We start from the raw sequence: 52,195 nt of genomic DNA on the forward strand, positions 1-52,195 counted from the left end.
GCTTAGCGCGAAAACTCATCCAACACGAGTATGTTACTACCGTCTTCGGCTGCTGGACTTCTGCGAGTCGAAAAGCTGTCTTACCAGTCTTTGAAGCGTTGAATGCTCAACTCTGGTACCCTCTACAGTACGAAGGACTAGAGTGTTCCAAAAATATTTTCTATACTGGCTCTTGTCCCAATCAACAAGTTGAGCCAGCCGTTAACTGGCTGCTGCAAAACAAAGGCAGCAGATTTTATCTTCTAGGAACTGATTATGTCTTCCCACGTACTGCCAACAAAATCATCAAAGCTCAACTCAAACAGCAAGATGGCACAGTAGTTGGTGAGGAGTACGTTTCTCTAGAGTGCCAAGACTTTCGAGAGATTATTCTCACAATCCAGCAAGCTAAACCGGATGTTGTTTTCAATACCCTCAACGGCGACAGCAACCTCGCTTTTTATCGCCAATATCAAGAGGCAGGAATTACAGCCCAAGAAATTCCTATTCTTGCTGTCAGTGTTGCTGAAGTAGAACTCCAGAAGATTGGGGAAGCGGCTGTTGGTCACTACGCCAGTTGGAGCTATTTTCAGAGTTTGAACATCCCCAACAATCGGCAATTTGTTAAGAATTTTCAAGCGAGATATGGATGCGATCGCGTAACCTCTGACCCAATCGAGTCGGCTTACACTCAGGTTTATCTGTGGAAGCAAGCCGTGGAACTTGCCTCATCTTTTGAGGTGGAGCGAGTGCGTCTAGCGGCTTATGGTCAAAGCTTTGAGGCTCCTGGAGGATTTGTTTGCATCGAACCCAATCACCATGTTGGGAAAGCGAACAGAATTGGCAAAATATTACCGACAGGACAATTTGAAATTGTTGGAGGAAGTGATCATCCGATTAAACCACTGCCTTGGTTAGGTGTTGAAGAGTTGAACTTCAAGACTGCTGATGTGGTAATTGAAATGCTATCTGAAGTCAGCCAAGAGGTTCATAAAACTTGGCTGTTGGAGCAAAAGTCTCGTGAATTGGAAGCGGCGAGGGTAGAGTTACAGCGTGAAATTACCCAACGCCAGCGAGTCGAGGCAGTACTGCGTGACTCGGAAGCAGAACTCCATGCCTTGTTCGCCACAATTACGGATGTCGTCATCATCCTTGATGCTCAAGGGCGCTATCTCAAAATCGCACCCACGAATCTCTCACTGTTATACAAACCGGCTGATCAACTGATTGGGAAGACAGTACACGAACTTTTTGAGCGATCACAAGCTGATACTTTTCTTCGCTGCATCCAACAAGCACTCTTCACTCGGCAGACTGTTAATGTTGAGTACAGCCGTCCTGCGATCGGCAAACAAGAAGTTTGGTTAACGGCTAGCATTTCACCAATTTCAGACGATACAGTTCTCTGGATGGCGCGTGATATCACCGCTCGCAAGCGGGTAGAAGAAGCCTTACGGGAGAGCGAGGCGCGATTTCGGGCAGCGGCTGAGGGTAGTCTTGATGCCTTTTTCATCTTCCAGAGTTTACGAGACGAGGTAGGGCACATTATCGACTTTACCTTCGCTGACCTCAACGCCAACGGCGAACAGATGATTTCGATGACCAAAGAACAGGTGCTTGGTAAGCGAATGTGTGAACTTCTGCCCTTCAATCGCACCTCTAGCTTGTTGGAGAAATATATCAAAGTTGTTGAAACAGGAATTGTCTTAGAAGAGGAGTTTCCGGTTTCAACACCACAAGTGCAAGCCTCCTGGCTTCACCATCAAGTTGTCCCCTTAAGCGATGGCATAGCGATTACGTTAAGAGACATTAGTGAACGAAAACGAGCAGAAGAAGCCCTTAAGGAAAGTGAGGAACGCTATCGGGCTGTTGTTGAGCAGAGTGCAGAAGGCTTGTATCTCATTGATGCAGTCACCAAGCGTGTTCTGGAAGCCAATTCTACCTACCTCAATTTACTCGGTTATACTGCTGAGGAAATTCTGGAGCTGACTCTTTACGATCTTGTGCCTGTTGATCGAGACGTTCTAGAGGTAAGAATTTCGCAGATTTTAAGGGAAAAACATCTTTATCTAAGCGAAACGCAGCACTGCCGCAAAGATGGCTCTCTTGTTGATGTTTCTGCCAGTGTTAGCCTAATCTCCTACAGGAGTCGGAAGGTTTTCTGCGTCGTCGTGCATGATATTACCCAGCTTAAGCAAGCTGCTGCCGCGTTGCAGGAGAGTGAAGCAAGGCTCAGATTAGCCCTGGAAGCTACCCAGATGGGGACATGGGACTGGAATATCGTGACCAATGAAGTCGTCTATTCTGACCAACTCGGACCCGTATTTGGTTTGCCTCTGGGTATGTATCATCCTACCTATGAAGCCTTTCTGGATTCTGTCTATCCAGAAGATCGGGAGTATGTGGCTCAATCGGTGGCTTGTGCGCTTACAGAAGGAAGAGATTACGCGATCGAATTTCGAGTGATTTGGCTGGACGGAACCCTACATTGGGTAGGATACAAAGGTCAGGTTTACTGTGACCCTACTAATAAGCCAATACGCATGGTTGGTGTTGCAATGAACATTACCGAGCGCAAGCTAGCAACCGAGGCTCTACGGCAAAGCGAGGAACGGATGCGGGCACTTTTGGATGCTATGCCTGACCGGATGTTTCGCCATCGGGTGGATGGCACCTATTTAGACATCAAGGCACAAGCAGATGACTTGCTGATTCCACCCGAAATGTTGATTGGGAAGAATTTGCGTGATGTGCCGATGCAGGAGGAGGTAAGAGAGCAGTTGCTTAGCCTAGTTCGGGTAGCTGTCGAAACGGGTGAGCTACAAACCTATGAACATGAACTAGAAAAGGCTGATGGGGTTCATAGTTTTGAGGCACGGATTGTCAAGAGCGGTGTTGATGAAGCCGTCTGCATTGTGCGCGATATCACTGAGCGTAAGCAGGCGCTTGATGCTCTGCGGCAAGCTGAGGAACGGTATCACAGCATTTTTGAGAATTCTGATCAGGGGCTATTTCAAGTAACACCGGATGGGCGTTATCTCAGTGCGAATCCAGCACTAGCCAGAATTTACGGCTACAAGTCTCCTGAAGACTTGATTGCCAATTCGACGGCTATCAGTGAGCAAATTTACGTTGACTCCCAACGCCGAGGGGAGTTTTGGGCGCTAATGGACGCACAGGATCGGGTATCAAATTTTGAGTTACAAATTTTCCGTCAAGATGGCAGTATTATCTGGATTTCGGAAAATAGCCACGCTGTTCGTGATGCTGATGGGGAACTGCTCTACTACGAAGGCAGCATTGTTGATGTGACAGTGCGTAAGGTTTGGGAAGAAGCACTCCGCTATCAACAAGCCTGTGCTGAAGAACTGCTATTGAATATATTGCCGGAGCCGATCGCGCAACGGCTAAAGTTGGCGGAAAGTACGATCGCGGATAGTTTTGCTTCAGTCACGGTTTTGTTTGCTGACTTGGTTAACTTTACAGAAATTTCTGCTCAGATTCCTCCCAGAGAATTAGTGGTTTTGCTCAACCGGATATTTTCTGAGTTCGATCAACTCAGTGAAAAGCACGGTTTGGAGAAGATTAAGACGATTGGCGATGCCTATATGGTAGTGGGTGGTTTGCCCAAACCTAGAGCTGACCATGCAGAAGCGATCGCAGAAATGGCACTGGATATGCAACAGGCAATTAGTCGCTTCAAACGCGACAACAACGAACCGTTCCGCCTCCGCATGGGTATCAATACGGGGCCTGTAGTCGCAGGGGTGATTGGTACAAAAAAGTTCACCTATGACTTATGGGGCGATACAGTGAATGTTGCTAGTCGGATGGAATCCCAAGGTATGCCAGGGGGGATTCAAGTCACAACGACAACGTATGAACAGTTACGTGATAAGTATGTTTTTGAAGAGCGAGGTACTACCCTGGTTAAGGGTAAGGGAGAAATGGTTACTTACTGGCTTATGGGAAGAAAGGGTAGTTAGTTGTTGGTTATTGAGGTTGTTGTCAAGGCATTAGAGAAGGCGATCGCGTTTTTGGATCGGTCAACTTTCACATTAAAACGTAATAAGGCAATAAACATTGCTATATTCTAAAAAAACAATTTAAGCCTTATGTTGGTGCTTATTAACACGAAAAACACAATAAGATTTTTTTCCTGTGTTAAGTGTTAATTCGCGCTACTTAAGGGATCAGGATTATCCCACATGCAAAAAGAGCAAATCAGGATCGATTTCGGACAAATTGAACTATCAGACTTGGAAACCGAAGAGGATTTTCGCAAAGAAGCTCAAAGATTGCTGCCAGAAGCTCTCGTTCAGATAGGCGAAGCGATGGGTGAACAGACATGGATTGCCTTACAAGAAAAAGTAAAAGGCTCACGCTCGAAAGGAACAACCTCGTCTAACGAGAAGCGCAAGTTTGTCAAAGAAGCAGGGAAAAACTACCAAAGAGGGGCGACGGCTAGAGACAGAAAAGAAATTGAGGACTATATCGTGCAGCAACTGCGTAGTCATCAAGAGTAAGCGGCAGCGGCTTTTAAGTTGCTTGCTTGCTTGTAATCCCTTCTTTGTTAGCCGTTGACGGTTGTCAGTCAACGGTTAACAGTGACAAAAAGTAATGCTTGTTCAATATTAAATTTAAAGGCACATCAGCTTATTAAAAAATTATCCTAACTGGGCACGGCTCGTAAAGGGTTTCCCCATTGCCTTTGATTTCGACAGTTTGGATAACTTTTAGCCGAGACGCAATTCGGTATAAATCAGAAGCAAACTGTTGGTGCAAAGCTTTTGCATCATCGTGTATGGGGCAATCAATAATCAAATTCCCCTTGTCCACTACAACTGTAGAGAATCTGATAAGTTGCCGATAACCGCGTCTACCATCGCCGAGAAGTCTTAGCTTAATTGAATTCATAGGTACTCTTTTCTTTACACTATTGATTCTTTGGTTATCGGATGTAACTTAAGATTAACTGCTTTACTCTTTCGAGCGGCGTATCTATATCTAAAACTACTGGTTTTTCTTGCCCAGCTATATTGAATAAAATCAGCTCTTCCCCAAACTCTATAGCTGAAACGCTGCCTTTTGCTGTTGAGAATACAGTGGCATTCATGGCAGGACTATGTAACTCGGCTTGAGATAAATGTAAACGAGAAGTATTTTCGGGAATAACATCTAGTACAGTTGCAACTTCTATTGGATGAACTGCTGTATTGATATTAGAATCAGAAAATGACCGTAGAAGAGAGTCAAGCATAAGTTCCTCAAGATGATTTTACCTCATTAAAATCAGGTCAAAAAGAGCAGACATTCAGAAAGTGCCCAGCCCAGCAACGATAGAACCATGAAGCAGAAAGTGATGTACTCGCTCATATTTATACTGTATTACTCCTAAATGCTCTTGGCTCTTAGAAGGTCACCATTAAAAATAGTTTTTTCTTACTTTTAAAGATAAAAAACTTGCTGGGTTTTAACTTCTGCCAAAAGTAAAAAATGTTAGAGCGCTCGCTTACAACAAAGTAAGACTAGGGTTAGATAAATAAGAATCCGGTAAAAATCTTGTATGTCTTGAGAAGGGGATTCGTGTTAAGAAAGGTTGTCTGGATGAACACAGATTGGAGAGAAACGAAAATCTTTGTCTTTGGGTTCAGTATCAGCAGCCGTATTGAAAGAAACAATGAGCAAGGAAATAACAGAATCGTGGATTTACTACTCAGGTTGGCTCAATCCTGATAGATACGCGATCGCATATTCCAAGCCTGCCACTACCCGTGCAAAGTGATCGTAGTTAACTTTGTCAGGGGTATCATTTGCGGTGTGATAGTAGGGATAACGAAAAGGTGCGGTATCCGTTACCATTATTCCGGGATAACCCTGCTGCCAAAACGACCACTGATCTGACCAACTAACACCAGTAATTTCGTTGGGTAGAGCAGTCCCTTCAGACGGAAATCTGGTATGACGACGGAAAGATGCGATCGCATCTGTTACCAGTGACTCGGAAGCGACATTGCCAACGAAGCTGATGAAATTCCCTTGGAGCGGGTAGATCGAGGATAGCTCAGGTAAAGGATATTTTTGGCTACCAATCTTGTCAGAATAGTACCCGATTGTTTCCAGACTGAGCATGGCAACGACGTTTTCCGAGCGCTGTTTGCACCGAGACGCATAAACCAGGCTTCCCATGCCTTCTGAGAAGAAAAAAGGCGGCTCCTCATTGACAAACTCAACAAACCGTAAGGTTCTAGAAGGCTTTTTCCCAGCAAACAGACGCGCCAACTCCAGAGTTGCGGCAGCGCCAGTGGCGTTGTCGTTTGCACCGGGACTGCCAGATACTGAGTCGTAGTGTCCGCCGATGATTACAATCTCATCAGCTCGTTGAGTACCGGGGATTTCGACTTCAAGATTGTAGTAGGTCTGGTTGTCAATGGTGTATCCCTGCCGTTGAACTTTATACCCAGCTTGAGCGAATGAAGCGTCTAGGAAATCAGCCGCCGCCATTAGTTCCTTGTAGTGTAGGAAGTTGCGTTCCCCAATTTCACTCCCCAACTTTTCGACATCTCGTTGAAGGGCATCCCGTAGCGCCACTTCCTTTTGGGTTAATGGTGGTAACTCCCCTCGATAGCTTTCTCCAGGCATTTGAATCATAGTCAACCAACCCCAGCTAATGAGAATACCCAGGATAATGAGGAGTCCCGTCAACAGGAGCAAAGCGGATTGAAAAGGTCGTTGCACGCCCAATGGACGGTTTTTGTTAGTGTCCCGCTCATCCACAACTTCTCTTCTCATAAGAAATTACAAGAGAGGGTATTCAAGCATTCCAGTAGCTTAGAAAGTTTGTCTGGCAGAAACCTGACTCTGTGGTGGGATATAGTGAGCGGCAGTGGCACTATAGCAGAAAGCTGTCAGCTATCAGCCATCAGCTTTTTTGTTTTCCTGACCAATAGCGCTTGTTTCACAGCATTGAACTTGTACCTCATTCACTAGAGAACTGCTACAAGCTGCTTAAACGCATCGAGAAATGTTTAATTAAAAACATCGGGTGTGTTGCATAGTAGTTGATGTTGATTAACAAGCATTATGTCTATTCAAGTTTACGGAATACCAAATTGCACTACCTGTAAGAAGGCTCTCAAATGGCTCGAAGATAACGGTGTTGAGTACGACTTTATTAATACAAAGGAAAATCCGCCAACCCGCGAAACGATCCAAAGTTGGGTGGATACTCTAGGTGCGAAGCCGATGCGGAATACTTCTGGTCAATCCTACCGGGTACTAGGTGAGGAGAAGCAGACTTGGGCTTCGGAGCAATGGATTGAGGCATTTGCTAAGGATGCGATGCTTCTCAAGCGACCGCTTTTCGTGAAGGATGGAGCAGCCGTGCTGGTAGGATTCAGAGACAAAGAGGATGTGATGCGGGAAAAGTTGGGGTTATAGATGCCTGTAGTAGACATCTTCAAATACAAACCCTCGTGAGAGAATAGCAAAAAATGTTACGTTCCAGATTGCACGCTGCCCAGAACCGAGCAACCTTGGATGGCTCCATGTTGGATAAAAGGATTTGTAGTCCTTCTTGTAAAACTTGTTGCTCACTCTTAACGTTGATCGCGCCATTGAGCAATTCATTCCGCCTTCCGTCTTCCATGTACTGCTCCAACGATTTGTCAAACGTAGATGATTTTGTACAGCCTGAGTTATGGTGATTCTAGTAATCTAAACTGTTGTTGGATCAACTGCTACAATCCCTTCACTTGCATAGCGAACAAAATCAGCTATATTGAACGTCAAAATGTGCGTCACACCATTTGACTTCATGGCAGCAACAAGACGGGCATCATGCACTTGAACCCCTAAGACACTGAAAGCGACGACAAGCCGACGCCACTCAGAGTAGAGTGTAGGCAGATCGGGCAACAAAGGGAAGAGGCGCTCGATCAAACGTAACAGCCGATCTGCTTCAGTGGGGGTTAAGCCAAATCCGTTTCTTGTTGTGGGTCGTGTAGCGACATTCCAAAACTCAACACAGTTTTGCGGTGTGACTTGCAGCTTATGTCCGTCAAGTCTCAGTTTCCGCACGGCAGCTCGTAAGATTGGGTGTAGTGGATGGTTGCGATCGGCAAAGCGTAACAGAACGTTTGTGTCTACGAGGTATTCCACGACTAGGGATGATCCTCATAAATACTCGCACGGCTCACTGCATAATCCGATAGGACAGATGCATTTGCTCCGACGCACGCTGCAAACTCATCTGCTAAGTGATCTGCGACTGCCTCAAACTCATCGTCAATTGATTGTTCAGAGACCTGATGGAATTGAGCTGCCCTTTTTCTCTCAAAATTCCGCCGGAGCATGGTTTTTTCATGGTAAGTTCGTGCTTTCGACAGTTGCTCAGGTAACCGCTCAATAGGATCTACTTGCTGTTTCCACTGAAAAAGATTGGGAAAGACGTTTGGTGAATTCTCCTCTACCCGTGTTACTGTTGCTGCGGCTCCCCAGGTTTTATGTGGCGGAGGGAAAATCGGATCTAGATTTTTGAAGCCAGCAAGGGCAAGAATCATATAACCGTAGAATCGGCTGAGTAAGAGCATGTTGTCCAACGATTGCACTTGCTCTGCTTCCGATAAGCTACCTCCCTGACTAAAGAGCCAGTCTGGATGGGCGTTACGATGGCGAAGAGCTTCAAAAGCCTCGAATGCTCTGTTAAAGTAAGGCTTCCACTCTTTTGTAAAATATTTTTCCCTAAACCGCTTTAAACCGCCTTGAACATTCCATTTATCGTTTGGCTGAGAAGGATGCTCTTCAAGAGAGCGCAGGGCAGCTTCAAGAATAGTTGAAAGTAGAAGTTCCCTTGCTTGCCGACTTTGCTGACGAGATGCTTCTACCATTTGCCAAAAGATTCTCCGGCAAATATCAGTATGTGGGGAGTTACGGGCAAAAAATTCTGTTAAACCAATGAAGGTCTCTTTGTCAAGTGGGCGACCGCCAAAGGGAGAGAGAAGCTCTAGAGAGTTTAGTTTTCCCTTTTGACTTAGCTCAGTAACCTTTTTGGAACCACGTACTACCTCACGTTGTAATAGCCAGAGTGTTTCTCCGTACCAAATAGAAAGCGCATATTGAATAGCCATTGCCCAACGCCAACTTTCAGCTTTTGACCAATGGGTCTTTGGTAATTTCCAATGCAGCTTAAGTTGCTTTTCATCAACAAGGTGTCCAATCAAGTTCTGTTGTTGATTATCTTCATACAAAATTCCGGATGCTTTCCACGTTTGCCCAATTTGATGTTCATTGATTCGCACATCAGTATAAACAGTATCAGGTAGCGACAGATCACTCTTAGTTTCGTAGATTGCTGAACCCGTCCAAATTGAGTTATCAAGGATTGATATGATTGGGGTAATAGATTTACAGAAAAAGACACGTCCAAAATTGATTGAAAGACGACCCTTGGAAATGTTCCATTCGTCAGAGCCAGTTAGTCGTATATTTGGTGCGATCGCCCAATCATAACTCTGTGGTCTCATCCGAATTGAGCAAATATTGCTTTTAGGACTAATACCAACTTTCCCTAGGTCAATTTTCGATAGGGTTTTTCCCTTTTTATCTAAAAAAGCTTCTAGATGAAAACCCTCATCGGGATTCCAAGTCATAATGCCGCGACCTTGATAACGGTTGCCACGGTAGTGGAAGTAGAGTAGCTCTAAAATGTATTCAGCTTCTTTGAAGTAATCCATAATTTGATTTCCCAAGAATTAGGCTAACCCAAATCAGATATCTTCATACCATTGATGAGTCTTGATTGTAAGTTATCTGAATTGCTATCGATGCAACCCAGTAGAGTGAGTTGATAAATACTATCGCTCGTCATGCCCACCCCAGAAGTGAGATTGTGGTTATACAAGTCATAATGGCATCATGGTGAAGAAACGTATCTTTAGTAAGCTATTGATGAACCCAATACTAAAGAAGTTACCGTCATGACACAAGCTAGAAACGTCCTTGGAGGAGAGCTGGAGGTTTGCTGCACTTCTCCCATGACTGGATATTATCGGGACGGAAAATGTAGCACTGGCGCTGGTGATGTTGGCTCACATATCGTCTGTGCCCAAGTTACTGAAGAGTTCCTTGCCTTCACCAAATCGAGAGGAAATGATTTGAGTACAGCAGTGCCAGCGTTTGATTTTCCTGGTTTGAAACCTGGCGATCGCTGGTGTTTGTGTGCGAGTCGGTGGAAGGAGGCACTAGATGCTGGAGTCGCTCCACCTGTAGTTTTGTCAGCAACCCATGCATTAGCTGTGGAATACGTTTCTTTGGATGAACTGAAGCAACACGCACTCGACCTTGCCTAAGCGCCTATCCTCGGAGTTCAAGAGAGTATAGATGCGATCGCATCCGATATTAAAGCTCATTCGGTGCTTCATTGGTCAATAGATTTCTCAGGGGTTCTACCACTGGAGGAAGGTTGTTCTGAATCGTTCCCCAGACAAGGTTGAGATTAACCTGAAAATACTCATGAGCCATAATGTTTCGCATATCGCTCATCAATCGCCACTGAACTTGAGGCGCACGAATCTGAATCTCGGCAGGAATATTTGCTGCTGCTTCACCAATGACAATGTACTTATAGAGGACTGACTCTACAAGTATTTCATTCGCGCTAAACTCTTCAAGTGTCAGCCCATCTGTGCGCTGTTGGATAGTAGAAATCGCATTCAAAATATCCTGTACTCGGAGTTGCCAGCTTCTAGAAGACATGAATCACATCTTTCAAAACAGGTTCACGCAGATGCTCTTCTAAAGCATCCTGGGTACCCAGGTCAATATCACGTCCCAGGATATCCTCTAAATAGTGCTGAATCTGAAAGAATTCAAAAAATCCGACAGGTTTGGAAAACTCAACTAGAAAATCTACATCACTATCTTGTCTAGCTTCATCCCGTGCTACAGAACCAAACAAATCTAAAGACTTGACTCCTAGTTCTTGAAGCTTGACCTGATGGGATTTGACAATCGCTAGCACCTCATCTCGCTTCAATGTTGCAACCCTCGTTATCAAACTTCATTCCTCAGTTTCTCCCATAACAATCTCATCCTAGTGTCAGTCAGTGGTTGATGTGTGCGATCGCAAATTGCCTAGGCTAGCGAAATCAAACAACTGAGTATCGGCAAGATGGGATGGGGTAACATTTTGAAGACTACTGAATAAGCTTTCAATTCGACCTGGATGTTCCCGTTCCCAAGTCTGCAATAGCTGCTTGATCTGCGCCCGTTGCAGATTCTCCTGAGAACCACAGAGATTGCAGGGAATGATGGGAAACTGTTTGATGTCTGCATAACGCTCGATATCACGCTCCGAACAATAGGCTAGCGGTCGAATAATTACATGTTGTCCGTCGTCGCTCAACAACTTTGGTGGCATGGCTTTGAGTTGTCCACCGTAGAACATATTGAGAAACAAGGTTTCCACAATATCATCCCGATGGTGACCCAGAGCAATCTTAGTAGCCCCCTCCTCAGAAGCAACGCGATAGAGAATGCCGCGACGCAAGCGCGAACATAGGCTACACATGGTTTTTCCTTCAGGGATGACGCGCTGAACGATGCTGTAGGTGTCCTGTTCGACAATTCGGTACGGCACCCCCAAAGAGTCCAAATACTCTGGCAACACATGCGCTGGAAAACCTGGCTGTTTCTGATCCAGGTTCACGGCGAGGAGGTCAAACTTTATTGGGGCTTTGCGTTGGAGGCTTAGCAGCACGTCGAGTAGGGTGTGGGAATCCTTGCCACCCGATAGGCAGACCATTACGCGATCGCCTTCTACAATCATGTTGTAATCTGCGATCGCCTTTCCTACTAAACTGCGTAGGTGCGTCTCCAGCTTTTTGACAGTCTTTGAAGTACGAACCTTTGTCGCTTCCATGCAACGGTTCCCTCAGTTTTCCACTGCCCATTTTAGGCTGAAATCAGGCAAAGGCAAGTGAAGGCACAAGCGACAAACCGGAGATATGCGACTCATTTATCATTTAGAGAGGTTCGGTTCCACAATTTCTGACCAGTTCTCAAAATTTCGCCTTACCCAATCCATGCCAACTTCGTTATTGAGCTTGATTTTCTGAGGCGTATTCAGATAAATCTTCCGCAAAATGTCAGCGTCTTGCTCGACCACTATTTTGGCAAAGTTGAGAAACTTTTTCCCTAAAACCATAAAGGCAGGGTGTTTGGGTAGACCGTACATCAGCACGTAGGTTCGGGTCTGAGTTTTGGACTCCGGCACAAACAGGTGGATTTGTGCAATTTTGCCCAAGCCGTTTTCCACATGAGCGATAACTAAGGACGGAAAGTGATTTTCCAAGTGAGCTTTAATGATTTTTGGAATTAAGAGTACATCGGGATTACTCAGCTTTTCTCTCCAGCTAGTTTGTGCTGTTGGCATGTTGTAAAATGCATCAGACTGATGACCGCGATCAGTAAAACTTTCAAACTGCACTTCTTGAATTTTAAAAAGAGGGCTATGGGTGCCATTTTGATGATTGTAGTCGTGCATATTAAGCAGCATTGGGAGCAAATCGGTCTCCACGCTGGTGTCAGCCGTATGACCAATAAACTCATACTGGGAAGCAATTTCATTCAGAATATTGGGAATCGGAACTTTGGCTTTATGCCCGCCATACGACCAAATAAAATTACCTTGAATAATAAGGGGTAGTGGCTCTAGTTGCGGCAGAGTTTTTTTCTTCGACCCTGGCAAAATAGTGCAACCCTCACTATCAAACTCAAGCGCATGAAATGGGCAGACTACTGCACTCGTTTTATCTTCATGCTCATGACACCACCCTTCAGATAACATAGCTCCCATGTGCGGACAGGCATTGGGTAAAGCGTTTATTTTGCCAGTTCGATCTTGCCAAAGGACATAGTCTGCGCCGTAAAGCGATACTTTTTTAGGTTTGTTAACTTCCAACATAGACTTGTGTGCCAAGAGCCAAGGGGCACCCTCAAGCATAGACATCGGTGTTTTACTCCTTGCTAAATTGAGTTAACGTTAGTTCTTGCCGCACGGGTTATGTCACAAGATGTGACGCAAGTTAGGCATCTATAAAGTGCTGATGAAGCAGATGCAGTCAGTTCTGCTGTGGGTGTAAACTTATTAAATGTGACAATCTTTTCGCGTCTCTTTAGAAATTATGACAGGATATTCATGTTTGTCAAGGCGCTCGCAGAAGTTACGCTGAATTTATGAACGCTTCAATATCAAAAAACGTATCCTTGCGCCGCCAGCCAAAGCAGAAGCGCAGTCAACAACGTGTCGAGCGGATTCTAGAGGCGGCTGCCGAGGTGTTTGCTGAGGTGGGTTACGAAGCAGCGACAACTCACGCGATCGCGGCTCGTGCGGGAACGGCGATCGGTTCCCTCTATCAGTTCTTTCCAGATAAGCTGGCGATTTTCCATGCTTTGGAAGAACGTCATATGGAGCAGGTAAGAGCAATTCACGCGCAGCTAATGACGCCTCAAACGGCGCAACTACCACTCAAACAGATGATTCAGCAGCTTGTGGAGACGTTTGCTGTCTATTTTGAGCATCCAGGGCCGAAAGTCGTCTACATTCAGTACTTCGTCGCGCCGGAGATGTTTAAGTACTTCGACGATAATTTTACCCAAGGACTTATCCAGAAGTTCGCTAACCTGTTAAAGCTGCGAAACTTTGCCTTAAGTACAGAGAAAAGCAAGCTGCTAGCTGAGGTTTGCCTCCAGTGCTACAACTCCCTGCTTTTGGTAGCATTACGCAGTGAGCGCACACATCGGCAGCAGCTTTACGAGGAAGTTCAAGAGTTATTAGTAGCCTACTTACAACCCTACGTGGGGGACGAGTTGCTCTCCAACGCAACGCAGAATCTTGATGGACAGCGTACCTCTGAGGTGCTTTTCCAGAAGTACCAACTTTCGCCTCGCCAACGACTCGCCCTCACTTTTGCGATCAAGCATGGAGGGCTGACGATTCAGAACTTTGAGGAAATTTGCCCAGAACCTTCACGGCGGACGCTACAGCGCGAACTACGAAGAATCGTGGAGAAAAGGCTACTATTGCCTGAAGGCCAGACCAATCAGCTCTATTACCGCCTCAACCCACTCTATGGTCAACTTGCGACAAGTCGCGACAATATGCGACACTAACCATTTAATGTTTCATTACTGGCTGCGGTTCACAACTGACTCTTGTGAGAAACGCAACAGTACCAGAACGCCAGAATTTGGTATCATCCCTCCAAAGGTAGGTAAGAGTAAAAAACTTTAGAGGCATCTACCCATGAAAGTTCTCCACGGCACTTGGATTCCCTCATCCGAAACATCATTCATCCAAACGGGCGCTTTTTACTTATGGATAGAAACGTTTTTTCAGAAGAGAAAGAAAACTCAATCAGAAAACATTCATCCAGGACATTTAAGGAAAGAGGATTTATCTAACTTTCTTGTCAAGGAATTGGGTATTCCCGAAACTCCCACGACCCTGATTAAAAATAATATTTCCTCAAAATACTTCATTCTACCTAGCCTCGATAACCAACCTCTCCCTTCTCTAGAAATGACTCGATATCTAGAAGGAGATACTCCTGAAGACATAGATTTTAAGGCTTGGGCTATTGATTGTTATCAAGTCACTCGAACTCTTCGAGGTACTAATTTTAAGTCTTACCACGTCACACCAGTTATTCAACTCCTCAATGACCTTCATTTTCTAGCTCTCTATAGCTCAAACGAACTCCAGTTTGGCTCAGACCTGCTCTTCTGGTACCACTATACTCAGTCCTTTAAGCAAGTTCTCCTCAAAGACCAATATATTCCCGCTCTAAAATATCGGGAGTTACCTCTTCCTAAAGGAAAACGAAAAAAGCCAGCTAATAATTTTGAAGTTTATCCCGCTTGGCAAATCATTTCTGAGCAATATGAAGCAAAGATTCATCAATATGTTGATTGTATGCCCCTGGCTTGTGTTTCCGGCTCAGAAAGCCAAATAAACTCAACTGAATTTTATGATAAAGAGACTTTATTACGACATTTCTCCGAATATCTCCTAACCGAAATTGTTACGAATACTCCTTTATCAGCTAGCTTTGAAAAAAAGATTAGTGACTCGTTGATTTACAGTTGTGTTTATCCCACCCAGTCCAATGCACCTTGGACAAACAACCTTGCTCTAGAAGACTATAAACAATGGGCAGCTTGGAAGCAAAAATTAACTGTAGCTCAAGATGCTGCTGCCTTCCATCTGTGTTTTCAGTTACAATCTGCCCCGGAAAGGGAACCGGACAATTGGCGACTAAACTTCCTAGTTTCCTTAAAGAAAGACCCATCTTTGAAGCTAGATTTAGATGATTATTGGCATCTGAATCAAAAAACTAAAAAGTCCATTCATCAGCAATTTGGCAAAGAGTTTGAGAAAGACCTGCTGTTAAACCTAGGATATGCCGCCCGGATGTATCCCCAAATTTGGAAAGGACTCGAAACCAATCAACCTATCGGTTTGCAACTCACTTTAGAAGAAGCCTTTGGCTTTCTCAAAGAAAGTGCTTGGGTTTTGGAAGATGCTGGTTACAAAGTGATTATTCCTGCTTGGTGGACACCAGAAGGTCGCCAACGGGCAAAAATCCGCCTCAAGGCTTCCCCAAAGAAATCATCAACCAAAGCAAAAAATAAAGGATACTTCAGTCTCGACACCATTATTCAATACCAATACGAACTTTCCCTTGGCGGACAGCCAATTACAGAACGAGAATGGCAGTTATTAGTCAAGGCTAAAACTCCCCTAGTGCAATTCCGGGGTCAATGGGTGGAGTTAGACCAAGAGAAAATGCAGCAGATGCTGGAATTCTGGCAGTCTCACAGTGAAGAAACCCCTGAAATGACACTGCTAGATTTGATGAAAAAAGCCACAGAAGCTGCCGAGGAAATCGAAGTTGAACACGACGATGTCCTGGCAGATATGATGGCAAAGTTGCAGGATAAAAGCCAACTTGAACCGATTGAGAATCCGGCTAAATTGCAAGGCAACTTAAGAGAATATCAAAAACGCGGTGTTTCTTGGCTGCAATATCTAGAAAGGCTTGGTCTGAATGGCTGTCTTGCTGACGACATGGGACTGGGAAAAACTATTCAGGTTATTGCCCAACTGGTTAATGAAAAGGAATCAACTCCAAAAGTACCACCAACTTTATTAATCGCACCGACTTCTGTCGTTGGCAACTGGCGAAAGGAGATTGAAAAATTTGCGCCTCATCTCCAAACCCTAGTGCATCATGGTAGTAGCCGAATTAAAGATGACAAAGAATTTATAGCTGCCGCTTCAAAGTACGATGTCATAATTACATCTTTTACTCTAGCCAGAAAAGACGAAAAACTCTTTAAAAGTGTGACATGGCAGCGAATTGTACTCGATGAAGCACAAAATATCAAAAATCCTCAAGCCGCACAAACAAAGGCGGTTTTAAAACTCCAAGCTAGGCACCGTCTGGCTTTAACAGGAACACCAGTAGAAAACCGCTTATTAGATTTGTGGTCAATTTTTAACTTTCTCAATCCTGGTTACTTGGGCAAGGAAGCACAATTTCGCAAATCTTTTGAAATTCCGATTCAAAAAGAGAATGACAAGGTGAAGTCTACCACTTTAAAGAAGTTGGTAGAACCCTTTATTCTTCGGCGAGTGAAGACAGATAAGCAAGTGATTAAAGATTTGCCGGACAAAGTTGAACACAAACAGTATTGCAACTTGACGAAAGAACAAGCTTCGTTATATGAGGCAGTTGTTAAGGATGTAGAAAGACAACTTGAGGAAGCCGAGGGGATGCAACGCAAGGGGCTAATCTTGTCTACCCTGATGAAGCTGAAGCAAGTGTGCAATCATCCCGCCCAGTTCTTACAGGATAGTAGTGAGTTTCTCCCGGAGCGATCGCATAAACTAGAACGCCTTGCTGAGATGATAGAAGAGGTCAATGCCGAAGGGGAAAGCTTACTGATTTTCACCCAGTTTACAGAAATCGGCGACAACCTGGAGAGATACCTGAAACAAACTCTTCATTACAACACCTATTACCTTCACGGAGGCACCAATCGTAACAAACGAGAAAAGATGATTACTGAGTTTCAAGATGCAGAAACTGAACCTTCTGTGTTTATTCTTTCTCTGAAAGCTGGTGGTGTCGGAATTACTCTAACTAAAGCGAATCATGTCTTCCATTTTGATCGTTGGTGGAATCCAGCAGTGGAAGACCAAGCAACAGATCGTGCTTTCCGAATCGGTCAGAATAAAAATGTCTTTGTTCATAAATTTGTAACATTAGGAACGTTGGAAGAGCGCATCGATCAAATGATTGAAGATAAGAAGAAACTCTCGTCAGCAATTATTGGGACAGATGAATCTTGGTTAACTGAACTGGACAATGACAGTTTTAAACAGTTGATTGCTTTGAACAAAACAGCAATTCTGGAGTAATTAGAAATGGCACAATTTAGTAGAACTTGGTGGGGAAAGCGATTTATTGCCGCATTGGAAGCCTTTACTGACTCAGCTCGGCTAGGGCGCGGTCGGTCTTATGCCAGTGGAGGTAAAATTAAGGAATATAAGATAATTCAAGGGAAAATTACAGCAAAGGTGAGAGGTTCAGTGAATCCCTATTTTGGAGTTTACAAAGAACCTTTATACAACACAACTATCGAAATTAAACCCATTTCAGCAGCAGATTGGTCAAAAGCGATCGCACAGATTGCCTCGAAAGCTAGCTTTGTTTCAAAGTTGTTAATGAACGAAGTGCCGGATAATATAGAATCGGCTTTTGCAGAGCTAAATTTAAATTTATTACCTCAGAGCCGTAAGGATTTTACAACAAATTGCTCCTGTCCGGATTATTCCAATCCTTGTAAACATATTGCTGGGGTTTATTACTTAGTAGCATCCGAATTAGACTCTAACCCATTTCTATTATTTGAACTTAGAGGTTTATCACGGGAAAAACTCCTTCAAGAGTTGGCTAAATCTCCATTAGGTCAAGTTCTCTCCTCAGCAATAGAACCTGAAGACATTCCTATTGAATCGGCAGTATCATACTATACTAAACCCGAAAAAGTGCCAGGAAAAGAGTCGGTAAGTTTAAGAGAATTTTGGCTAGGGGAAAAGCGCTTACCACAAACTATCGAAGCGGCTTCTCCAGCAAGTATTCCAGCAATTTTAATTAAAAAGGCGGGAGATTTCCCACCATTTTGGAAGAAGGATACTTCTTTTATTGAAGTAATGGAGGAGTTATATCAGCGAGTAAGAACGAAAAATAAAGGGGTGATGTAGCGAGTAACAATGTTAATGGTCACAAGGGTTTCTGAATTGAAGGTAGGCTATCTAAGATAACTTCCGTTCCCTGGTCTGTGGGTTTTTCGCTATTGTTCTGAGGCTGTACTAAGCGCTCTTGTTCCAACTGCTGCTTTTGTTCTTCCAGACGGCGCTTCTCTAGTTCTAGCTGCTTCAGTTGCACTTCAAAGTTTGCTTGTTGGAGTTGCAACTGCTGGTTGAGCTTTTCGAGTGTGAGTTCGGTATCCTGCGTACTTTTTTCTTCGGTGTTCTTCTTGGTTTCGTTTTGCCTTTCTTCCAAATTGGAAATAAAGCCCTGCACATCTTGCTTAACATACTGCTCGACGCGCTGGGCAAACGCAGTGTAGGCATCGGTATGGGTCTCAAACTCCCGATAGGCTCCAGTCAGTTGGAAGAACTCCCAACCCTCAATTTTCAAGCCTTCGGCAGTATTACGGTAGTTGCGATACTTCTCACCAGGAGCAAAAAATTCCTCGACGGCAGCACTGATGGCTACTGCCTGACTTAAGCCGAAGGCTGACCAACCTGCGATTTCTTGCCAGCGATTGTTACCCTTCCCAAAACCGACCAGTGCTGGGATAATTACCCCTCCAATGATAGTCATCAGCCTCAGGGAATGATGGCGATCGCGTTCTTTGGTGGCTCGTCCCTCCAGCCACAGGACTTGGTCGAGCCAGCGATTTTTAAGAAAGTCTTTTCGCAAATCTGATAAGTCAAGTCGGTCGATCAGTCCACTGAAGGTCTGTTTGATGTACTGGCGATAGTTGTTTTTCTTTGCCACAGCTTTAACTTCCTCTTGTGCCAAGATTTACTCTTTATAATTCTGATAATAAATCTGTCTGGAGAAAGATGACTATAAGAAAAGGAAAGCTAGGCTGTTCGGTTCATTCCGTCGATGGCAGCGTGATTCGTGCCCACCAACATGCAGAGTAGTGGAAAAAAGGAGCGAAGAAGACGAAAAACTAGGTCGTTCTCAACATTCCTTTTACTGAAGAATTTTACAAGCACTTAGGACAGCGAGGGGTTTCTCGTGCCGAAGCCCTACAGCAAGCACAACAGGTGATGTTACAAGACCCCAACTTTCAAGCCCCCAGTTTTTGGGCTTCCTATGTCTTAGTGGGAAGTTGGTTTTGATCGTGATGACTACGGGCGCGTTTCTGCTTGAGAACTAAGTGGAGTAACAACAGCATCAGCAACATCTTTTAGATCAAATAGTTCCAACAGATTCATCCAATCATCTGAATGGAGAGAGCGATGCAACGCAAGCCCAGTCAGCGCTTCCTGGGAGATATCATGCTCTACGAAAGCAATGTATTGATCGGACTCAGGTAAGGTTTTTAGCTGCTGAACCAGCTCTGGACTCGCCTCCACCCGCTTAACCTGACCCCAAACCTGTGGGTTTCCCGATAGATCCCACTCATCACAAATTATCGAAAATTCCCATTCATACTGTTTGCCCACTTCTAAAGGCTGTTCAGTTTCTGGAAGTTTCACGCTAACAATCCCTGGCGCATCAGGTAACGCCATCGTGAGCGGTTGCTTGATGGCAGGGCGTTGATTTTCATCCTCTAGCATAAATTTTGCTTGTGTTACCCGCTCCGAACGACCCACAGGTAGGTAAAACCAAAACGTAGGATGGTCAGAAACGGTTGTCCCTGGCTCATTCTCCGGGACTAGAGCCGTTAAGGGCTTGCTGCCGGGAGGGACACAGTATCCCCGAATCGCTCCACCCCGCGATCGCCCAGAGGGTCTTCCTTGATTGCGCTCACGGCGAAACAAATTCACAATTCGCTCTCCAACAGACTGCGCTTGGGCTTGGGGAGCATCAATGGGTAGCAAGGGAAGCATCAGCGTACTTAGAGTCAAAATCAAGATGCTTTTTTGATAGCGTGATAACCAGCTCATTTCTAGATACCTTCTAAATTGAGATCAATCTAAGCCTGTCGCAGCCGATAAGTTAGATAATTGACACCAACTCCAGTTACTACTACAGCAATAGCCGGAGGAACTAACGGCACCCAACCACTCTGGCTGACAAGGATGATGTAGCATGTACCATAAAGAGCGAACAACGTAACGACGACACTGACAACTGTTAGCCGATACGGTCGGGAAAATCGCCAGACAACCAAACCCCCGACGGTAGACCAGCAAAAAATCCACAAAATTTCGCCCCAAATCGGCATCCACCAAATTAAGGGACGCTTATCTAATACCGCACTAATAATTTGGCTTACCATCTGAGCTTGCACGATCGCTCCAGGCATATCGCCGTAGGGGCTATGCCAGTGGTCAGCGTTCCTATCTGCCGTATCGGTGTAACCAATGATGACAATGCGGTCTTGAATTTTCTTGGCTGGCACGTTGCCATTGAGGACATCTTTTAGGCTAACCGTTGGTGCAAAGTTGTTGGGATTACCCTTGTGGGCACGGTAATTGAGTAGGGTTTGATAGCCTTCTAGTTTGCCTCCTGTGTCTTGATAAGGACTGCCACTTCCCAACAGTTGCGGGATTGCAGTCTTGCCAAACTGCATATCTCGCACGTAGTTGCCCTCATCATTCTGAGGAGAGGTATAGGAAATCCCTTGGGATTCAAGGTACTTTCGAGCCAAAACCAAGCTAAATGCCTCTGGCGTGTTGCAAAATTCGGGATCTGGTTCCTGTAATAGTGAGTGACGGCGCACAAAATCTTCGCCATCCTGAGAGAAGTCATTAAATCCAATACGGTTCATCGGGACTTCACTCGGTGGAATATAGCCTCGCCCATCAACGGAACTTGCTTTACAAAGAGCAATCAGGTTCTGAGTTTGCTGGAAACGTTTAGCTAATTCTGGCTGTGCCTTAAAATCTCGGTAAAAATCTAACCCTATGAGTTGGGGTTGATGAGCTGATAACCTTGCTAAGGCTTCATCTAAGGCTTTGTCTGGGATTGTCCCAATTCCAGGCTCATAACGCCTCTCAATCATGTCTTGCCGGAGTGCCTCGCTACTAACCGCATCTACCTCAACGATTAAGAAACGCTCATCTTGGGGTTCACTGGGACGTAGGCGCATTAACTGGTCATACACTCTCAGTTCAGCAGGCTCCATCCCGCCAAAAAACCGAGCAACAACCACTAGCACCGAAACAAGGGCACTTGTTAAAAACACCGAACGTCGTTTAATCTTACGAAAGGGAAGTTCTCGGCTGGCTTTGAGGTATTCCAGTTGCAGCGCATTGGGCTTCGGTTGCTTGTCTGCTGATTGGTGCAACCATTGCTCAGAGGCTACTAAATCTTTCCCTCGCAGTAAAAAGCTATCATCGCGCTCTTGTTGCTCCCATTCCCTAGCCTTCACCAGTAAGCGAGTGTGGCTTTGCACATAGTCCGGGTCACTATCTAGCGTCCGGATTAATTCGCCAAAATTGGGCAGAAATTCACCGCCGTGCCTGCGGAAATCAATCCACTGGACGTTCTCTAAAGCTGAGGGGAGTTCTGCTGTAGCTGTTTCTCGATGCAAGATGGCAACCATTCGTTTATTCAGCTTCTGGGCATAAGCTAACTCCTTGGCAACATCAGCATCGTTGACAAAACTAGGAGAAATGACCGCGACAATTGTGTTAGACCGTTCAATACCCTGATAAATTTCTTGCTGTAAGTTGGTATTGCCACTTGAGTGAGCTTTATCCTGCTGCAACTCCGCTTGGGTTGCAATGCTTTCCTGGTCAAACCACGCCGTTTTGCCCTGCATCTGCAACGCATCATTGAGCTTGCGAACAAAATCTGAGTCAGCACGGGAATAGGAGAGAAAGACATCTTGCGACACTTCAGGCGGTTGTCGCAGACTTTCAGTTATGAATTCTTCGTGCCACTGCGTTGGCTGATGTTGAGTCCTCTTTTGAGCAACTTGCAACCAGGCTTGAGCACGGCGCAGATTATAATCCCGCAGCAAAATACTAGGGTTGCGACTCTGCTGCTGCCACTTGAGTGCTTTAACTAAGAAAATCTTATGGTCATGGTAGTATGCCGCCTCGTGATGCAGTATTTTGAGCAGTTGGCTTTCATCGAGACAGTAATCCTCTTCCCGAACATTGTCTGTCAGGTCGGTGTAATGTAAACAGCGCAGTGCTGGCGGGATTTGCTCTGGCTCAACGGAACTAACCAGCACCGGGATAATCCGCTTATTAAGGGCTAGGGCATAGTTTAATTCTTGCTGACAGTAGGCGGATTTCAGGGAGTCGGGCGATAGCAAATAGACCAAGTTATCCGCTTGTTCTATGCCGTGCTTAATGGCTTCCTCAAACGTTTCCCCTGTTTGAATATCAATGGTGTTTGTCCAAACCGTCAGTCCTTCACGGCACAGGCTGTTGCGAATCTGCCTCATCACTGCCGCATTTTCCTGGGTATAGGAGAGGAACACCTGACTCATCAGGTTATGGGCATTTTTGGTACTTTCGGTGATGAACTCGCAGTGTAAATCACTGGGTGTGCAGGGGGGCTGCTCATCTTTAAAGCGCATCTTGAGCCAGACTTTGGCTTGCTGTCGTTCCTCACCGATGAGTAAATTTTGCGATCGCTTGTGCTGCCGTTGCCACACTAGTGCTTTACATAGAAAGTAAGTGTGCTGCTGGACGTAATCTTTGTGCCGTGCAAAAAGCTCTAATAGTCCGGAGAGCGATCGCTCAAAATCGTCAATTCCTTCGCGAAAATACACCCAGTTGATTTTGCCAATTGCCGGATGCATATTGGGAAAGCTCGAATGCAGTCCCTTTGCTTGATAAGCGTCCCAGTCAGCATCCGTTTTTTGAGGGTAGCGCTGCTGCCAGGTGTCGCGACTAATCTGTTCGACGTGCAGCAATGGGATAATCCGCTTGTGGTACTTGAGTGCCAGTTCAATTTCTTTACGGCAGTAGGGAGAGTTGATCGAATGGGGTGCGATGACAAATAGGAAGTTATCCGCCTTCTCTATCCCATCATCAATTTGGTTTTGGAAATCTACTCCCAAAGGGATTGCTTCAAAGTCAAACCAAACTTTTAAATCGCGATCACTCAAGTGTTGGTAGAGCTTGACGGCAAAATCTTTACTATCAGCACGTCCGTAAGAGATAAATGCATCCTGGCAACTATTCACGTACCTAACTTTAGATAGATTTTCTATATATTCGGACTATAACAAAACTATCTGGCGAGTTTAATAACCTTTTCTGAGTTTATTCAGATGTAATATGCGGAGGTTTATCCTGAGATACTTATTTCATTTCAATCCCCTCAATTTATTCTTGGGAGATTATGTACTCCTAAACTGAATGGCACTCTTGTTAAGGGAGATGAGGGAGTAATTTCTGCCTAATCTTCGCACCTTCCTTAAGTAAATGCCATGCCTCCTAAACTCCTGTTTCCTGAACTCCTTCCTTTGACCACTGACTATACGGATGTTGAGATAGATTGACATTGTAATATCTGAGATCATCGGAAACTTCTATGTCAATCCAGTCAGGCAGTTCAATAACTTGATTTTCGTCGGTGAGTTCAACTTCAGCCACAATTAAGCCTTGATTTTCACCAGCGAATTCGTCTATTTCCCAAAGTAAGCCAGCGAATTCTATTTTGTAGCGTGTTTTTTCAATCAACGGGGGTTCACATAATGTATCCAGCATTTCTTGAGCATCCTCTGCTGGAATAGTGTACTCATACTCCGCTCTAGAAACACCCTTGGTTAAACCTTTGATGGTGAGATAGCCTTGATTTCCTGCTAGGCGTACTCTTACAGATTTGCCTTTTGTAGTGGAAAGATAACCTTGACGATAGATGGTGCCAGTAAGAAGTGCTGCCTCTGACTGATGCCTACGCCACACTTCGCCCTTGACAAGAAACTTTCGCTCGATCTCAACTGCCATACCTGATATTTATAAGGGGGATGTACACGCCTAGATTGTTGAATACTATTTTATTTGTCCACGTTGACATAGTGAGTGTTGCGAAGCGATCGCATCTTGAAGTTGCAAGATAAACTTGTTGGCAAAAGAGGCAGGGAAAAGAAGCAGACAAGCAAAATGGCATTTGACAAGCAAGCATTGACCACAGGTAATAATCGGCGAGAACAAATCGAGCAAGTCGTGGTGACGGCCCAGCAGATGCGCGAGATAGAAGGGCGCATTTTTGAGGCAGGAATGCCAGTTGCCGCGTTGATGGAAAAGGTTGCCGGACTGATTAGCAGTCGTATCCAGGAACTTTACCCCCGTTCTCTCCTACGCCGAGTTGGTGTGTTGGTAGGTCCAGGACACAATGGGGGGGATGCTTTAGTCGTGGCGCGGGAGTTGCACTTCCAGGGCTACGATGTACTGATTTACCGCCCGATTTCAAAGCTCAAGGAACTCACAGCAAGTCATGCTCAATATGTAGAGAGTTTGGGTATTCCTGTTTATGAGCAGATTTCGCCCTTGTATCAGTGTGAGTTGATTATAGATGGCTTATTTGGGTTTGGGCAAACGAGAGTACTTGAAGGGGAAATTGCTGCTACCATTGACCAGTTAAATCAGCGATCGCAACCTGTCGTGAGCATTGACCTACCTTCTGGGATACATACAGATACGGGAGAAGTGTTGGGAACAGCAGTTCGGGCAACCCATACTCTTTGTTTAGGGTTGTGGAAGCTAGCATTTCTGCAAGACCAAGCGTTGGAATATTTTGGTAAGGCAGAGTTAATTGATTTTGGCATTCCTATGAGGGATGTCTGGTCAATCCTCAGTGAACCTGTTGGGATGCAACGGATGACAGCCGCCACTGCCAAAGACTTGTTACCGATACCTCGCCCAGTCGTAACTCATAAATATAAACAGGGGCATCTCCTACTAATTTGTGGTTCTCGTCGGTATTCTGGAGGAGCGCTTCTAACAGGATTAGGCGGGCGTGGTAGCGGGGTAGGGATGCTCTCGATTGCGGTGCCAGAAAGCCTCAAACCGATGCTGAGTAATCAGTTGCCAGAGGCGCTAGTTATCGGTTGCCCAGAGACACAAGATGGGGCGATTTTGGAGTTACCAGAAGCGGTTGATTTGAGTAAGTATAGTGCGATCGCATGTGGCCCTGGTTTGACGGTAGGTGCCCAGCCAGTGGTACAACAGGTGTTAGAAGCTGAATGCCCTCTGGTTTTAGATGCAGACGGCTTAAATATTCTTGCTGAACTGAGAACTATTCCAACATTATTACGGCGTAGGGCGACTACCGTTTTAACTCCCCATGCTGGTGAATTTAAGCGCCTTTTTCCCGACTCAGCGACTTTACTCCCAGATCGAGTCAGTGCTGTTCGGAAAGCCTCCCAACTGAGTCGTGCTGTCGTGTTGTTAAAGGGAGCGAGGACGGCAATTGCTCATCCGGGAGGCTCTGTCTGGCTGATTCCTGAGAGTACACCCGCTCTTGCTCGTGGTGGTAGTGGGGATGTATTGACAGGGCTTTTGGGAGGTCTACTGGCGCAGGAAGCCTTGCAAGAACAGCCTTTGGAAGCAACAACTGCCGTTGCAGCTTGGTGGCACGCTCAAGCAGGGATTATGGCAGCCGAGGAACGAACAGAATTAGGAGTCGATGCGTTTACCTTGTCACAGTATTTGATTCCGGTTGTGCGATCGCTTTTTTCAAATCACTAATACTCCAAACAACTAACAACCAACAACTAAACCTCAACAGAAAAATCCCTAACCGCCCGTACTAAATCATCCGGTGTGCCAATATCCAGGTAGCTACCTTGAGGAAATACCTCAGCTTCTACCCGCAATCCTTGATAAATTGCTGCCTGAATCACATCCCCAATTGGTATCTCGGATTGTGGTGCTAGATTATCAGCCGCCTCACTTCGCACTTTACCCGACTCCATCACTACTATGTACTCATGCATGAACTGCGTAAATGCAGGTGTCCAAACGGCAATCCCCCACATATAACGTAAATCAGTCTCGCGAGGCTTTTCGACAATTAGCTGCACTCGACCTGTCGTATCAAAATCAACCATACCTGCCTTTTGAGGTTGATTAGTCGGGAATAATCCTAAGACAACATCAGCTTGAGTCGTCGCTTGCCTAGCAAGTAACTGTACATAGGCATCATCAGGCTGAAACAAAATATCCGGGAAACCCAAGGCTACCAGCGAATCTTGCACAAAAGGATATGCCTGATCCAATGTGTAAGGCACACCATAAGGCAAGTTCATTATTAAATAGCCCAAGTTCATCTTCAGCATTGTGCCATCCCTAAAATAGGTAGGAATGTCCCACTTCCCAGCACGCAGAATAAAGAAGGCTTGCTCAATTCCTGCTAACTGCATCTTCTCCAACAGGTAATGGCAAACAACTTTTGGTCGCAGACTACCGCCTTCCTCTACATGCCGAAAGCCAATAGGATACAACTCCTTACTCATCGGTAAGGGCGAAATCCTTGTTGCATATCCGCCAGCAGGTAATAACCCAATGACTTTTTGCTTATTGGTTTGATGGCTGTTGGTCATAAAGGGCTGGGAGATAGGGACTAGAGGCTAGTGAAATGTACAATAGCTTATCTGAAATTAAGCCAAAGCATAGTGGTAGTTGCTTTTTGTTAGGAAGCGGCTGATATTTGAATTGCGATCGCAAACGCTAGTCTAGAAACTAAAGGTTGTCCGCACCGTTCCAATCACAACATCATCATTAACACTATTGTGGTCGGGTGCTGTCAGCCAAATCACCCCCGGCGTAATCGTGATATTATCCGTCAACTTGTATTGGTAGAACGCTTCTAGATGAAGTGACGTACTTGGGTCATCAATACCCAGATTCACCAGTTGATTGTCACTCTGTGTCACCCTTGGCTCCATGCCAATGATAATACCTGCCAGGTTACCAGTCTTACCCAAATCCGGAAATGCGGCGGTTACTGCCCAGTTCCAGATACTAGCATCTCCCTGATCGATGACACGCGCTTGGGTATATCCTGCCCAACCGCCCAAAACGAACTGAGGGCTAATTTCAAAGGATGCTTCCACACCGTAGGAATTGCTGAGTGCCGATAGTCCTAACAAATTGGCATTGTTGCTACCAGTTCCTAAGTAGTTGTTATAGGCGTGAACATAGGTTAAGCCAAGACTCAATCGTTCTCTCGGCTGAACCACTAACTGCGCTAATGCCCCATAGGAACCATTAAACAAACCAGCACCTGCTTCCGGATTACCCGCATCACCAGCTAAGTAACCTAGACTCAGTTCTACATTGTCACTAAAAGCGTGGCGAACACCAACACCAGCACCATTCACGAGGTAGTAGATAGAAGGGCGAGTCCCAAAGCGTGAGAGTGCGCCGCTTGCGCCATCACCATCCAGGTAAGGATTAACTGTATTAGCAAAATCTTCCGCCCCAGCAGCATTTGCCGCAATGACAACTTCCGTGCGATTACCAATGGGGAAACTATATAGCAGTTCATCCACTTGGACATCACTATCGGTTTCTCCTGTAAAAGCCAGTTCACCTTCAGGGGTAAGAGTGCGGCTTTCCAGAGAACCCAAGCCTTCTGCCTGAAGTCGTGTGCTGAGTAAATCTCTACCTGTAAAACTGGTTTTTAAGTTTAAACGAGTTCGATGACCAAAGGTGGTGACAGTATCAATATCATTACCGTCTGCATCCTCTCCATCTACAATGCTGGCAAGCCCAAAGATGACTTCTCCATCCAGTTTGGTTGTGCTGGAAAATTGCGTGAGTTCCAGTTCCCTAGTACGGGCAGTAAGCGCATCAACATCAGCGCGTAGTAAAGTGAGTTCAAGGATAAAGCCTTGCCTTAAGCGTTGTACAATCGCTAAGTCTTCTTGAGTGACAAGATTTTCATTTCTCGCGATGAGTGTCTGGATTTGATCAAGGGCGCGTTGTAAGCCTGCGGCAAACTCATAGCGAGTCATGCTGCGGTTGCCTCGGAAGGTTCCATCTGGATAACCTGCGATCGCACCATATCGTTCCACAAGCGATCGCAATGCTTCATATGCCCAGTCTCCCGGTTGAACATCAGCCAGTTGGGAAACGTTGGTTACCTGCCCAAAATCATCTGCTTCCCGATTGTTGTATTGATTGATTTGCTCTAAGACACTTGATGTTGAGTCTGTCGCCTCAACTGCTTGTGATTGGGTTAATGTTTGTTCAACTGAGTTGTCTGAAGATACGACATCCGTTGGGTTTTCCTCAAATCCCATAGTGACTGACTGCTCTATTGCACTCGCATCACCCGACAGAACGAAAAGAAAAAAGGCGATCGCTACAACTGGACTAACCCGTAGACGATTCTGCAAAATTTGATACATTTTAGCCTCACACCAACACACTCCTCCCACATTGTTAATCCCTGGATAGCTAAGATGCCAAGCAAATTCCAATATCTAGTGGAAGACGAGATTTTTTATGGGGCAATTCTTTAGAGAAGTAAACCTAGAACAGGTAACACCAATTTCCTTAAGTTCATTGGTGCAGACCGAAGAGAAGCAAACTTTAGCCAAACAAAAACACGCAATACTAATTTAAAACTGACCGATAGGTTTAGGAAACCAATTAGTCCCTTCTGTAGTACTAATCATTAAGTTTATTTTTCAATACCCTTAACAAGGGTAAAAGAAGTTTTTAACCTTTAACGTTTACTAAAGTCATTTGTCCATCATCTTTAACAGAAATCTCAGTAGCTCTATAACTTTTTTCGTGTAGGACAAGTAAGAACCTCACAGATTGTACTAGATAGAAGACTCAAGTTTTGTATAATTTATTTCTCTAGATAGAGTTTATGAATCCTTCTAAATGCTTTACTAGCAGATTGCAAGCTCTAACTTTTACCTAATCCTAAAAGAGGTTCTTCAATGCCCCCCCATGGGATTGCTTTTTTTATACAAGGCAGGTTTTATTAGAGGGTTGCACTTATTGAAGCAACTGACAAAAAAATAGAGTTTGTAGTAATGGTTACAGTCTTGCTGCCTAGTATTTCCACGCACAACTTGCTGCATTGGCTTATACAGCCACAGTTAGCGTTGCATATTCCCGATGGGTTTTTGAGTCTACCGGTTAGCCTCGTTACCTGGATACTTGCGATCGCCCTGATTGCAGTCTCTCTAAAGCAAGTGCAAGCGGACTATCAGGAACGAGCAGTACCACTGATGGGGGTTTGTGGGGCGTTTATCTTCGCTGCTCAAATGATCAATTTCCCGATTCCAGGAGGTACCTCTGGTCATTTACTGGGTGGAACGCTAGCGGGAGTTTTACTAGGGCCGTGGGCTGGATCGTTGGTGATGGTTGCCGTTTTTATTGTGCAGTCTGTCTTCTTTCAGGATGGTGGCTTAACGGTACTTGGAGCAAATATCACCAATATGGGTCTGATTGGGACATTTGGTGGTTATTATCTCTACAAAGCGATCCGATTTGCGATCGGACGCAATACTTGGCGGGGAATGTTGATTGGTACAGCGATCGCATCTTGGACGAGTGTCTTTGTTGCCGCCCTTTTAACGGCAGTGCAACTAGCGCTATCGGATAAAGTCTCTCTGGGGCTGGCTTTAGGGGCAATGGCATTTTGGCACATCCTGATCGGCATTGGCGAAGCGATCATTACCGTCGTGGCTGTCAGCTATGTCTGGCGCGCTCGACCCGATTTGTTTTTTGACCCGCCACGCAAAACAGTCTCCTCAAACTCTCGCCCAGTTTCAAGCCGCTAAATCTATACATCTTGTTAGACAGAGATTCAATACTTATGAGTAGCAACCTCTCTCGCCAACGCAACCGTGCCTTCGTCATCGCTGGCTTAGGTGTTGCCCTCCTAATTGCAATTTTCCTCTCTCCCTTTGCGAGTTCAGATCCAGACGGCTTAGATCGAGTTTCTCAGGATCTAAAGTTTGATGATGAAGCTGTCGAAGAAGCACCTGCCCAAAAGCTGCCCTTCTACGCTGTTTTTGAGGAATATGCGCTTCGGGGTGTACCGGAAGCCGTTGCAACTCCCTTAGCTGGGTTAGTAGGTACATTAGCAACATTTGGCTTAGCTTGGGGCATTGGCAAGCTGGTGGTTCGGGGTACGTCGCCATCTACTACAGACGATGATGCCCCCCAGTATCTCAATGATCCAGACCAGCCCCTGGATAGATAGGAATTACAAGCAGATGCTGCTACACATTGGGGCATTTAATCTAGATGTTGATAGCAAAAATGATACACCCTGGCACTCCTTAGCTCCCCGGACTCGCGTTCTATGTACCGTAATTTTGGTGTTTGCGATCGCGCTGACACCGGACGGGCGTTGGTGGACTTGGGCAATTTATGGCACAGGTGTGTTAGGTGTTATCCTCCTGAGTCGGGTAACTTGGAGCGTCCTACTCAAGCGAATCGCTGTTGAGTTTGTTTTTGTTGGCACTATACTAATCGGCACCTTATTTCAGGAGGGTGGCGAAGTAGTCTGGTCTTGGGGAGTACTAAAAATAACGACAGAAGGGTTGATGGTCTTAGGGAGTGTAGCGATTAAGGTAATGCTCTCACTCTTGATGCTCAATGTACTTACTCTAACCACTTCAGTTCCAGCCCTACTCAATGCCTTAGTCGCCTTACGCACTCCGCCTCTACTAGTAGCAATTCTTGCTTCAATGTATCGCTACATCGGTGTTCTAATTGGTGAGTTTAACGCGATGCGTCGAGCGGCAGCATCTCGTAATTTGATGGGTAGTAACCGCTCTTCACGCTTAGTAATTGGCAACATGATGGGAGCGCTGTTTATTCGCACCTATGAACGGGGGGAGCGAGTTCATCAGGCAATGCTGTCACGGGGTTATCGAGGAGTACCACCCATTGAGAAGGTTCCTCCAGGTGGTAAACGGGATATTGTGGCTATTACCTTGACCGTAATTTTGGCGCTACTCGGACAGGTTATCTACTTATTACGCCGATAAAGTTGAAGAAGGAGTTCAGAAGTTACAGGAGTTACAGAATCTCTTTCAGACTGGGATTGTGACCCCTGCTCCATGAGAAGTCGCTCCTATCTTCAGGCAAGTCCAAAAGTTCAGAATTTTCTGAACTCCTGAACTCCTGAGTTCTCTTGTTCATTCCAATTTTCTTCATGCACCACAATCCCATATCAATCAAAAATCTTAGCTACACTTACCCAGATGGAACTCAAGCATTAAGGGATATAAATATTGCAATTCGAGCCAGTGAACGGGTAGCGCTAATCGGGGCGAATGGTTCGGGAAAATCGACATTACAGTTACACCTAAATGGAATTTTGCTGCCCCAAGAGGGAGAGGTGACGATTGGAGAGTTGCTTGTTACGCCGGAGAATTTGCGAGAGATTCGGAATTTTGTAGGGTTGGTGTTTCAGAATCCTGATAATCAGCTATTCATGCCAACGGTATGGGAGGATGTTTGCTTTGGCCCAATGAATCTTGGCTTACGCGATCAAGAATTGCGTGAGCGAGTGATTCAGTCAATGGCAGCAGTGAACATCGAGCCAGAACATTATGGGCAACGAAGTACCGAGAATTTGTCTGGAGGGGAAAAGAAACGAATTGCGATCGCAGGTGTACTCGCCATGAACCCACAAGTCTTGGTGTTTGATGAACCCTCCGCGCAGTTAGATCCCCGTTCTCGTCGTCAGTTAATCGAGTTACTGAAAAGCTTACAACTGACACAACTCATTGCAACCCATGATTTAGATTTAGCATTGGAGTTGTGCGATCGCACTATTGTCCTCAGTCAAGGACAAATCGTGTTTGATGGTAAGACAGAGCAAGTGATGAGCAATCCAGAATTCTTAGTCGAACACGCTTTAGAATCGCCCTTAAGCTACAGCCGTCCCTACTGTCTCTTGGAACACTCCCCTGTTCGTCCAGTACTGACTAAGCAATCGGTGTGAGTCGAGAACCCTCACAGTCTTCGGCTGGGACATCACCGAAAACTTATCTATTGGTGTTCACCGCTAAGTTAGCGCAAGGTTTTCGAGCAATACCAAGCAGTTTACGAAAAGCCAGCGTTTGGCGTCAAAATGATCAAGTAGTTGGTTTTTTGAAGTGAGCCTTTTATGGCTGTTAGACGCGATTCTCGCTGGGACTTGTCAGTTGACAACCGCGATGGTCAACTGGCTCTTGTGGTTGAAGTCAAGCGCAAAACTAACGCATCATCAGAGTGGGCAGCCCAACTCCGACGCAATATTCTCGCACACGGTACTTTCCCAAAGGCTCCGTATGTTCTGATGGTCTTTCCAGATAACTTTTACCTATGGACTGATGCTGAGGCTTGTCTTGAGCAGAGTGAACCTACTTACATGATTGATGCACGTCCTATTCTTGAGCCTTACTTTGAAAGGGCAGGGGTAACGGCTGAGCAAATCAGTGGACAAAGCCTTGAACTAATTGTTGCATCTTGGCTTGGAGAGATTATTCACGCTGAGAAATTGCCTGAAAATGTGGATAGTTCTCAGCATTGGTTGATTGAGTCAGGGCTGTATGCTGCCATAGCCGGAGGGAAGTTTGAGCATGAGGCGGCTGTGTGAATATTTATGTAGAGACAAATTTTGTTTTAGAGCTAACCTTCAAGCAAGAGCAGTATGCAAGTTGTGAAGAAATTCTGCAACTTTGTGAAGCAGGGCAGGCGAACCTGGTTATTCCAGCCTATAGTCTTGCTGAGCCTCACGAGAAATTGATTCGTCAAGCAAGGAGTCGCAAGCAACTACAACAGTCGTTAAATGCTGAGTTAGGACAACTTAAACGTACAGCTTCTTATGCAAGTCGTATCGAGAGTATCAAACAAGATATTGAAAGCTTATTGGTAGACAGCAATGAGGAGGAACAAAAGCGCTTTATTCAGTTTCGAGATCGACTCCTCAATATTGGAGACATTGTTGCACTCACCGCCGACATTCTGATTAAGGCAGCTTCTTGTGAAGACACCTATGATTTAACACCACAAGATGCCTTTGTTTATGCATCGGTTATTGATCACCTGCAACGTTATCCGCCACAGCAGGCGTGTTTTTTAAATCGAGACAAAGGCTTTGCCAATCCTGATATTGTTGACGAACTCAACCAATTCAACTGTAGGATGATTTTTCGGTTTGATTGCGGTTATAGGTTTCTTCAGTCGCAGTTATCCTCCTAGCAGGCAGAGGTTTCGTCAGCGATCGCTTTGGTCAACGCTACAACCCCAGCTTTAGATGCACAACAAGCCACCAGTTGTCCTGCGTTCCACCCGTAAGTAAAACCTGCTTACCTACCTTTCATTGGTTTTGGCTCCTCTAAATTTCATCCTCACCATAGCTTGAGTTAGGTAGAGATGAAAGTTTAGAGGCTGTACAACCCATTAAACCGACTTCATATCGGCTTCTTGACGTTCTCTTTTAACCGCTAGACTTCTGCCTAGTTTGCTGAGTGTGAACACCAACAACACTGCCACTAAACAGACAGTAAATACAGGAACTGCGATCGCCAATCCCGATAGGATAATCGAACCACCTGATTCAATCGTCGATATTAAAGGATTTCCCAATCCTCCCGTCATCATGGTTGAAGCCAAGCGTCCAATCCCTGTGAAAGCTTGAATTGTACCCGCCGCACCACCACCTGCAATCAATGCCACAGTCCACTGCAACATCGGATCGCCCTCAGGAATTACAGAAGCCGTCACAAACGTACCTGCTGCGATCGCCATTGGTGTGGCAATTGTATCCAGCAAGTTATCAACCCAAGGAATGTAATAAGCCGCAATTTCAATACCAGTTGCCACCGCAAACACCACCAGCGCTGAATAACTTCCCATCCACTCAAAACTCGGTGAGAGTGTCAGATGTCCAAACAGAGACGCCATACTCATCACCAACGGCGGCACAAAAATCCGGAAACCACAAGCCGCACTCAACCCAATCCCAATACAAATGCTCAACAACGTATCCATACTAATCTTTCAGCTTAGAACCTATATCTCCAGCTTATGAAAAAATTCCTCAATTCAATTCCGTCAAATTGCGTAGCCTCATCACCACTACTCCTAAGAACACATAAGAAAGGAATTTCTCCTTAACTTCCCCTGCCTCCCTTCTTCCCTACAGTCTCACCTCAGAGTAAGCAATAACCCTCTACTGATTCCCCCTGACTGACTTCGCCATGTAAATGTCCGGCTTTCCCAACCCGTTAGCATCCGGAATCACACCGACAATGACAAATCCGCACTTCTGGTAAAACTCGTAGGGATGACTACGCAGGTTCTTTATCCTTGCAATATGTTCAAAAACGTTGGGGTAGAGGTTGACACCTGAAAGGCTTGTCATATTGTCCTCATCATCCGTACCCAGCCAGATTGTGAAACCACCCCGTTCTCTCACTCGCTCTTCCAAGTCTGCCACAAGCGCTTTCCCAATTCCCCGCCCTCGACACTCAGCACGCACAACTAATGGATGAAGTTCCCAAACATTACCGTCGTACTGCTTAATACCACCAATCCAACCCAGAACAACACCAGCCTCATCCACCGCAATTCGGCTAATTCGGTCTGTGCTAAACGATTCTTGCACCTCTGCCAAAGCACTATCTAGATCTGACCATGCAGTTGACCAATGCTCTTTGAAGCCTTCAACTAACAAAGTCGCTGCCTGCTGAATCGCTTCTAGATTATCAGGACACAGATCAATGATTTGCATCATCTTTTAAAATAATCGTTAGTCATATACTTTTTTCAAACCAAATTCATTGAAGCTTTATAAACAAAGAAGGATAACTACTAAATCATTACATAAACCTGATAGATTTTCTAAAAAACATATTTTTTTTAAATTAAACTAGTAGCAGCCACAAAAACATTAGAGATTTACATCTCGCCTAGAGCATTTTGGTGCATCAATCTCTTCTTAAGCAACAGGGTTCTTAAAATCGGATTTTCTGGAATTCATCTGTCTACCGAAATATCTAACGAATTACAAGAATAGATTCACAGCGAATACAGAAAAATAATGTATTCGTTAAGTCTTGCCGTTCGTTTTAGACAACCTGTTGAGATGCGCTAAAAAATTGACTCGAAATTCTCTATCGATTATCATGCGTGAAGTTTGTAAGTTGAAAGCGGGACGCTTTATTTTCCGCTCTTATTCTAGAAGTTCTAGAAGATTTTCTGAGATTTCAATACCAATTACTGCCAATTCTTCTGTCTTTGAAAACATCAACGTAGATGAAAGGATTTGTTATTTAAAAAAGGATGGGTTTGCTTTAGGATTTAACCTTCCTCAAGCGATAGTTCAGGAAATCTATGAATTTGCACTTGACAATCCTTGTTATGGCAATAGAAAGCCCAATTTGGGATTCTATTACGCTGACAAACTAAAAGTACAAGCGAACTATAAAAAATCAATAGCCGTTGGAAGCTATTACAATACGGCTTCACTGTGTCCAGCCATCAAAAAGCTGGAAAGCGATCCAATCCTATTAGAGATTGCAGCTAAGTATCTAGAGGCTACGCCTGTACATCAAGGAAATCAGCTTTGGTGGAGTTTTCCTGTAGATTCAACTATCTATGAGCGTCGCCGTGCGGCTCAAGTGTTTTACACAGATTCAGATGAGTCCCGTGTCCTGAAATTTTTCTTTTATTTAACAGATGTAGACTTGTGTAGTAGTCCGCGTGTTTGTGTGCGAGGCAGCCACCTCAAGAAGAAGCTTTCACATCTATTCTTACGAAAAGGGCGATCGCACCAAGAAATTGCTGAATACTACGGCTATGAAAATATCGTACCACTCTGCGGTAAAGCGGGTTTTGGATTTGTGGAAGATAGCAATTGCTTCTACAAAGCGACTCCTCCTGGTAGTAAAGAGCGTTTGGTATTACAAATAGAATTTGCGGATAAGGACTATAAACGGCAAAACGATCTGATCGATGCGTCTCAACTAGAGTGCATATCTAAGCTCGATGAAACAACGCACGATAAACAGGTTCACCACGAGACAGTGTAGAGACTTCTCGTTCAGTAGGAACTTGCAGGGGGTTAGTTGCCAACCAAGGCTCAGTCCCTTGTTTGATGAACGCCGGGTGAGATTCAAAGCGATCGCACATTTCCACCGCTACCGCTTTAATATCTGACTGAAGAAAAACCATTCCCCCAGACGCTAGGTATTTGGCTAGAGCCTCGACTAATTCTGGCTGCACTACCCGTCGTTTCGCTTGGCGCTTTTTGAACCAGGGGTCAGGAAATTGGATAGTAACACGTTGTAATGTACCACTCGGAAAAGACTCAAGCACTGGCACTAGAGAGTTATTCGCATTACAAAACAGGTAGTGGAGATTACTCAAGCTCAACTCTGAGGCGGCAGCATTTGCCTGTTCTACTAAAGGTTCACGAATTTCTAACCCCAAAAAATTCCACTCAGGTTGTAGCGTTGCCATCTCCAACAAGAACTCCCCCCTTGCACAGCCAATATCTAGATGCAGTGGCGAACTCACCTTGGCATAAACTTGAGTCCAATCAGGAGGACTCAGGGGTGTCTGGTATTTCTTACTGAGGGGATTGACGTGTTGACGGACTCGGACTCTTGGCAACCTTTACACCTCCTTACTAGTAGAGTGCGTCGTGACACACCCTACTAGTTTTAACGCTTGGGAGGGAATTTTGCGGAGTTTGAACAGAAAACTCAGCTTATCGAGTCACCCAAGTTGGCGTGAGGACAAAGGCGTGGTTTTCTCCATTCACAGTTCCATAACCAACAATTCGTCCATTGTTGTTGATATCCCGTGCCTCAATCAGTTCCCATCCGGAATTAGCAGGAATCAGGTTATTCAAATCTCGCATCCCATTATTTAACCGCACAAAAGCATGGGAACTACCACTACTAGTTGTCGCCGCACCAACAACTCGCCCCTTGTTATTGATGCCATAAGCGACGCTGCTGGTGTAGTTAGCAAGAGTGCCTAAGTCTTGCATCGCACCATCCCAAAAGAAGGCGTGGAAATCACCACTACTAGTTTGCGCTTCACCAACGACTTGCCCCAGGTCATTGATGGCATTAGCTTCACTATTAGTGCCACCAAGAGTACCGAGTTCAATTACCGTACCATCCTGCCACAAGAAGGCTTCGTAGTTATTGTTCGTATTGACATCGACAATCTCGACACTAAAAGCGCCAACGACTTGTCCTGAATTGTTGATGTCATTAGCTGAACTAGGAAGGTCGAGGATTATTGAACCACCTGGCAAGAAGGCAGCAGCGGCATAGTTAGTCCCTATGACAATACATAAGCCAACGATTTGTTCCGCATCGTTGATACCAGAGGCGTAACAAATCTCAGGGTCTGGAAGTGTTGTTATCGTGTCATTGCTCCACAAGAATAGAGAGGAAACAAAGAGTGGAACCTGACTTGTTGTACCACCGAGAACTTGCCCCGCGTTATTGATGTCGATAGCAATGCTGTTGTTGTAGCCAGCAGCCGTACCGATATCAGTCATCGCACCACCCTCCCACAAGAAAGCTTGCGTATCCCCATTACTCGTTTGTGAGCTGCCGACGATTTGCCCTACATCATTGATGCTCAGTGCATAGCTTTCGCTACCGCCAAGAGTGCCTAAGTCAGTGATCGAATAATAGAACCGTGTCGCGGCAGTGGTAGCTGTGAATATTGAGAGTCCGCACGCAATTACTAACGCTCCCACTAAACCGAGCAAGAAATGTCTGAGCCAACGGGTTTTCATAAAGTCTCTTCCTAAGAAAGTAGGTGCTTGAGCTTTTAGGAAATTCTCAGACTTAGGCAGAAGATTTATGCAGATAGTTACAAAAATTTATTCCCTCTTTTGTTACTTTAGGGCTTGAAGCCTGGGCGAAGCATTCTTGGATATAGGTTTCTGTGCTTCGCAGTAAGTTTGTGGCAATGATTCTTGTCCGGAAATAACAAAAGAGGGTTATAGGTAATTTGTTGGACTAGGCGATTCGCTTACTGACTTAGTAATACTGGAAGTGAGCCAATTTTCAAAAGGCGATCGCTCCTTTAACATCAATGCAATTTAGCACAAACGATCGCCTAATCTTAACAGTCTGGTAATTCCCCAAACAACTGACGATAGCGTTCAAGTTGCTGTTGCGCTTGTTGAGATCTTTCCTCTGCCGTCAAATATCGAGTTCCTTGTTTGTCGTACCAATACAACGATTCAATCTCGACCTCTCCATCCCGGTAAGGCGCACGTCCAATGCCTAAATTGATTTCACTCATCCAATACGGTTCGCCAATTTGGAGTTGATACCTTCCCTCAACTAGGCGATAAACCTCAAAAGGCTGATGTCTATCCCGTTGCCAATATTCGGGGTTATAAACTACATAATATAAAACGCCAAGTTTTGCATAAACCTCCATTTTTTTATCATATTCTCCCCCTGGAGTCAGCGATACAATCTCTAGAGCAAAAATAGGAACAACCTCGTTTTCTTCCCAAACTACATAGCTTTTCCGTAACCTCTCGCTTCTGTGCCGCTCAACCCCTAAACTCAAAAATCCGTCAGGGACAATAGGCACCAACGGACTCACTCCTGTGGTGTGATAAATCCCCATATCCACAGCGAAAAACCAATCAGAGCGATTGCCCCAAATAAACTTGAGCAAAAATAAAAGTAAGTTGGGAATAAAATTTTGATTCTCGTTATCCACTGGCGTATCATCTGAGCAAGGCAATTCCTCGCTAGTTGGTAAGCGCAACTTAGGGTCAGATTGTACCATCGCTCACACTCCTCATAAATCTTTGTACCTTCAATCTTAAAACCCTCTACTTTGTCTGAGCGATCGCTTCTTTTATTTCAGTTAAATCTGGTGTGTGTGATTAGCCCTTCGGGTTAGCACTTGGGCGAGTGCATTGTATCGTGTAATCAGTAATTATATTGCGGTTCTCATGTTGATGAGGCACAAATTTCTAGGTTTTCGGTAATTAGGATTTAAAGGTGCGTCCGATTTATCATCATCTGGCATACGGCGATTCGCTTACTGACTTAGTAATACTGGAAGTGAGCCAATTTTCAAAATGCGATCGCGCCCAAGCTCTGTTTTCTCCCCATACAAATTTTGGACTTGCTGAACCTCGTAGTTTTCAGGGACTTTGAAGCTCAAGTCATCACGCTGGGAGTTCCAGACAACCCAGGCTGGCTTACCACTTTCTTGAACTAATTCGCACGTCCAAGTGTTGCGAAAATCTGGCTGACACTTTTTCATTTGTGAGCCTACGAGCCACTTTTGAATTTCACTATAAGCTTTTGCGGCTCCTGTCAGAGTTTGGTTATCTTCCTTAACCATCAGCATCGTTACAACGTTACGATTATCCCAGGCATACCAATAAAAACGCTCTATTCCTGATGCCCAATTCAATAAATACATTCGGGCAACATAAGCCATACTTTGTTCATCCGAATAGAAGGCATTGTCCTGTTTATTGCCATATCCTGTCTCAGTATTCCAGAACGGCTTTTGCTCCAGTTTGTGTTTGGCAATCACTTGTTGAACTTTGCGAATCAGGGGCAAACTTTCTTCAGGAGGTTTATCATTTGCGATGTAGAAATGAGCGCCAATAATGTCAGCATAATTGCCTCCCCCTTTAGCCAAATATTCATCAAGCCAAGGCAATGCTCCATAATCTGAGTACAGCGATGGAGAGACAACTTTCGCGGCTGGATCAACTTCTTTGATAATGGTGTAAGCTTCACGGGCTAAAGTCACCAATTGGTCAATAGAACCACTGAAAAAATGCTTCAGATTGGGTTCGTTCCAAATTTCGTAATACTGAATCTTGCCTTTGTAACGGGTGGCAACAGTACGCACAAAGTTACGCCAGTCATCTAGGTTTTTTGGTTCCGCTGCGGTGGGGCCATCACCATACGGGGAGGAGTCATTTCTTGCTGCCGCCCATTTCGGTGTCAGCGCCATCGTGTAGATTAAATCGACTCCTTTTTCACTGGCTAACTTTACACAGTCATCCAGGGTTCTGAAGTCCCATTGACCTTTTTCCCGTTCCAAATGCGGCCAAAAGGGTAATCCTGCGGCGCTGCTTGTATCCCACAGTCTCCAACTGCCAATTGGAACTGTGGGCCAGGGAATCCTAAAGGGTTCGGCAATGTGCATCCCAAAATAGGTTTGCGGGATGGGTTTTGTGCTTACAGCGGCGGCTTGGGTGCCACTCAGCCGCATCCCGATATCCTTTAGAAAGGAGGGTTGAGTGTAGATGAAAACGACTATCAGGCTTGAAGTAAGCGCTAAGCCAAACAGTTTCCAGAATCTCGTCTGAAGATGTCTCATAGTAGACGCTAGCGGGTTGTTGGTTATCAGTTGCTCTAGATAACGATAAACAACAAATAACAAACAACATGCTTTAAATCACTGATACAATCATTCCTTCACGCGCTAAAAATGCCCCTTCAAAGGCATCCTGCACTTCTACCTCGATTTGATCGAGAAAGTCATCTGAGTGATTGGGTTCGTGATGGAAAATCGCTAAGCGCTTTGTACCCGATTCCTTTGCCGCCTTCACACCTTCTTGCCAAGTCGAGTGTCCCCAACCAACTTTTGGAGATTTGGCGCTGTGGTATTCTTCATCGGTGTACATCGCATCGTAGATAATTACATCAGAATCACGAGCGAGTTGTAGCACATTTTCATCTACACGGTCAGGAAAATGTTCTGTATCTGTGCAGTAGACGGCAGAATGTCCCTGCCACGTCACGCGATAGCCCATCGCCCCATTGGGATGGTTTAGAGGGCTAGTTTCAATGGTGATATCACCCAGCGTCATCGTATCGCCGCAGACTAGATCGTAGAACTTCAAGTCTGCCTGTATCGATTTGACGGGTACAGGTGAATTCATGTGCAAAACGCGATCGCAAAAATGTTGCTCCATCGCTGCACCTTCGGGTGCTGCCCCATGAATATGGAAGGTATTTCCTTCAACAAATGCTGGGGTGAAAAATGGCACGCCTTGAATATGATCCCAGTGGTAGTGAGTAAAAAACCAGTAGGCTTCAAGTGGCTGCTGAGGTTGTAAACTTTTACCTAGCATCCGCAATCCGGTGCCGCCATCAAAAATCAAGCGTTTTCCAGCGACTCGCATCTCAACACAGGATGTATTGCCGCCGTATCGAACTGTCTCTTTTCCAGGAGAGGGGACACTGCCTCGGACTCCCCAGAATTGGACAACAAACTCAGAGGAAGGACTTGTTTCCATTTTCTTGCTTTAAGACTTTAAAGTACGGCACTGACCCTGATGACGCAGTAGGTGATCGCATAATACTAAAGCGACCATTGCTTCTACCATAGGCACTGCTCTCGGTAAGACGCAAGGGTCATGTCGTCCTTTGGCGGCTAGTATTGTCTCAACGCCTGTGCTGGTTACAGTACGCTGTTCTTTTCGTATGGTAGCAGTGGGTTTAAATGCTACCCGAAGAATAATATTCTCCCCATTGGTTATGCCACCCTGAATCCCGCCGGAGCGGTTGGTTACGGTGCGGATTTCACCTGTTTCGTCGGTGTAAAATTCGTCGTTATGCTCACTACCTGTGAGGAGGGTTCCGGAAAAACCCGAACCAATTTCAAACCCTTTACTCGCAGGTAGGGACATAACCCCCTTTGCTAAATCGGCTTCCAGCTTGTCAAAAACTGGTTCTCCTAAGCCTTTTGGTACGTTTCGGGCAATGCATTCAACCACCCCACCAATTGAATCACCGCTACGCCCAATTTGCTCAATTCGTTCTATCATCCGCTCTGCACATTCCGCGTCAGGGCAGCGGACGATATTACTTTCTACTTGCTCTAGGGTAACGGTATTCGGGTCAATGATGCCTTCTAAATCTTGAATGCGCTTGACGTAGCCAATAACTTCAACGCCAGCGACTTGTGAGAGGATTTTTTTTGCGATCGCACCTGCTGCAACTCGTCCAATCGTTTCTCGTGCTGAGGAACGTCCTCCACCCTGCCAGTTGCGGATACCGTATTTGGCATCATACGTCGCATCGGCATGGGATGGGCGATACGTCTGTTGCATCTCGTCATAATCTTGGGAACGAGTATCTTTGTTGCGTACCAAGATAGCGATTGGCGTTCCCAAGGTTTTCCCCTCAAACATCCCGGAAACAATTTCGCAGGTATCCGTTTCCTTGCGGGGTGTCGTAATTTTGCTTTGTCCTGGACGCCTTCGATCCAGTTCAAACTGAATTTCTTGAGCGTCAATTTCCAGTTGTGGGGGGCACCCATCGATCACAACACCAACGCCACCCCCGTGAGACTCGCCAAAGGTAGTAACCCGAAATAGATGCCCAAACGTGTTGCCCATAATGCTTATTGGAAGAAGGCTAGCGAATACTGATCTTAACAGTCCTTCTTGTTTACAAGTAGGTGATCGCTTCCTGAATCACCAGATAGTGATGCAGTGTAGTAAAATAATAGATTACTCATAATTTATGAATACAGTACACTAACGCTCTTGTATGCCTCCCCAATTCCCAGTTGACGTTTCCACCACAGGCACAATGAACCAATCGTCTACCTCATTGCTTGCGTTAACCGTGGCACCCGCTCAGGTATTGCGGGGTTTTCAAGCATTGGAACAGTCAGGAGAGGCGATCGCACGTTTGGGGAAGCGTCCATTGATTGTAGGAGGCGATCGCACATTAGCGACTCTGGCTTCTCAACTCCAATCTGTCCTAGAACAGCAGCCATTAAACGACTCCTTCGCTTCCTACAGCCCAGATTGCAGTGAAGCGTCCTTAGCCTCCCTCCAAAAAGCCACCGCCTCGCATCAAGCGGATTTAATCATTGGGGTTGGTGGCGGTAAGGCGATGGATACCGCTAAACTCTTAGCGCACCAGTGTAAGCTTCCGGTTGTCACGATTCCTACCTCTGCGGCTACCTGTGCGGCTTGGACAGGTTTATCAAATATCTATTCCGATCAAGGCGCTTTCTTATATGATGTTGGTCTTGACCGTTGTCCAGACTTGCTAGTACTCGATTACAGCCTGATTCAGACAGCACCCCAACGTACCCTAATTGCTGGAATTGGTGATGCCTTGGCAAAGTGGTACGAAGCTTCTGTTAGTAGCGGCAGTTCTCCCTTCACTCTGATTATTTCTGCTGTTCAACAGGCGCGAGTCTTGCGCGATATCCTGTTTCAAAAATCGGCTGATGCGCTTAAGGAACCGGGAAGTGAAGTTTGGCGGGAAGTCGTCGATGCTACGGTTCTACTAGCTGGAGTCATTGGTGGCTTAGGGGGGGCACAGTGTCGTACTGTCGCCGCTCACGCAGTTCATAATGGCTTAACCCATCTGCCTGCGGCTCATGATGTTCTCCACGGTGAGAAAGTGGCGTATGGTATTCTCGCGCAGTTGCGTTTAGAGGAGATGCTTCAGGGCAACCAATTGGCAGCATCGGCACGACAACAGTTATTGAAGTTTTACGCTGAAATTGGTCTACCCCAAAGCCTAGATGACCTAAATCTTGGGAACATTACGCTTCTAGAATTACGGCAAGCGGCTGAAATTGCTTGCTCACCTAGCTCTGATATCCACCGACTCCCCTTCAAAGTTGTGCCTGAGCAGTTAATGGCAGCAATGGTTTCCACCACAACGCCAGTGGAGAGAAGTCGTAGCCACCAAGAGCTAACAGTGGCGCTGAATGAAGAATAGAGTTCTAGTCGTAGAGACGTACCCTTTGGGAACGGCTAGGCTAGCGCCTCGCTAGTGCTGACGCACCGCTACGCTAACGCTAACGCCGAACCGCCGGAACGTCTCTATATAGTTTTATGGGTTGCCCAAACAGGGGGTAGCTGACCTGGATTCGGTATTAAATGCACATCAGCTTATCCCGATTAGGTCGCCCAAATTAGGTTAGCCCCCTTCAAATTGGCTTCATTCAACCGTGTCCAACTTAGTTTTGCCCAACTGAGGTTAGCTTCACTCAGATCTGTTCCACTGAGATTAGTAGTAAAGAGGTTTGTCCAACTCAGGTTAGCTCGGCTTAGGTTCGCCTTCTTCAAATTGGCTCCACTCAAGTCGGCACCACTGAGGTTGGCACCACTGAGGTTCGTATTAGTCAAATTGGCGTTACATAAAGAAGCTCCCTGAAGGTTGATTCCACTTAAGTTGATTCCACTCAAGTCGGCTCTACTAAAATTCCTTTCTCCTGCTGCATATCGCTGAGAGAGTTTAGCGGCATCAGGAGTGAGCAGCTTCTCAGCCGGGATTTTTTGCTCAAGACTAAAGGAGGTTAAGTTTTGGTTTTTTACTGTTGAATGAAAGTGCATAGCTATAACTAGAAGCGATTTGCCGAGGTGACCCAAGCTAAGGTAGCCCTAAAGATAGCTTCTTAAAGGAGGTAGCCCTAGGGATAGCTTCTAGATGGTTTGAGGTAACTTTTGGCTAGCTTATATGTACAGAGGATGACTGTACTGATTACATAGCCAAGAGTGGCTCCTACAACCGACTAACTACTGAAAAGTTGGTGCATAGCAAAAGCGATCGCACCCAGCAGCTATACTGTTGCAGTGCTATTAGCTTCCTAGAATTTGTAGGAAAGCCACTGTCAGTCATATCCTCCTCTACCTTTAGCGAGAGTTCATCTAACTCAAGTTAGAACTCGTGTCCCTCTATACATAAGGCATTAACAGAAGTCTCAACCCTTTGGACGAATCAAGTGAGGCTTATACCCCTTCCGTCAGTCTGGGGTAAAATCTTAACCCTTCATACTGAAAATCCGTAAAAATACGGTCTATAAACTGTTAATAGTTTTGTTAACTTGAGGTAGATACTACCAATAGGTTTAAACCCAGATGAGACTAGACACTAGAGGTTAACAGCACTTGTTTGAACCATTTCATCGTTCCATAACGTAGACATGATTCCCGGTATAGGGCTGGGAGTGTCTCTTGAAAAAAGAGCAATAGAGTTACAGGGTGGAAATTATACTTCTATATTTACTGGCTTTTGTAGTTCAAGAATGAGATTTAGTAAGACTGATGTCAGGTGTTTGGCCATCTACTGTTTCTGACTCAGAGAGAAGCTTTCTCCTCAAGAATCTCTGAATAGTTGCACAAGCGATCAACGTAGACAGAACGATGACAAGAATTTTGATCATTGAAGATGAGCAAACCGTGCGAGAGAATCTTCTAGAACTCTTGGAAGCTGAAGGGTTTGAGGGGATTGGGGCTGAAAATGGTGCTATTGGTGCGCGTTTAGCACTCTCCTACCTACCCGATTTGATTATTTGCGATGTAATGATGCCCGAACTCGATGGTTTTGGTGTACTTGAGTTGTTGCGTCAAAATCCGCTCACAGATACGATTCCATTCATTTTTCTGACTGCCAAAGTAGACCCATCCGATCTACGCAGGGGGATGTGTTTGGGCGCTGACGATTATTTAACTAAGCCAATTCGGGCAAAAGACCTCCTACAAGCGATCGCTACTCGACTAGAAAAACAAGCCGCGATTGAGAGGCAACAAGCACAAAAACTTGATGAGTTGCGCGGTAGTATTACCCTGTCATTGCCTCACGAACTGCGGACTCCCTTGAATGGTATTTTAGGTTATGCGGAACTGCTGATTGCGGACTATGATGCGCTCGAACCCGCTGAGCGATTGGAGATGCTAGAGGGCATCCGGACTTCAGGAAAACGCTTATACCGACTGATCCAGAACTTCTTGCTGTATGCAGAACTGGAATTAATCTCAACTGACTCAGGACGATTAAAGTTACTGCGGAGTGAGCAAACTCAGGATGTTAAAACACTGATTGCTGACCAAGCCATGCAGCAAGCTTCTCTCGCCAACCGAGAAGCTGATTTGCACTTAAAACTGGTTGACGTAGGGGTACAGATATCTGCTAACCGCCTCAATAAAGTGGTTGAAGAACTGGTGCAAAATGCTTTCAAGTTTTCGAGACCTGGTACACCAGTAACAATCTCTAATAGAGTTGAGGATGATACCTTGATTCTGTCTATTACTGACAATGGACGAGGTATGAGTGCTGAACAGATTGCAGGGCTTGGTGCTTATCAGCAATTTGAACGGAAACTATACGAACAACAAGGTTCCGGTTTAGGGCTGATGATTGCTAAACGCCTGAGCGAATTACATGCTGGGACGCTGACCATTGAAAGTATTCCTGAGCAACAAACAACTGTACTAGTGGCTCTTCCTATACTCAGAGACTGTGCTTCTGAATCTGCATCGTGCTGATATCCAACTTCAGCATTAGCTACTAATCTTTGCTGACACTCCCCAATCTAAAGACGGAACTTAGACAAAAATCAAGAACTATTGTTTGGGCTTGAAATTTGTTTAAGTCCCGTTAACAAGAAAAGGAACTAGTTTTCGTTGACTGACTTATGTCGTTTACTGGGTATAGGCATAATCAGCAACTTATCGACTCTATTACCATCCATATCCATGACTTCAAAACGCATTCCCCGCCACTCAAAATGATCAGTGGCAATTGGGATGCGTCCCAAGTGCGTAACGACAAAGCCTCCCATCGTGTGATAGTTACCTCGTTGCTCTCTGGGTAACTCCTCGATTTCAAAAAGTTCAAAAAACTCTTCTACTGGCAACATCCCATCCACTAACCAAGAACCATCATCACGCTGTACGGCTTGCGGCTCATCAATTTGATCAACTGAAGGAAGATCTCCCACAATTTCTTCAAGAATATCGTTGAGGGTGACCAACCCCTGAAGCACACCATATTCATCAACAACCATTGCAATGTGAGTGCCAGATTGCTTAAACAGCTCTAGAATCTTCAATCCAGGTGTGCCTTCCGGCACATACAAAGGACGGCGCAAAGTTGATGTCAAGTCAAGCGGCTGATTGTTCAGACAGCGAGATAGCAAATCATTGACATGTATGACGCCCAGCACATTATCAAGCTCACCCTGGCATACCGGAAACTGAGAATGACTGTTATCAATAATCACTTGCCGATTTATTTGTGCCGGGTCATCCAAGTCAAGCCAGACGATATCCGGTCGTGGTGTCATCATCGCACTAACTCGCCTATCTCCCAAGCGAAACACTCGATTGAGCATTTCTTGTTCCGCTTCCTCAAATGTTCCCGCTTCGGTGCCTTGCTCGATTAAAATTTTAATTTCTTCCTCAGTAACCTCTGGCTCTCTAGAGGGTCCAATCCCCAACAGCCGCAGAACCAAATCGGTCGAGTAGCTCAACAGATGCACCGCAGGTGCAGCAATTTTCGCCAAAAAGCGCATCGGAGATGCCACACCCACGGCAATTTGTTCAGGATTGTTTAACGCTAACCGCTTGGGTACCAGTTCACCGATTACAAGTGAAAGGTAGGTGATGATCAAAACCACAATAAACAACGCGATCGCATTAGAGTTGGCGGCAAAAAATGCTATTGGAATCAGTTTCAACTGAGTTGCCAGCTTCTCCGCCAGAGTTGCCCCACCAAAAGCACCGGCTAGAGTGCCAATGAGTGTAATCCCAATCTGAACAGTCGAGAAAAACTGATTTGGGGACTCCGCCAGCTTTAAAGCGTTGCGAGCCTTAACATTTCCCTGATTGGATAGCTGTTGCAGACGTACCTTCCGTGCCGATACCACTGCCATCTCCGACATAGAAAAGACCCCATTGAGGATGATTAGCAAAAGAAGGAAGAAAATTTCGAGAGGTATGGAGGACATTTATTTAATGGTCGGTGGTGAGAAAGAGGTGCCCTTAACGTTCTAGTATCTAGTATCCTTTCCTGCTCTAAAACATCACCTGCCCCTGGCAAGACTGCGAGTTTTCGTGAGGCTTCATAAAATGAGGGAGATAGACCGCTATGATTAGCGTTTATTATCACGAGCCAAGTATTCTGTGAACCCATGCCATTTTCTTCAATCATTCGGGCACTAGAGCGATCGCCCCTGACTGGTGAACTGCTCGCTGTACTGAATCGCTCCTCATCTCTACAGCTAAATGGTGTTTCCCGTCTTCCAAAAGGATTGGTAGCGTCCGCCCTAGCAAAGGCGAGTTCTCGTAACTTGTTCGTGGTTGCCAGCACCCTAGAGGAAGCAAGTCGTTGGGCTGCCCAACTCGAAGCAATGGGTTGGGATACTGTCCACTTTTACCCAACCTCCGAAGCCTCACCTTATGAGCCATTTGACCCAGAATCGGAAATGACTTGGGGACAAATGCAAGTCTTAGCCGATTTAGTCAAAGGTGAGGAGTCAGTCGATCCTCCTTTAAAAAGGGGGGAGAACAACGGACAACTAGCAATCATCGCTACTCAAGCCTCGCTGCAACCGCACTTGCCTCCGGTTGATACCTTCAAGCCCTACTGCCTCACCCTCAAGCAGGGGATGAGTTGGGACTCAAAGAGTGTTGATGAGAAGTTAGCACGACTGGGTTATGAACGGGTTCCCTTGGTAGAAACAGAAGGGCAGTGGAGTCGGCGTGGTGATATTGTCGATGTTTTCCCGGTAGCCGCCGAGTTGCCAGTGCGGTTGGAATGGTTTGGGGATGAGCTTGACAAACTGCGAGAGTTTGACCCAGCAACCCAACGCTCGTTAGATAAAATTGAGCAGTTGGTACTGACTCCTACGGATTTTAGTCCAATTATTGTCGCCTCATTAAGCGAATCGCAGCGAGAACAAGTCAAATCACGACTTTCGCCAGAAGACCAAGACTATCTAGAAGCAGGGACACCACCAGAAGGCACTCGCCGGTTCTTAGGGATTGCCTTTGATCAGCCAGCGTCTCTTCTCGACTATCTGCCAAAGAATACCTTGATTGCCATAGATGAATTAGAGCAGTGTCGAGCGCATAGCGATCGCGCTTGTGAACACGCGCAAGAACAACTGGAATCTCTGGCTTTCCCTCTTCCCCCTCTTCACCGCTCTTTTGACGACTCTCTGGCAGCCTTAGGACAAGGAACTGAGCAAGACGCTTCCCGATTCCCCTTGGTTTATCTCTCAGAACTGGTGGAAGAGTTAACCGACAAGGGTTCTACAAAAACTGTTAATCTTGCCAGCCGACCTGTACCCACGACACCTCACCAATTTGCCAAGCTTGCGGAGGTACTACGGGGAGAACGCGATCGTAACTTCTCTGTTTGGCTGATTTCCGCTCAACCCAGTCGTTCTGTCTCCCTACTCCAGGAACACGACTGTCCTGCCCAATTCGTCCCCAACCCTCGCGACTATCCAGCGATTGATAAGCTACAAATCCAGCACACGCCAGTCGCGCTCAAGTATTCAGGATTGGCAGAACTCGAAGGCTTCATTCTGCCCACCTACCGCCTTGTAGTTGTTACTGACCGCGAATTCTTTGGGCAGCATACCCTCACAACGCCCAGTTATGTCCGCAAGCGACGTCGTGCTGCCTCAAAACAGGTAGACCCCAACAAGCTACGACAAGGGGATTATGTCGTTCACAAAAACCATGGTGTCGGTAAGTTTCTCAAGCTAGAAAGCCTGACGATTAACAACGAAACCCGCGAGTATTTGGTACTTCAGTATGCTGATGGCTTACTGCGGGTATCGGCTGACCAACTAGGAGTATTATCCCGGTTTCGCGCTACCGGAGAGCGACCGCCAGAACTGAATAAGATGTCTGGCAAAGCCTGGGAGAGGACAAAAAGTCGGGTTCGTAAAGGGATTAGGAAACTTGCCGTTGATTTGCTGCAACTGTATGCAACGCGATCGCAACGGCAGGGTTTTGCCTACCCAGAGGATTCACCTTGGCAAGAAGAGTTAGAAGATTCCTTCCCCTATCAGCCGACACCTGACCAGTTAAAGGCAGTGCAGGATGTGAAGCGGGATATGATGAGCGATCGCCCGATGGATCGCTTAGTTTGTGGGGATGTCGGTTTTGGTAAAACAGAAGTGGCAATTCGCGCCATTTTCAAAGCTGTCACGGCTGGTAAGCAAGTTGCTGTCCTCGCCCCGACGACAATCCTGACTCAACAGCATTACCATACCCTTAAAGAACGCTTTGCCCCCTATCCGATCAATGTCGGTTTGCTCAACCGCTTCCGCAGTGCTGAGGAACGACGCAATATCCAACAACGCCTCACAACTGGGGAATTAGATGTTGTCGTCGGTACGCATCAGCTTTTAGGTAAAGGGGTGACATTCCGGGATTTGGGGATGTTGGTGGTGGATGAAGAACAGCGCTTTGGGGTTAACCAGAAGGAGAAAATCAAGACGCTCAAAACTCAGGTTGATGTCCTCACTCTGACAGCAACACCGATTCCGCGTACCCTCTATATGTCGTTATCCGGGGTGCGAGAAATGAGTTTGATTACCACTCCACCCCCCTCACGTCGCCCGATTAAAACCCATCTTGCGCCTTACGATCCCGAAGCAGTACGCACAGCGATTCGGAATGAACTGGATCGAGGCGGGCAAGTATTCTATGTAGTACCGAGAGTTGAGGGCATCGAAGAAGTTGCCACCCAAATACGGGAAATGATACCAGGGGCAAGACTTGCGATCGCACATGGTCAGATGGACGAAGGGGAACTCGAAGCAACTATGCTCACCTTTGGTAATGGGGATGCGGAGGTCTTAGTCTGTACCACCATTATTGAGTCTGGGTTGGATATTCCAAGAGTCAACACCATCTTGATCGAAGATGCTCAGAAGTTCGGGTTATCCCAGTTGTACCAGTTACGTGGACGGGTTGGACGTGCGGGAATTCAAGCCCATGCATGGCTCTTTTACCCGAAGCAACGGGTACTTTCCGAACCGGCACGGAAGCGCTTACGAGCGATTCAGGAATTTACTCAACTCGGTTCCGGTTATCAACTGGCAACACGAGATATGGAAATCCGTGGCGTTGGTAATCTCTTAGGTGCGGAACAGTCTGGACAGATGGAGGCAATTGGTTTTGACCTCTATATGGAAATGCTGCAAGAGGCAATTCGGGAGATTCAAGGGCAGGAAATTCCGAAAGTGGACGACACGCAGATTGACCTCAATCTCACTGCCTTTATCCCGGCTGAGTATATCCCGGATTTAGACCAGAAAATGAGTGCTTACCGGGCTGTGGCTTCTGCGAACTCGAAGGAGGAATTGGCTCAGCTAGCAGCAGATTGGAGCGATCGCTATGGTCAAATTCCCCCAGCCGCACAGCAATTGTTGCGTGTGGTGGAACTCAAACAGATTGCGAAGTCGTTAGGGTTTAGCCGAATCAAACCGGAGGACAAGCAGCACGTTGTTCTGGAGACACCAATGGAGGAACCTGCTTGGAACTTGCTGAAGGAGAATTTACCAGATCATATGCGATCGCGTTTTGTCTACACTCCCGGTAAAGTAACTGTTCGGGGTTTAGGTGTTCTGAAGGCAGAGCAGCAGTTAGAAAACTTAATCAACTTTTTAGGGAAGATGCAAGGCGCATTACCGGAAGTCGCCTTAGTCTAAATTTTCAATTAACGGGCATAACTCAATAGCAATGGCTTACAGTGACTTTAAACTCAGTGAACTGATAAAGACCTTTGGCTTAACTCTTAGCGAAACAGTTGACTTGTTTGCAGATGTTAAAGAGGTTGAGTGTAGTGAAAATCTAGCTTTTAACCTCAAAGAGAATATTCCCTTAGCTGTAGCTATTGGTACAGAAAAAGCCCGTTCTGAAATGATTATTGTCCCGATATTACTGGAGATGAAGAGACGATTAAAACATCAAATTAGTTTATTTTCAGGTACAGATTTCAATGTGGATTTTGACAAAGGATTAAATGGGATTTGCGATTTTATAATTAGTCTTTCTCCGGAACAACTTTTTGTTAAGGCTCCAGTAATTACTCTTGTAGAAGCAAAAAATGATGGCTCTTCAGTACTTAGTATGCTAAATCAACAATTAAGATGCCAATTAAGCAAGCATCTAATTCGGTAATTTTCAAAATGTCTAAAACCATAAGCAGAGCGTTTAATCAACTT

General features: G+C 45.6%; 46 protein-coding genes (1 of these 46 only partly in view). 20 read left to right on the forward strand and 26 right to left on the reverse strand.

The features are described from left to right. Nucleotides 1-3,965 carry the 3' portion of an urea ABC transporter substrate-binding protein gene (gene urtA / locus H6F98_RS33230; protein ID WP_242058279.1) on the forward strand. It extends 205 nt beyond the left edge of the window, so 3,965 of the gene's 4,170 nt are visible here — the last part of the coding sequence; its start codon lies off the left edge, out of view; its stop codon occupies nucleotides 3,963-3,965. Nucleotides 3,966-4,187: 222 nt separating this feature from the next. Next, the gene (locus tag H6F98_RS02350) at nucleotides 4,188-4,505 is read left to right on the forward strand and encodes a hypothetical protein (protein ID WP_192217054.1); all 318 of its coding nucleotides are present in this window, start codon (nucleotides 4,188-4,190) and stop codon (nucleotides 4,503-4,505) included. A gap of 133 nt (nucleotides 4,506-4,638) precedes the next feature. On the opposite strand, the gene H6F98_RS02355 is transcribed toward H6F98_RS02350, so the two are convergent. From H6F98_RS02355 to H6F98_RS02365, 3 genes are all read right to left on the reverse strand, one after another. Next, on the reverse strand, nucleotides 4,639-4,896 hold the full coding sequence (locus H6F98_RS02355) for a hypothetical protein (RefSeq protein ID WP_192217055.1): 258 nt from the start codon (nucleotides 4,894-4,896) through the stop codon (nucleotides 4,639-4,641). 34 nt (nucleotides 4,897-4,930) lie between these two features. Then, entirely contained in the window at nucleotides 4,931-5,239 is a 309-nt protein-coding gene (locus H6F98_RS02360; protein ID WP_192217056.1) for a hypothetical protein, read from the reverse strand. Nucleotides 5,240-5,691: 452 nt separating this feature from the next. Then, nucleotides 5,692-6,630 (reverse strand): M28 family peptidase, encoded by a 939-nt coding sequence (locus H6F98_RS02365; protein ID WP_396810310.1) that lies wholly within the window; start codon nucleotides 6,628-6,630, stop codon nucleotides 5,692-5,694. A 432-nt stretch (nucleotides 6,631-7,062) separates the two neighbouring features. Here H6F98_RS02365 and H6F98_RS02370 point away from each other — a divergent pair, with 432 nt between their 5' ends. Next, nucleotides 7,063-7,419: a Spx/MgsR family RNA polymerase-binding regulatory protein gene (locus H6F98_RS02370; protein ID WP_192217058.1), complete on the forward strand. Its 357-nt coding sequence runs from the start codon at nucleotides 7,063-7,065 to the stop codon at nucleotides 7,417-7,419. 19 nt (nucleotides 7,420-7,438) lie between these two features. On the opposite strand, the gene H6F98_RS02375 is transcribed toward H6F98_RS02370, so the two are convergent. From H6F98_RS02375 to H6F98_RS02385, 3 genes are all read right to left on the reverse strand, one after another. After that, nucleotides 7,439-7,627 carry a hypothetical protein gene (locus tag H6F98_RS02375; RefSeq protein ID WP_192217116.1) on the reverse strand — a complete coding sequence of 63 codons (189 nt, stop codon included), beginning with the start codon at nucleotides 7,625-7,627 and terminating at the stop codon, nucleotides 7,439-7,441. A gap of 68 nt (nucleotides 7,628-7,695) precedes the next feature. Further along, nucleotides 7,696-8,139 carry a PIN domain-containing protein gene (locus H6F98_RS02380; protein ID WP_192217059.1) on the reverse strand — a complete coding sequence of 148 codons (444 nt, stop codon included), beginning with the start codon at nucleotides 8,137-8,139 and terminating at the stop codon, nucleotides 7,696-7,698. Between the two features lie 2 nt (nucleotides 8,140-8,141). Further along, the gene (locus tag H6F98_RS02385; protein WP_192217117.1) at nucleotides 8,142-9,713 is read right to left on the reverse strand and encodes a hypothetical protein; all 1,572 of its coding nucleotides are present in this window, start codon (nucleotides 9,711-9,713) and stop codon (nucleotides 8,142-8,144) included. A gap of 243 nt (nucleotides 9,714-9,956) precedes the next feature. Between H6F98_RS02385 and H6F98_RS02390 the strand changes: the two genes are divergently transcribed. Beyond that, the gene (locus H6F98_RS02390; RefSeq protein ID WP_192217060.1) at nucleotides 9,957-10,328 is read left to right on the forward strand and encodes a DUF2237 family protein; all 372 of its coding nucleotides are present in this window, start codon (nucleotides 9,957-9,959) and stop codon (nucleotides 10,326-10,328) included. A 49-nt stretch (nucleotides 10,329-10,377) separates the two neighbouring features. Here the strand turns inward: H6F98_RS02390 and H6F98_RS02395 are convergent, their stop codons facing one another. From H6F98_RS02395 to H6F98_RS02410, 4 genes are all read right to left on the reverse strand, one after another. Further along, on the reverse strand, nucleotides 10,378-10,734 hold the full coding sequence (locus tag H6F98_RS02395) for a DUF86 domain-containing protein (RefSeq protein WP_192217061.1): 357 nt from the start codon (nucleotides 10,732-10,734) through the stop codon (nucleotides 10,378-10,380). Continuing rightward, nucleotides 10,724-11,014, reverse strand: coding sequence for a nucleotidyltransferase family protein (locus H6F98_RS02400; protein ID WP_192217062.1), 291 nt, complete (start codon nucleotides 11,012-11,014; stop codon nucleotides 10,724-10,726). The genes H6F98_RS02395 and H6F98_RS02400 overlap by 11 nt, the downstream gene beginning before the upstream one ends. Before the next feature lie 63 nt (nucleotides 11,015-11,077). Beyond that, a complete protein-coding gene (gene ttcA / locus H6F98_RS02405; RefSeq protein WP_192217063.1) occupies nucleotides 11,078-11,899 on the reverse strand; it encodes a tRNA 2-thiocytidine(32) synthetase TtcA in 822 nt (273 codons plus the stop codon). A 99-nt stretch (nucleotides 11,900-11,998) separates the two neighbouring features. Then, nucleotides 11,999-12,988, reverse strand: coding sequence for a Rieske 2Fe-2S domain-containing protein (locus H6F98_RS02410; protein WP_192217064.1), 990 nt, complete (start codon nucleotides 12,986-12,988; stop codon nucleotides 11,999-12,001). Between the two features lie 227 nt (nucleotides 12,989-13,215). Here H6F98_RS02410 and H6F98_RS02415 point away from each other — a divergent pair, with 227 nt between their 5' ends. From H6F98_RS02415 to H6F98_RS02425, 3 genes are all read left to right on the forward strand, one after another. Then, nucleotides 13,216-14,151, forward strand: a complete 936-nt coding sequence (locus tag H6F98_RS02415) for a TetR/AcrR family transcriptional regulator (RefSeq protein ID WP_192217065.1) — start codon at nucleotides 13,216-13,218, stop codon at nucleotides 14,149-14,151. A 133-nt stretch (nucleotides 14,152-14,284) separates the two neighbouring features. Next, nucleotides 14,285-17,464 carry a DEAD/DEAH box helicase gene (locus H6F98_RS02420; protein ID WP_192217066.1) on the forward strand — a complete coding sequence of 1,060 codons (3,180 nt, stop codon included), beginning with the start codon at nucleotides 14,285-14,287 and terminating at the stop codon, nucleotides 17,462-17,464. Between the two features lie 6 nt (nucleotides 17,465-17,470). Beyond that, complete coding sequence (locus H6F98_RS02425; protein WP_192217067.1) at nucleotides 17,471-18,310, forward strand: SWIM zinc finger family protein; 840 nt, start codon at nucleotides 17,471-17,473, stop codon at nucleotides 18,308-18,310. Nucleotides 18,311-18,329: 19 nt separating this feature from the next. On the opposite strand, the gene H6F98_RS02430 is transcribed toward H6F98_RS02425, so the two are convergent. Continuing rightward, entirely contained in the window at nucleotides 18,330-19,112 is a 783-nt protein-coding gene (locus tag H6F98_RS02430; RefSeq protein ID WP_192217068.1) for a DUF4231 domain-containing protein, read from the reverse strand. A 197-nt stretch (nucleotides 19,113-19,309) separates the two neighbouring features. On the opposite strand from H6F98_RS02430, the gene H6F98_RS02435 reads away from it, so the two are divergent. Further along, nucleotides 19,310-19,465, forward strand: a complete 156-nt coding sequence (locus H6F98_RS02435; RefSeq protein ID WP_192217112.1) for a CHAT domain-containing protein — start codon at nucleotides 19,310-19,312, stop codon at nucleotides 19,463-19,465. Between the two features lie 9 nt (nucleotides 19,466-19,474). Here the strand turns inward: H6F98_RS02435 and H6F98_RS02440 are convergent, their stop codons facing one another. The 3 genes from H6F98_RS02440 to H6F98_RS02450 all read right to left on the reverse strand — a co-directional run bounded on the left by H6F98_RS02440 (nucleotide 19,475) and on the right by H6F98_RS02450 (nucleotide 24,205). Further along, nucleotides 19,475-20,236 (reverse strand): DUF928 domain-containing protein, encoded by a 762-nt coding sequence (locus H6F98_RS02440; RefSeq protein WP_192217069.1) that lies wholly within the window; start codon nucleotides 20,234-20,236, stop codon nucleotides 19,475-19,477. Between the two features lie 29 nt (nucleotides 20,237-20,265). Beyond that, complete coding sequence (locus H6F98_RS02445) at nucleotides 20,266-23,439, reverse strand: TIR domain-containing protein (protein ID WP_192217070.1); 3,174 nt, start codon at nucleotides 23,437-23,439, stop codon at nucleotides 20,266-20,268. A 253-nt stretch (nucleotides 23,440-23,692) separates the two neighbouring features. Then, nucleotides 23,693-24,205 (reverse strand): CYTH domain-containing protein, encoded by a 513-nt coding sequence (locus H6F98_RS02450; RefSeq protein ID WP_192217071.1) that lies wholly within the window; start codon nucleotides 24,203-24,205, stop codon nucleotides 23,693-23,695. Nucleotides 24,206-24,361: 156 nt separating this feature from the next. Here H6F98_RS02450 and H6F98_RS02455 point away from each other — a divergent pair, with 156 nt between their 5' ends. Beyond that, nucleotides 24,362-25,948 (forward strand): NAD(P)H-hydrate dehydratase, encoded by a 1,587-nt coding sequence (locus H6F98_RS02455; protein ID WP_192217072.1) that lies wholly within the window; start codon nucleotides 24,362-24,364, stop codon nucleotides 25,946-25,948. A 26-nt stretch (nucleotides 25,949-25,974) separates the two neighbouring features. On the opposite strand, the gene H6F98_RS02460 is transcribed toward H6F98_RS02455, so the two are convergent. Together H6F98_RS02460 and H6F98_RS02465 are read right to left on the reverse strand one after the other, a co-directional pair. Further along, the gene (locus tag H6F98_RS02460) at nucleotides 25,975-26,802 is read right to left on the reverse strand and encodes a sugar phosphate nucleotidyltransferase (protein WP_192217073.1); all 828 of its coding nucleotides are present in this window, start codon (nucleotides 26,800-26,802) and stop codon (nucleotides 25,975-25,977) included. 132 nt (nucleotides 26,803-26,934) lie between these two features. Next, nucleotides 26,935-28,614, reverse strand: a complete 1,680-nt coding sequence (locus H6F98_RS02465; protein WP_199348241.1) for an iron uptake porin — start codon at nucleotides 28,612-28,614, stop codon at nucleotides 26,935-26,937. A 639-nt stretch (nucleotides 28,615-29,253) separates the two neighbouring features. Between H6F98_RS02465 and H6F98_RS02470 the strand changes: the two genes are divergently transcribed. The 6 genes from H6F98_RS02470 (at nucleotide 29,254) to H6F98_RS02495 (ending at nucleotide 33,427) form a co-directional block, all read left to right on the forward strand. Continuing rightward, nucleotides 29,254-30,006, forward strand: a complete 753-nt coding sequence (locus H6F98_RS02470; protein WP_192217074.1) for an energy-coupling factor ABC transporter permease — start codon at nucleotides 29,254-29,256, stop codon at nucleotides 30,004-30,006. Nucleotides 30,007-30,041: 35 nt separating this feature from the next. Beyond that, a complete protein-coding gene (locus H6F98_RS02475; RefSeq protein WP_192217075.1) occupies nucleotides 30,042-30,431 on the forward strand; it encodes a PDGLE domain-containing protein in 390 nt (129 codons plus the stop codon). Nucleotides 30,432-30,444: 13 nt separating this feature from the next. Beyond that, complete coding sequence (gene cbiQ, locus H6F98_RS02480; protein ID WP_192217076.1) at nucleotides 30,445-31,224, forward strand: cobalt ECF transporter T component CbiQ; 780 nt, start codon at nucleotides 30,445-30,447, stop codon at nucleotides 31,222-31,224. A 146-nt stretch (nucleotides 31,225-31,370) separates the two neighbouring features. Beyond that, nucleotides 31,371-32,186 (forward strand): energy-coupling factor ABC transporter ATP-binding protein, encoded by an 816-nt coding sequence (locus H6F98_RS02485; protein WP_242058280.1) that lies wholly within the window; start codon nucleotides 31,371-31,373, stop codon nucleotides 32,184-32,186. A 165-nt stretch (nucleotides 32,187-32,351) separates the two neighbouring features. Next, nucleotides 32,352-32,822: a hypothetical protein gene (locus H6F98_RS02490; protein ID WP_192217077.1), complete on the forward strand. Its 471-nt coding sequence runs from the start codon at nucleotides 32,352-32,354 to the stop codon at nucleotides 32,820-32,822. Next, complete coding sequence (locus H6F98_RS02495; RefSeq protein WP_192217078.1) at nucleotides 32,819-33,427, forward strand: PIN domain-containing protein; 609 nt, start codon at nucleotides 32,819-32,821, stop codon at nucleotides 33,425-33,427. Before H6F98_RS02490 ends, H6F98_RS02495 begins: the two co-directional genes overlap by 4 nt. 201 nt (nucleotides 33,428-33,628) lie before the next feature. Here H6F98_RS02495 and H6F98_RS02500 read toward each other — a convergent pair whose 3' ends face one another. Beyond that, nucleotides 33,629-34,219, reverse strand: a complete 591-nt coding sequence (locus H6F98_RS02500) for a DUF4126 domain-containing protein (protein WP_192217079.1) — start codon at nucleotides 34,217-34,219, stop codon at nucleotides 33,629-33,631. Nucleotides 34,220-34,400: 181 nt separating this feature from the next. After that, nucleotides 34,401-34,961 carry an N-acetyltransferase gene (locus H6F98_RS02505; RefSeq protein ID WP_192217115.1) on the reverse strand — a complete coding sequence of 187 codons (561 nt, stop codon included), beginning with the start codon at nucleotides 34,959-34,961 and terminating at the stop codon, nucleotides 34,401-34,403. 394 nt (nucleotides 34,962-35,355) lie between these two features. On the opposite strand from H6F98_RS02505, the gene H6F98_RS02510 reads away from it, so the two are divergent. After that, nucleotides 35,356-36,261, forward strand: coding sequence for a hypothetical protein (locus H6F98_RS02510; RefSeq protein ID WP_192217080.1), 906 nt, complete (start codon nucleotides 35,356-35,358; stop codon nucleotides 36,259-36,261). Here the strand turns inward: H6F98_RS02510 and trmB are convergent. From trmB to aroC, 6 genes are all read right to left on the reverse strand, one after another. Next, entirely contained in the window at nucleotides 36,209-36,844 is a 636-nt protein-coding gene (gene trmB / locus H6F98_RS02515; protein WP_192217081.1) for a tRNA (guanosine(46)-N7)-methyltransferase TrmB, read from the reverse strand. The two genes, H6F98_RS02510 and trmB, sit on opposite strands and share 53 nt — an antisense overlap. A gap of 97 nt (nucleotides 36,845-36,941) precedes the next feature. Next, nucleotides 36,942-37,991, reverse strand: a complete 1,050-nt coding sequence (locus H6F98_RS02520) for a DUF3466 family protein (protein WP_192217082.1) — start codon at nucleotides 37,989-37,991, stop codon at nucleotides 36,942-36,944. A gap of 332 nt (nucleotides 37,992-38,323) precedes the next feature. Beyond that, nucleotides 38,324-39,007: a Uma2 family endonuclease gene (locus H6F98_RS02525; RefSeq protein ID WP_192217083.1), complete on the reverse strand. Its 684-nt coding sequence runs from the start codon at nucleotides 39,005-39,007 to the stop codon at nucleotides 38,324-38,326. 258 nt (nucleotides 39,008-39,265) lie between these two features. After that, nucleotides 39,266-40,570: a GH39 family glycosyl hydrolase gene (locus H6F98_RS02530; protein ID WP_192217084.1), complete on the reverse strand. Its 1,305-nt coding sequence runs from the start codon at nucleotides 40,568-40,570 to the stop codon at nucleotides 39,266-39,268. Nucleotides 40,571-40,643: 73 nt separating this feature from the next. Further along, the gene (locus H6F98_RS02535; RefSeq protein WP_192217085.1) at nucleotides 40,644-41,492 is read right to left on the reverse strand and encodes an MBL fold metallo-hydrolase; all 849 of its coding nucleotides are present in this window, start codon (nucleotides 41,490-41,492) and stop codon (nucleotides 40,644-40,646) included. Nucleotides 41,493-41,501: 9 nt separating this feature from the next. After that, entirely contained in the window at nucleotides 41,502-42,596 is a 1,095-nt protein-coding gene (gene aroC / locus H6F98_RS02540) for a chorismate synthase (RefSeq protein ID WP_192217086.1), read from the reverse strand. Between the two features lie 196 nt (nucleotides 42,597-42,792). Here aroC and H6F98_RS02545 point away from each other — a divergent pair, with 196 nt between their 5' ends. Beyond that, complete coding sequence (locus tag H6F98_RS02545) at nucleotides 42,793-43,944, forward strand: iron-containing alcohol dehydrogenase family protein (protein ID WP_396810315.1); 1,152 nt, start codon at nucleotides 42,793-42,795, stop codon at nucleotides 43,942-43,944. A gap of 182 nt (nucleotides 43,945-44,126) precedes the next feature. Here H6F98_RS02545 and H6F98_RS33890 read toward each other — a convergent pair whose 3' ends face one another. Beyond that, on the reverse strand, nucleotides 44,127-44,561 hold the full coding sequence (locus H6F98_RS33890; RefSeq protein WP_192217088.1) for a pentapeptide repeat-containing protein: 435 nt from the start codon (nucleotides 44,559-44,561) through the stop codon (nucleotides 44,127-44,129). 810 nt (nucleotides 44,562-45,371) lie between these two features. Between H6F98_RS33890 and H6F98_RS02555 the strand changes: the two genes are divergently transcribed. Beyond that, complete coding sequence (locus tag H6F98_RS02555) at nucleotides 45,372-46,493, forward strand: hybrid sensor histidine kinase/response regulator (RefSeq protein WP_192217089.1); 1,122 nt, start codon at nucleotides 45,372-45,374, stop codon at nucleotides 46,491-46,493. 128 nt (nucleotides 46,494-46,621) lie between these two features. Here the strand turns inward: H6F98_RS02555 and H6F98_RS02560 are convergent, their stop codons facing one another. Beyond that, nucleotides 46,622-47,956 carry a hemolysin family protein gene (locus tag H6F98_RS02560; RefSeq protein WP_192217090.1) on the reverse strand — a complete coding sequence of 445 codons (1,335 nt, stop codon included), beginning with the start codon at nucleotides 47,954-47,956 and terminating at the stop codon, nucleotides 46,622-46,624. Between the two features lie 183 nt (nucleotides 47,957-48,139). Between H6F98_RS02560 and mfd the strand changes: the two genes are divergently transcribed. Both mfd and H6F98_RS02570 read left to right on the forward strand, forming a co-directional pair. After that, on the forward strand, nucleotides 48,140-51,679 hold the full coding sequence (gene mfd / locus H6F98_RS02565; RefSeq protein ID WP_192217091.1) for a transcription-repair coupling factor: 3,540 nt from the start codon (nucleotides 48,140-48,142) through the stop codon (nucleotides 51,677-51,679). A 31-nt stretch (nucleotides 51,680-51,710) separates the two neighbouring features. Beyond that, nucleotides 51,711-52,151 carry a hypothetical protein gene (locus H6F98_RS02570; protein ID WP_192217092.1) on the forward strand — a complete coding sequence of 147 codons (441 nt, stop codon included), beginning with the start codon at nucleotides 51,711-51,713 and terminating at the stop codon, nucleotides 52,149-52,151. Nucleotides 52,152-52,195: the final 44 nt, after the last annotated feature.

This window comes from Microcoleus sp. FACHB-SPT15 (genome assembly GCF_014849525.1).
Taxonomy (GTDB): Bacteria; Cyanobacteriota; Cyanobacteriia; order Cyanobacteriales; family Coleofasciculaceae; genus Symplocastrum; species Symplocastrum torsivum.

Coding starts and splice junctions, on each gene's coding strand:
- H6F98_RS02475 (WP_192217075.1), top strand. CDS start 30,042: ATGAGTAGCAACCTCTCTCGCCAACGCAACCGTGCCTTCGTCATCGCT.
- H6F98_RS02525 (WP_192217083.1), bottom strand. CDS start 39,007: ATGGTACAATCTGACCCTAAGTTGCGCTTACCAACTAGCGAGGAATTG.
- mfd (WP_192217091.1), top strand. CDS start 48,140: ATGCCATTTTCTTCAATCATTCGGGCACTAGAGCGATCGCCCCTGACT.
- H6F98_RS02465 (WP_199348241.1), bottom strand. CDS start 28,614: ATGTATCAAATTTTGCAGAATCGTCTACGGGTTAGTCCAGTTGTAGCG.
- H6F98_RS02560 (WP_192217090.1), bottom strand. CDS start 47,956: ATGTCCTCCATACCTCTCGAAATTTTCTTCCTTCTTTTGCTAATCATC.
- H6F98_RS02535 (WP_192217085.1), bottom strand. CDS start 41,492: ATGGAAACAAGTCCTTCCTCTGAGTTTGTTGTCCAATTCTGGGGAGTC.
- H6F98_RS02555 (WP_192217089.1), top strand. CDS start 45,372: ATGACAAGAATTTTGATCATTGAAGATGAGCAAACCGTGCGAGAGAAT.
- H6F98_RS02370 (WP_192217058.1), top strand. CDS start 7,063: ATGTCTATTCAAGTTTACGGAATACCAAATTGCACTACCTGTAAGAAG.
- H6F98_RS02530 (WP_192217084.1), bottom strand. CDS start 40,570: ATGAGACATCTTCAGACGAGATTCTGGAAACTGTTTGGCTTAGCGCTT.
- H6F98_RS02440 (WP_192217069.1), bottom strand. CDS start 20,236: ATGAGCTGGTTATCACGCTATCAAAAAAGCATCTTGATTTTGACTCTA.
- ttcA (WP_192217063.1), bottom strand. CDS start 11,899: ATGGAAGCGACAAAGGTTCGTACTTCAAAGACTGTCAAAAAGCTGGAG.
- H6F98_RS02470 (WP_192217074.1), top strand. CDS start 29,254: ATGGTTACAGTCTTGCTGCCTAGTATTTCCACGCACAACTTGCTGCAT.
- H6F98_RS02360 (WP_192217056.1), bottom strand. CDS start 5,239: ATGCTTGACTCTCTTCTACGGTCATTTTCTGATTCTAATATCAATACA.
- H6F98_RS02355 (WP_192217055.1), bottom strand. CDS start 4,896: ATGAATTCAATTAAGCTAAGACTTCTCGGCGATGGTAGACGCGGTTAT.
- H6F98_RS02520 (WP_192217082.1), bottom strand. CDS start 37,991: ATGAAAACCCGTTGGCTCAGACATTTCTTGCTCGGTTTAGTGGGAGCG.
- H6F98_RS02505 (WP_192217115.1), bottom strand. CDS start 34,961: ATGCAAATCATTGATCTGTGTCCTGATAATCTAGAAGCGATTCAGCAG.
- H6F98_RS02420 (WP_192217066.1), top strand. CDS start 14,285: ATGAAAGTTCTCCACGGCACTTGGATTCCCTCATCCGAAACATCATTC.
- H6F98_RS02410 (WP_192217064.1), bottom strand. CDS start 12,988: ATGTCTATGCTTGAGGGTGCCCCTTGGCTCTTGGCACACAAGTCTATG.
- H6F98_RS02385 (WP_192217117.1), bottom strand. CDS start 9,713: ATGGATTACTTCAAAGAAGCTGAATACATTTTAGAGCTACTCTACTTC.
- H6F98_RS02395 (WP_192217061.1), bottom strand. CDS start 10,734: ATGTCTTCTAGAAGCTGGCAACTCCGAGTACAGGATATTTTGAATGCG.
- H6F98_RS02460 (WP_192217073.1), bottom strand. CDS start 26,802: ATGACCAACAGCCATCAAACCAATAAGCAAAAAGTCATTGGGTTATTA.
- cbiQ (WP_192217076.1), top strand. CDS start 30,445: ATGCTGCTACACATTGGGGCATTTAATCTAGATGTTGATAGCAAAAAT.
- H6F98_RS02390 (WP_192217060.1), top strand. CDS start 9,957: ATGACACAAGCTAGAAACGTCCTTGGAGGAGAGCTGGAGGTTTGCTGC.
- H6F98_RS33890 (WP_192217088.1), bottom strand. CDS start 44,561: ATGCACTTTCATTCAACAGTAAAAAACCAAAACTTAACCTCCTTTAGT.
- aroC (WP_192217086.1), bottom strand. CDS start 42,596: ATGGGCAACACGTTTGGGCATCTATTTCGGGTTACTACCTTTGGCGAG.
- H6F98_RS02350 (WP_192217054.1), top strand. CDS start 4,188: ATGCAAAAAGAGCAAATCAGGATCGATTTCGGACAAATTGAACTATCA.
- H6F98_RS02490 (WP_192217077.1), top strand. CDS start 32,352: ATGGCTGTTAGACGCGATTCTCGCTGGGACTTGTCAGTTGACAACCGC.
- H6F98_RS02500 (WP_192217079.1), bottom strand. CDS start 34,219: ATGGATACGTTGTTGAGCATTTGTATTGGGATTGGGTTGAGTGCGGCT.
- H6F98_RS02365 (WP_396810310.1), bottom strand. CDS start 6,630: ATGATTCAAATGCCTGGAGAAAGCTATCGAGGGGAGTTACCACCATTA.
- H6F98_RS02570 (WP_192217092.1), top strand. CDS start 51,711: ATGGCTTACAGTGACTTTAAACTCAGTGAACTGATAAAGACCTTTGGC.
- H6F98_RS02415 (WP_192217065.1), top strand. CDS start 13,216: ATGAACGCTTCAATATCAAAAAACGTATCCTTGCGCCGCCAGCCAAAG.
- H6F98_RS02375 (WP_192217116.1), bottom strand. CDS start 7,627: ATGGAAGACGGAAGGCGGAATGAATTGCTCAATGGCGCGATCAACGTT.
- H6F98_RS02450 (WP_192217071.1), bottom strand. CDS start 24,205: ATGGCAGTTGAGATCGAGCGAAAGTTTCTTGTCAAGGGCGAAGTGTGG.
- H6F98_RS02545 (WP_396810315.1), top strand. CDS start 42,793: ATGAACCAATCGTCTACCTCATTGCTTGCGTTAACCGTGGCACCCGCT.
- H6F98_RS02425 (WP_192217067.1), top strand. CDS start 17,471: ATGGCACAATTTAGTAGAACTTGGTGGGGAAAGCGATTTATTGCCGCA.
- H6F98_RS02455 (WP_192217072.1), top strand. CDS start 24,362: ATGGCATTTGACAAGCAAGCATTGACCACAGGTAATAATCGGCGAGAA.
- H6F98_RS02510 (WP_192217080.1), top strand. CDS start 35,356: ATGCGTGAAGTTTGTAAGTTGAAAGCGGGACGCTTTATTTTCCGCTCT.